Raw genomic sequence first — 54,876 nt, forward strand, 5'->3', positions numbered from 1 at the left:
CCGTCCCGGTCCACGATCATCACCAGGCTCCGGGCCGCGGGCTGCGTCTTCGCCGAGGACGAGGCTCGCCTGCTCGTCTCCGCGGCGCGGACGCCGGCCGATCTCGTGGCCATGGTGGACCGGCGCGTCGCCGGTCTGCCCCTCGAACACGTTCTCGGCTGGGCGGAGTTCTGCGGCCTGAGGATAGCCGTGACCTCCGGGGTCTTCGTCCCCCGCCGCCGCACCGAGTTCCTCGTCGCCCAGGCCGCCGCCCTCGCCGGGCGGATCACGGGCGCCGCCGGTCCGTCCCCCGCCCGGCCGCCGATCGTCGTCGTCGATCTGTGCTGCGGTTCGGGCGCGGTGGGCGCCGCGCTGGCGGCGGCCCTGGACCGGGTGGAACTGCACGCCGTCGACATCGACCCCGTCGCGGTGCGGTGCGCCCGCCGCAACGTCGCCGCGGCCGGCGGGCGGGTGTACGAGGGCGACCTCTACCGGCCGCTCCCCGCCACGCTGCGGGGCCGGGTCGACGTCCTGGTCGCCAGCGCGCCGTACGTCCCCACCGGGGAGGTCGGGCTGCTGCCCCCGGAGGCCCGCGTCCACGAGCCGCGCGCGGCGCTCGACGGCGGCGCGGACGGGCTCGACATCGTGCGGCGGGTGGCCGCCGCGGCGCCGCTGTGGCTGTCGCCGGGCGGCTCCCTGCTGATCGAGACGGGCGGGCGCCAGGCGCCGCGGGCCGCCGAGAGCGTCGCGCGCGGCGGGCTCGTCCCCCGGGTGGCGGGCTCCGGGGAGATGGACGCCACCGTCGTCATCGGAACCAGGTCCCGGCCGCGCGAACGCCGGGCCCTAAGGGCGGGAGCGATCGTGTCCTCCGAACGGTCGCGAAGTACGATCGATTAATGACCGAAATGACCGAAACCAGTCCCGGCTGGCTGACTCCCGACGAGCTGGAGTCGGCGCGCGCCCGGATGCCGATCCTCTACGTCGACGCCGTGCCGGTGCGGGTCGACGACGCCGGAGTGGTCACGCATGTCGGCCTGCTGTTGCGCATCGGAGCGGACGGGACGGTGAGCCGTGCCCTCGTGTCCGGGCGCGTGCTCCACCATGAGCGCGTCCGCGACGCGCTCATGCGCCACCTGGAGAAGGACCTCGGCCCGGTCGCGCTGCCCCGGGTCCCGGCCTCCCCGCAGCCGTTCACCATCGCCGAGTACTTCCCGACGCAGGGGGTCACGCCCTACCACGATCCCCGGCAGCACGCGGTGTCCCTGGCCTACGTCGTCCCGGTCGCGGGGGACTGCCGTCCCCGGCAGGACGCGCTCGACCTCGTCTGGTTCACGCCGGAGGAGGCGGCCTCACCCATGGTGCAGAAGGAGATGACCGGCGGGCAGGGAACGCTGCTGAAGCAGGCCCTGGCGTACGTCGGCCGCCTTCCCTGAGGTTTCCGCAGGCGCGGTCACCGTGTGGGGAAGCCGTCCGCCGTGGGGAACCCGCTCGCCGGGGCTCCATCGCGAGGCCCGGCCGCGGGCTCCGCGCCCGGCTTCCCCACGTGGACACTTCCTCCGGGGGATCGCCGCGATCGTCCGCTCTCTCACCGGGGCCGCCGGTCGGGGGTCTCGGTCAGCGGTGCTCCGGCCGCGCGCAGCGCCGCGGCCAGCCGCCCGGGACCGTCTATGAGGGAGAAGTCGATGACACGGTCGTCGACCAGTTCCACGAAGACGTGCGGCCATGCGCGCAGCCGGCGACCGTGGTCGACGAGCACTTCCCGAACCTGTTTCAGTTCGAGGTCGACGTCACTCCAGCCCTTGCGCAGCCCGCTCCTGCCCGGGAGGAAGGCGAGCCGGTCGTGAAAGACCACCATCGCCGCCCTGTAGGTCGTCTTCCTGTGCTTTCTGCGAAAGAGCGGTTTGCGCCCGAAGGGGAGAGGCTGGAAGCCGATCACGAACACGCCCAGGGCTCCGGCGTGTTCGCTGAGCCGGCTCAGGCGCGTGCGCATCCTGGCCGCTGAAAGCTTCTGCAGTAGAACGATGGCGCAGACCGCCATCCCTGCCCCGGCCACTGCGCAGACCGCCAAAACCCATTCGCTGCCGCGGACACTCGTGAACAACACCGCCCATGCGAGGCCGGCCAGCTGACTCAGCGAGAAATTCCGCTGTGCTCGTCTGGTGAGGACCGCGGCGTCTCGCGCAGTCAGCCCGGTGAGCGATTCGGGAAGAGGCGGGTTCTGATCGGCCATGGAGATCCCCGTCACGATGGGCCCGTTCCCCGTTGCCCGCGAATCCACCGGCGTCGCCCCGCCGTCCGGCTCACCCGGTGGCCACGGAGCGGGCCCAGGCGTAGTCGGGCTTGCCGACGGGCGTGTGCTCGATGTGCTCCACGAAGTGGAAGGCGCGCGGTGTCTTGTAACCGGCCAGGCGGGTACGGCAGTGCGCGGTCAGCGTTTCCCCGGTCACCGGCCCGGTGGGGGCGATCACGGCGGTGACGCGCTGGCCGAGCCGCGCGTCCGGCACACCGATGACGATGGCGTCGGCCACGGACGGGTGGGCGCGCAGCGCGGTCTCGACCTCCTCGGCGAACACCTTCTCCCCGCCGGTGTTGATGACCAGGGAGCCGCGGCCCAGCAGGGTGACCGACCCGTCGTCCTCGACGCGGGCGTGGTCGCCCTGCAGGGCCCAGCGCCGCCCGTCCGGCCCGGTCACGAAGGTCGCCGCCGTCTTGTCCGGGTCGCCCCAGTAGGCGAGGGGGATGTGCCCGGTCCTCGCCACCACGCCCTCCCGCCCGGGGCCGACCGGTGTGAGATCGGGGCCGAGCACCGCGAACTCCGGGCCCAGCCGGAACCGCCCGCCGCCGAGCGAGGGGCCCATGGCGCCGGTCTCCGAGCCGCCCAGGTTGTCGGAGACGTACGCGCCCGGCACCGCGGCCAGCAACCCCTCCTTGACGTCGTCGGACAGCGGCGCGCCGCCCGACCCGAAGGCGAAGATCTCAAGCTCGTCGTGCTTCCCGCCCTCCAGTTCCTGCAGGACCGGGCGCGCCATGCCGTCGCCGACCAGCATGAGGATCTGGGAGCGCTCGCGCGTCGCGAGGTCGAGGGCGAGGCGGGCGTCGAAGTGCCGTCCCGTCCACAGCACCACCGTGCCGCCGGTGGTGAGGGTGATCCAGGTTATCCACTGGCCGCCGCCGTGCATGAGCGGCGCGTGCACCTGCGCCCGCAGCGGATCGCGGCCGGCGCACGCCGCCAGTTCCTCCGGCGCGGACACCGGGGGCCCGCCGTAGTTCCCCCCGCCCATGGCCGCGACGAAGATGTCCTCGCACCGCCACAGCACCCCCTTGGGCAGGCCCGTGGTGCCGCCGGTGTAGAGCAGGTACGGATCGTCCGACGAGCGCGGCCCGAAACCGCGCTCCGGCGACACGGCCGCCAGCGCGTCCTCGTAGTCGCCGTCGATGGTCAGGACGTGGCGCAGCTCCGGCAGCCGGTCGCGGTCGACACCGGGCAGGAGCGAGCGTTCGGCGACGAGCGCGACGCATCCGGCGTTGCCGAGCAGGTGCGTCAGCTCGTCGGTGACGTAGCGGTAGTTCACGTTGACCGGCGCGGCGCGCAGTTTGAAACAGCCGATCATCGTCTCGACCCACTCGGCCCGGTTGCAGGCGAGGACGCCCACCCGGTCACCGGGCCCCACCCTGGCGGCGGCCAGATGGTGGGCGACCCGGTTGGCGCGGGCGTCCAGCTCGGCGTAGGTCAGCCGCCGGTCGGGCGGCCCGCCGGAGGCGACCAGCGCCACCCGGTCCGGGCAGGCGTCGGCCACCACCTCGAACAGATCGGCCAGGTTGAACGAGCGCGCGTCCGTCACGGGTTCACTCCTCGGGTTCACTCCTCAGGGGGCATTCCGCGCAGCGCGTCCGCGCCGAACATGGGCTCGAACATCGCGCGGTAGTCGGGGCCCCGGCGCAGGTGGTGGCCGCCGTCGACGCCGAGGATCTGGCCGGTGATCCATGACGACTCGGGCCCGGCCAGGAACCGGGCGGCCTCGGCGACGTCGCCGGGCTCGCCGACCCGGCCCAGCGGCATGCAGGCCAGGTAGTCGTCCAGTACGGGGCCGGGATCGGTGATGCCCGCGACCAGTTCGGTGCGGACCAGGCCGGGCCGGATGCCGTTGACGCGCACGCCCACCGAGCCCAGCTCGTCGGCGCCCAGCCGCACCAGGTGGTCCACGGCGGCCTTCGACACTCCGTACGCGCCGAACCAGCGGTGGGTGTTGGACGCGGCGACCGACGAGATGGCCACGAACGCGCCGCCCTGCGGGGAGTTGCGGGCCATGGCGCGGGCGGCGTGCTTGAGGGTGAGCATCGTCCCGGTGGCGTTCAGTTCCAGCGTGGCGCGCCAGGCGTCGGCGTCCAGGCCGGGCAGGGGGCCGATCGAGGTGGACCCGCCCGCGCTGTGCACGACGGCGCGCAGCGGCGCGGGCGCGGCGGCGGCCCGCACCGCGGCCGCGACCTGCTCCTCGTCGGTGACGTCGGCGACGACGCAGCGCGCGCCGATCGCCTCGGCGGCCTCCTTCAGCCGCCCCTCGGTCCGGCCGCAGATGGTGACGGCGGCGCCGTCGGCGGCCAGGCGGCGCGCGCACGCCAGTCCGATGCCGCTGCCGCCGCCGGTGACCAGCGCCGCCGTGCCGGCCAGCGGAGGAGTGGTGCTCGTCATGGGGCCTCCGGGTCAGTGGTCGACGGCGGTGGCATCGCCGTCCGGGGTCGGGGGCGCGCGGGCGGCGCGCCCCGCCGTCGCGATGCTCCCGCGTGGGACTCACGTCGAGAGTAGCCCGTTAACCAAGCAAGCGGTAGGTCAGCTTAGGGGATCCTCGATCTCCGTGCGCCGGAGCTGGACGGCGCGCGGGAGCCAGGTCGCCGCCCGACACGGAACCGGCCGGCTCGACGAGGCCGAGGCCTGCTGCGCGAAGGCGTACGCGCTGATGGAGCAGGCGTACGGCCCGGACCGTCCGGCGGGACGAGGCGGCGGAAGTAAACTGCGTGAATGCCTTCTGATACTTCGGTGCCGTCCGGCGCGGAGCCGTCGGCGCCGGAGCGGCGTCGTCCCGGCGCCCCGGCGGCCGCCGCGCCGGTCCCGGGCGCGATGACCCGTCTGACGACGTCCGGGGACGAGTTCCACCTCACCCGCTTCCCCGAGGATCCCCGCGACCAGTTCCGCGCCTGGGACGCCGCCGACGAATACCTGCTGCGGCACCTGTACGGGTCCGGCGGCGAGCCGGTGGACCCGTCAGGCGCCGCAGCCGAACCGGTGGACCTCTCGGGAACCGTCGTGGTGGTCGGCGACCGATGGGGCGCCCTGGCCACCGTGCTCGCCGGGCACCGTCCCGTGCAGATCACCGACTCCTTCCTCGCCCAGGAGGCGACCCGGGCGAACCTGGAGCGCAACGGCATCGGCGCGGACGCGGTGCGGCTGCTCTCGACCAGGGACACGCCGCCGGACCGGATCGACGTGCTGCTGATCCGGGTGCCCAAGGGCCTCGCGCTCCTGGAGGACCAGCTGCACCGCCTGGCGCCGCACGTGCACGCGGGCACCGTGGTCGTCGGCGCGGGGATGGTCACCGAGATCCACACCTCGACGCTGAGGCTCTTCGAGCGGATCCTCGGGCCGACCAGGACGACGCTGGCCGCGAAGAAGGCACGGCTCATCTTCTGCTCGCCCGACCCGGGCCTCTCCCGGCCGCCCAACCCCTGGCCGCGCGTCTACACGCTGCCCGCCGACGCCGGAGCGGCCTCCGGCCTGACCGTCACCAACTACGCGGGGGTCTTCTGCGCCGACCGCCTGGACATCGGCACCAGGTTCCTCCTGCGCAACCTTCCCCGGCGCCGCGGGCCGGAGCGCGTCGTGGACCTCGGCTGCGGCAACGGGGTGGTCGGAACGGCGGCGGCGCTGGCCAACGGCGCGGCCGAGGTGCTGTTCATCGACGAGTCCCACCAGGCGGTGGCCTCGGCCGAGGCCACGTTCCGGGCGAACGCCGGTGCGGGCAGGGCGGCGGAGTTCCGGGTGGGGGACGGCATGTCGGGCGTCCCGGCCGGGACGGTGGACCTGGTGCTGAACAACCCGCCCTTCCATGCGCACCGGGCCACGACCGACGCGACGGCCTGGCGCATGTTCACCGGATCGCGCGCCGCGCTGCGCCGCGGGGGCGAGCTGTGGGTCATCGGCAACCGGCACCTCGGATACCACGCGAAGCTCCGCCGGATCTTCGGCAACTGCGAGGTCGTCGCAAGCGACCCGAAGTTCGTGGTCCTGCGGGCCGTCAAGCGCTGACGCCCGGCGGTCCGGGCCGGACATCGGATAAGACGGACCGGATCACACAGGCCGGATCAGACGAATCAGATCGGACGGGCCGGATCGAATCAGATCGGACGGGCCGGATCGAATCAGATCGGACGGGCCGGATCGGATCGGACGGGCCGGATCGGATCGGACGGGCCGGATCGGATCAGGCGGACCGGCGCGGCCGGGGACCCTGGCCGGCGGGCACAATTGACGGCATGTCACGACGCGGTTCACGATCCCGGGCCCTGCCCGCCCTCACTGCCTCGTGCCCGTGCGGGCTCCCCGCCCCGTACCGGGACTGCTGCGGGCGCCTGCACCGGGGGGAGGCCGCCGCGTCCACCGCGGAGCTGCTCATGCGCTCGCGGTTCAGCGCCTTCGCCGTCGGCGACGGAGAGTACCTCCTGCGCACCTGGCATCCCACGACGCGCCCGCCGGAGCTCGGCCTCGACCCGGCGCTGCGGTGGGTGAAGCTGGAGATCTTGGAGACGTCCGGCGGCGGTGTCCTCAACACCGAGGGGACCGTGCGTTTCCGCGCCCACTACCGGGAGCGCGGGAAGGCGGGGGAGATGGAGGAGCACAGCCGCTTCGTCCGGCACGAGGGCGCGTGGGCGTATCTGGGGGCGATGTAGAGCCCCCGAGCGCTGGGACGTGCACCGCGTGAGCGGGCCGGGGAGCCGGGGGCGGTCTCACCCCTCCGCCGGGGCGGTGACGGCCGCGCCGCCGATCTGCCCCGCATCACCGCCGCGCCGGCCGCCGTCGCCGCCAGGCGATCATCCCGGTGGTCTCGCTCCGTGCGGGTGGGAGGCGGGGCGTTAAAGACGCGGGAGGGAGGGCACCTCGCAGACATGCCAGAGGAACCGAACAGCACACCGCCGCCGCAGAGCCAGCCGTACCCGGGCGACACCGGGCGGATGAATCCCGAGCCCCGCGATGAGATGCGCGACTACGTCGGCAGAGACCTGCTGGCCGGCAAACGCGCCCTGATCACCGGGGGCGACTCGGGGATCGGGCGCGCGGTCGCGATCGCCTTCGCCAAGGAGGGGGCCGATGTCGCGATCGCCTATCTGGTCGAGCACGAGGACGCCAACCACACCAGGAAGCTGGTGGAGGAGGCCGGGCGGCGCTGCGTGCTGATCCCGGGGGACCTCGCCGACCGCGATCACTGCGGGGCGGTCGTCGATCAGACGGTGGCCGAGCTGGGCGGTCTCGACATCCTGGTGAACAACGTGGCCTACCAGAAGCCGGTGGAGTCGCTGGAGGAGCTGAGCGACGAGCAGTGGGAGCACACGTTCGCGGTCAACATCCACAGCTACTACCGGGTGACCAAGGCGGCCCTGCCGTACCTCCGTGAGGGCGGCGCCATCATCAACACCTCGTCCATCAACGGGCTGCGCGGCAACAAGACGCTCCTCGACTACTCCGCGACCAAGGGAGCGATCAACGCCTTCACCTACGCGATGGCGCAGAACCTCCTCGAACGCGGCATCCGGGTCAACGCGGTGGCGCCCGGACCGGTGTGGACGCCCCTGATCCCGGCGACCTTCCCCGAGGAGAGGGTCGACGAGTTCGGCAAGCAGGCGCCGATGAAACGCGCCGCCGACCCCGACGAGATCGCGCCGTCCTACGTCTTCTTCGCGGCCGACCGGCTGTCGTCCTACTACAGCGGTGAGATCCTCGCCCCGATCGGCGGGGAGACCCTCCCCGGCTGAGGGCTGCGGGGCGGATTCGAGGGGCGGGCCCGGCTGCGCAGGCCGCCGGGCCCGCCCTCGTCGTGTCCTGAGCGCCGTCCTGGAAATGACCGGAAAAGGGAAGCGGATGCACCTGCTATAGTGCAAAATGCAATATAGAAAAAAGCATTACGGAGAGGCATCACCATGGCGCGACGCCCTGACCTGGTCGGCCTGACCGTGCTGGCCATGCTCTCGGTGCGCGCCGGTCACCCGTACGAGCTCCACCGCTTCATCGTCGACACGCACAAGGACTACGTGACGGGGCTGCCCAGGAGCCTCTACCACGCGGTCGAGAGGCTCGCGGGCGAGGAGCTGATCATCCCGGTCGAGAGCAGCAGAGAGGGCCGCCGGCCCGAGCGCACGGTCTACGAGATCACCGACGAGGGCCGCAGGGAACTGGCGACGAGGCTCCGCGGCCTCCTCGAGAAGCCCGGCCCCGACCGCCGGGCGTTCACCGCCGCCGTCTCCCTCGTCGGCGCCCTGCCGGTTCCCGAGGCGCTGCGCGCCCTGCGCGTCAGGGCGGCGGCGATCGAAGGGCTGCTGGCCGGGATGGACGGCCAGCTGAACGCCATGAAGGACAGCGGCCTGCCCGAGGTCCTGATGATCGAGGTCGACTACGAGCGCGCGCTGAACGAGACCGAGCTGGCCTGGGTGCGGCGCGTCATCGCCCGCCTGGAGTCGGGGGAGCTCGACTGGCCGGGCACCGTCAGGCAGGACCTGCTCTCACAGGTGCTCGACGGATCATGAGAAGGCGGCTGCCAGGGTGCGCCAACACCCTGGCAGCCGGACATCCGAACAAGGCGCCTGCCCTGTCTGGACTCGCAATCTCCAGGATAGGCGCCGTGACCGAGAGGAATCGCGCCATGTCCGTGAACGAGGAGACCGCTCGCGTTCCACGCCTCGGCGAGCCGGTCGTCTCCCCGGCCGCCGCCGGCACGCCCGGAGGCCGGAGATCCGCATGCTTCCGGAACGCCGGCACGCCCGGGGGCGGGGGAGCCGCATGCTTCCGGAACGCCGGGGCGGCCCGGTGAGCGGGAAGAAGCTGATCGTCGAGGTCGCCGGAATCGTCGAGGCCCCGGCCGCCGCGGTCTTCGACGGGCTGGCCGACGCGCTCCTGCCCGACGGCAGGCGCACCGGCCGCTTCACCGTCGAGGACCTGCCCGGCCACACCTCCACCGTGGAGGTCACCGACCGCGCCATCTCCTTCCAGGGCGGCTGGTGGTACCGGGGCGAGTGGAGCGTCGAACCGCACCCCGAGGGCGCGCTGCTCACCCACCGGGTCTTCAACGTCGCGCAGTGGGGGCGGTGGGGCGTGCCGCTGGCCAACCGCTTCTTCATCGGGTTCGCCGGCCGTACCCGGAAGGGGTTCGACGAGAACCTCGCGCAGCTGGGACGCCGCCTGGGGTGCCCGGCCCGTCCGGTGTAGGCGCTCGACGAGCGCGGCCGGGACCGGCCCCGCGCGAGCCGCCGTCTCCCGGCGGGCCCGCCGCGGCCGGTCCGCCCCGACCCGGCCGGTCCGCCCCGACCCGGCCGGTCCGCCCCGACCCGGCCGGTCCGCTCCGACCGGATCGGGGCGCCCTCACTCCCCGTGCACCTGGCGGCCTTCCAGGAAGGTCGCCAGGACGGCGATGTCGCCGATCTCCTCCGGCGCGACGTCGCGCGGGTCCGCCTCCAGCACCACCAGGTCGGCGTACTTGCCCGCCTCCAGGGAGCCGACGATGTCGTCGGCGAAGAGCTGGTAGGCCGCGTCGATCGTCTGCGCGCGGATGGCCCGCTCGACGCCGATGCTCTCACCCGCGCCCAGCCTGCGGCCCCCGCGGGTGAGCCGGGAGACGGCCACGCCGATGTTGCGCAGCGGCTCGACGGGGGTGACCGGGGAGTCGTTGTGCAGCGAGATGCGCATCCCGGACCGTACGGCGGTGCCGATCGGCGCCCACCGCTCGGCGACCTCCGGGCCGAACAGGTCGTCGGCCAGGACCTCGCCCCAGTAGTAGACGTGGTCGGGGAAGAGGCTGCAGGTGATCCCCATGGCGTGCGCGCGGGCGAACTGCTCGGGCCGCATCGAGCTGACGTGCTCCATCCGGAGCCGGTGGTCGGGGCGGCCGCCGCGGCTCAGCAGCCGCTCCCAGACGTCGAGCACCAGCGCGACCGCCTCGTCGCCGTTGGCGTGGCAGGCGAGCTGCCAGCCGGCGTCGAAGTACGCCCGGGAGATCTCCAGGAGCTCGTCGGGGGTGTAGTTCGCCGGGGCGCGATGGCCCGGGGGCACGCCGAGCGCGCGGGTGGCCTCGGTGTCCAGATAGGGGAAGGACGCGGCCAGGTTGCCGACCCAGGGGGAGCCGTCCGCCCAGGTCTTGACGCCGATCCGGCGCACGAGGTCGTCGCCCTCTCCGGGCGTCGCGTCGCTGCGCAGCGCGGGCGTGGAGACCTCGTAGAGCCGCAGCCGTACGGAGATCGCACCCTCCTGCCGGGCGGCGGCCAGGGCGGGACCGTAGCCCGGGTGGAAGCCCATCTCGCTCATCATGGTGACCCCCGCGGCGTTGGCCCGGCCGCTGCCCGCGACCAGCGCGGTGACGATGCCCGGCGCGATCACGTCGCGCAGCAGCGGGCCGGTGACCATCGAGGTGGCGGGGGGCTCGTAGGCGGAGCCGTCGAGCCCCCCGTCGGCGGTCCGGCCGAAGTGGCCGCCCGCCGGATCGGGGGTGTCGCGGGACAGGCCCGCCCGGCGGGCCGCGACGGAGTTGAAGTACACCGAGTGGCCGGAGTTGTGCATGATCACCAACGGGGTGTCCGGCGCCAGCGCGTCGAGCCACGCCGGGCCGGGCTCCGGCAGCCCCCTCTGCAGCAGGGGATCCCAGCCGTTGAAGAAGGCGCCCGCCGCGCCGCGCCCGGCCACCGTCGCGCGGATCAGCTCGACGACCCGGCCCGCGTCGGCCACCGTGACCGGCCGGATGTCGACGATGCCGCCGCCCTGCACGACGGCGTCGCCGATGAAGTGGCCGTGCGCCTCCACGAAGCCCGGCAGCACGCAGGCGTCCCCGGTGTCGAGGACCCGGGTGGCCCGGCCGCGGAGGGCGTCGATCTCCGCCGCGGAGCCGACGGCGAGGATGCGGCCGTCGCGGACCGCCAGGGCCTCGGCGGACGGCCGCGCCGGGTCGAGGGTCGTCAGCCGTCCGCGGACGATCAGATCGGCGGTCATACCGGGCACTCCTCGGGGCGATCCTTGACCGCGGCCGTCCCGGGACGGCCCGGAGCAGCGGTCCAGGAGATCATGCCAGGTACTCCAGGGCGGCGGAGGTCAGGGCGGCCACTCCGACCGGGATCGCCGACAGGTCGGGCGCGAAGCGCGGGGTGTGGTTGCCGGGAACGCTCATGATCTTCTCCAGCCCGCTCTCGCCGGGCGCGGCCTCCCACGTCTCCGGCGGGGTGCCGCCGAAGAACCAGAAGGCGGACGGGATGGCCGCGCCGCCGTTGTGCTCGGCCATCCCGAAGCGGGGGAAGTCCTCGCTGCCCATCAGCGGGCCGTACTCCACCACCGCCTGCTCGCCGAACAGCTCCGCGTGCACGGCCCGCACCCGCCCGTCCACCTCGGGGTCGTTCATCGTCACGGGGAAGTCGGAGGAGACGGTCAGCTCCGGCGGACGCGGGCAGCGGGAGGCGGCGCACTCGGCCTCGGCGATGCGGCGGACCGCGTCGATGACCTGGTCGCGGACGGCCCGGGACTGCGTGCGGAGGTTCAGCGTGACCTCCGCCTCCTGCGGGATGATGTTGGCCTTCGTCCCGGCCCGCATCATCCCGACGGTGACGACGACGGCCTCGCGGGCGGGGATCTCGCGGGAGACGATCGTCTGGAGCCTGGTCACCAGGTAGGCGGCCGTCACCACCGGATCCACGCACACCTCCGGCGTCGAGCCGTGGCCGCCCCGCCCGAAGATCCGGACGGAGACGTTCGTCGCCGCCGACATGATCAGGCCGGCCCGATGCCCCATCAGCCCCACCGGGCCGGGGCCGACGTGCTGGCCGAGGACGACGTCCGGGCGGGGGAGGCGGCTGAACAGGCCGTCGTCCAGCATGGCCAGCGCGCCCTCGGCGGTCTCCTCGCCCGGCTGGCCCACCACCAGCAGCGTGCCCGACCAGGCGTCCCGGCCCCGAGCCAGGGACTCGGCGGCGCCGGCCAGGCAGGTGACGTGCAGGTCGTGGCCGCAGGCGTGCATGATCCCGGGAACGGTGCTGGCGTACGGCAGGCCGGTCTCCTCGGTGACCGGCAGCGCGTCCATGTCCCCGCGGATCATCACCGTCGGCCCGTCCCCGTTGCGCAGTACGGCCGCCACCCCGGTGCCGCCGATGCCCTCGACCGTCTCCAGCCCGGCGTCGCGCAGCCGTCCGGCGAGCCGGGCGGCGGTGCGGTGCTCGCGCATCGACAGCTCGGGGTGGGCGTGCAGGTCCCGGTAGAAGTCGGTCAGGGCGGCGACCGGCAGGCCGGACAGGAGGTCGCGGGTGGTCGCGGCCGAGGGCGATCCCGCGGGGGCGGGCGGGACCGGCGGATCATTGGAGAGAGGCTCGCCCGGCGGGACGGCCGGGACGGCGGGGACGGCGGAGGCGGAAGAGGTCGGCGAGGTCAACGTGACTCCTGGAGGGGGAACGCCGGAACGCTGCCGAGCAGCCGGCGGGTGTAGGGGTGGGCGGGGGAGCGGTAGACCCGGCGGCAGGGACCGTACTCGACGATTCTGCCCCGGTTCATCACCGCCACCTCGTCGCTGACGTGGCGGACCACGGCGAGATCGTGGGAGATGAACACCATGGTCAGCCGGAGCCGCTCACGCAGGCCGGCCAGGAGGTTGAGCACCTCGGCCTGGACCGAGCAGTCGAGCGCGGAGGTGATCTCGTCGGCGACGACCACCTCCGGCTCGGCGGCCAGGGCCCGGGCGATCGCGATGCGCTGGCGCTGCCCGCCGGAGAACTCGTGCGGGTAGCGGGCCGCCGCGTCGCCGTCCAGCGCGACCGTCTCCAGCCAGCCGGTGACGGCGTCGGCGTGCCGCCGGTGGTCGGCGCGGCGGGGGTCGATCGCCTCGGCGATGGCCTGGCCCACCGTCATGCGGGGGTTGAGCGAGGAATAGGGGTCCTGGGAGATCATCTGCACGCGCCGCCGCACCGCCGCCAGCCGCGCCCCGCGCAACGCCGACACGTCGGCGCCGTCGAGCAGGATCCGTCCCGTGCGGGGGCGCACCAGTCCGACCAGTGCCTTGGCGAGGGTCGACTTGCCCGATCCCGACTCGCCGACCAGGCCGAGGGTGGTGCCCTCGGCCACGCCGACGCTGACGTCGTCGAGCGCGACGTGGGCGCGGGAGCCGTGCCCGAAGACGACCGTCAGGTTCTCGGCGGCGAGCCGCATGGGAACGGCCGCCGGTTCCCCGGCGGAGACCTCCGCGGCAGAACCTCCTCGGACGGTGGAGACCTCCGCGGCAGAACCTTCTCGGACGGCGGGGGCTTCCGGGGCGGCGTCGTTCCCCCGGCGGGCTTCCACGGTGGCGTCACCTTCTCGGCGGGCTTTCACGACGGCACTCCCACGGCGTGGCAGGCGGCGGACCGGCCCTCGCCGGTGGGGACCGGCGCGGGCGGGTCGGTGGCGCAGATCGGCAGGGCGACGGGGCAGCGGGGGGCGAAGGCGCAGCCCCCGGGGCGGGCGGAGGGGGCGGGCGGACGGCCCGGGACGGTGGTCAGCGGGCCCCTCTCCTCATCCTCGTCGAGGCGGGGGGTGGCGGCCAGCAGCGCCCGGGTGTAGGGGTGGGCGGCCCGGCCGACGCGCAGGTCCGCCACGGGCAGTTCCTCGACGATCCGCCCCGCGTACATGACCAGGACGCGGTCGCAGAGCGTGCCCACCACGCCGATGTCGTGCGAGATGAACATCATCGCGGTCCCCTCGGCCGTGTTGATCTCCTTGAGCAGCTCCAGCACCTCGGCCTGGACGGTCACGTCCAGCGCGGTGGTGGGCTCGTCGGCGATCAGCAGCCGCGGGCCGGGCAGCACCGCGGAGGCGATCATGGCGCGCTGCCGCATCCCGCCGGACAGTTCGTGCGGGTGGCGGCGGACCACGGTCTCCGGCTGGAGGATCCGTACCGCCTCCAGCGCCTTGACCGCGCGCTCGCGGGCCTCGGCCCTGCCGACGCCGCGGTGGCGGCGGAGCACCTCGGTGAGCTGGCCGCCCATCCGCAGCGCGGGGTTGAAGGAGGCCGAGGGGTCCTGGTAGACGACGCCGATCTCGGTGGCGAGCCGGGCGGGTTCGGCGCGCCCGGTCAGATCCAGATCGCCCAGGCGAAGTCCGGCAGCCGTGGCGCGCACCCCGTCGGGCAGGAGCCGGGCGACCGCCATGGCGGTCAGGCTCTTGCCGGAGCCGGACTCGCCCACCACGCCGACGATCTCGCCGGGCATGACGTGGAAGGAGACGCCGTCCACCAGTCGCACCCCGCCGGGCAGCTCGACGCTGAGCCCGTCCACGACGAGCAGCGCGCCGTCCGGCGCCCGCCTGCCCGGCACGGGCGCGCTCGGGCTCCAGCCGTCCCGCCCGCGCCCGGCCCGGGGATCGCTGCCGGCGGCGAGTCCGTCGCCGACGAACCCCGCCAGCACCCCGGTCAGAGTGATCGCCACCGCCGGGCCCACCGCCTCGGCCGGGTTGGTGTAGATCGCCTCCAGGCCGGTGTCGAGCAGCGCCCCCCAGTCGTAGGCGGGCGGCTGCACGCCCAGTCCGAGGAACGACAGGCCCGACAGGGCGGTCAGTGTCCCGGCGAAGGCCACCGAGAGCAGCACGAGCAGCGGCTCGGCGATGTTGGGCAGCAGGTGCCTGGTCAGGACGCGGTACGGCGGCACGCCCAGCAGCCGGGCGGTGGCGACGAAGTCGCGCCCGGCGACCGAGGCGGCCAGGCTGGCGGTGAGCCGGGCGAAGGCCGGGCTCCACGCGACGCCGATCGCCAGCACCGCGGCGACCGGTCCGGCCCCCAGGATCGCGGCCACGACCAGGGCCAGGATCACCGCGGGGTAGGAGACCATGACGTCGATCAGGCGCAGCCCGGTCTCGCGGACGCGCGGCCCCGCCACCCAGACGGTCGTGCCGATCAGGATGCCCAGGACGCCCGCGATGGCGGTCGCCGCGGCGGTCATCAGCAGTGTGAGGCGGGTCGCGACCAGGGTGCGGGCGAGCACGTCGCGGCCCAGCGCGTCGGTGCCGAGCCAGTGCCCGGCCGAGACGCCCTCGCGGGCCGCGCCGGAGAGCTGCTGGGCGGCCTCGCCGAAGAGGTACGGGGCGGCCAGCCCGACCAGGGCGACGGCGGCCAGCCCGGCCAGGCCCGCCTTCAGCCCCGCCGTCCACCGGATCACGGCTCTCTCCTCGCGGCCGGGCGGGTCTTGCGGCTCCTCGCCGTCGATCGGATCACTTCGTGCCCCCGGAGGACCATGCGGCTCCTCACCGTCGGCCGGATCATGCATGGCTCCTTCCGGCGAGCGTGCGCGGGTCGAGCAGTCCCAGCAGCACGTCGACGATCATGTTGATCAGGGCGGCCAGCAGCCCCAGCACCAGCACCGTGCCCTGGATCACCGGGTAGTCGCGGGCGAGGATCGCCTCGACGACCCGGGTGCCCATGCCGGGCCAGGCGAAGACGCTCTCCACGATGACCGTGCCGCCCAGCAGCGCGCTGAGGGTCAGCCCGCCCAGGGTGAGGGTGCCGGTCAGGAGGTTGGGCAGGGCGTGCCGGGCGTACAGCGCCGGCGCGGGCAGCCGCCGCCCGCGCGCCGTGCGCATGTAGTCCTGCTCCAGCACGACCGCCGCCTCCCGGCGCACGACGCGGGCCAGCACGCACGCGCCGGGCAGCGCGATCGCCGTGACCGGCAGCACCAGCGCGGACAGGGTGGCCGCTCCGGAGGCGGGCAGCACCCCCAGCCCGATGGCGAAGACCAGGACCAGGAGCGTGCCGAGCACGTACTCGGGCGCCGCGCCCCCCAGGCCGGTGACGAAGGTGAAGGCGGCGTCCAGGCGTGGCCGCCGCCCGCCGCGGGTGGCGACCGCCACGGCCATGCCGAGCGGCACGGCCACCGCGAGCGCGACCACGACGGCCAGGAGCGCCAGCTCCGCGGTGAACGGCAGGCGCGCGGCGATGACGTCGGCGACCGGCTCCCGGGTCTGGAACGAGACGCCCAGGTCCCCGCCGAGCAGCCCGCCCGCGTAGGAGGCGAACTGCTCGGGAAGGGGACGGTCCAGGCCGATCTCGTGCCGGAGCTGCTCGATCTGCTGGGGGGTCGCGTCGGGACCGGCCAGGGCTCTGGCCGGGTCGCCGGGGATGAGCTGGACGATGAGGAAGGTGACGACCACCAGGGTGACCAGCACCGCCAGCAGCCCGCCGAGCCGGCGCAGCAGGAAGCCGGCCCAGGGATGGCCCCCGCCTCTGACGGCCGTGCCTTCAGGCGCGCCCGTCGCCGGGTTCTCCGATGTGTCCGTCACCGGTGTGCCGGGGGTGTCCGCCGCCGGATTCTCCGGCCGGTGGGACTGGGCGTCCACCGGCCGGTGATCCTCCGTTCTCATTTCTTGACGATCCTCAGCGAGGACGGGTCGACGAGACCGAGCGGGGTGGCGCCGGCGACGCGGCGGTTGAAGACATACGTGACGGGGACCGTGGACAGCGGCACGATGTCGTGCCGGCTCAGCACCGACTTCTGGGCCTCGGCCCACGCGGCGCACTTGGCGCTCTCGTCGACCGTGGCCATGGCCATGGCCACGTTCCGGCCGAACTCCGCGTTCTCGACCGCGCCGAAGTTGCGCCCGTTCGGCGGGGGCGGCCCGGTGAGGAGGACGGCGGCGTTGGTGAGGGTGGACGAGAGGTTCAGGTGGGCCATGACCGTGATGTCCCACTCGCCCTTGCCGCCGAGCACCTCGGTGGCCCAGGTGGCGTTGTCGACGTTGCGCAGGGTCACCTCGGCCCCGGCGGCCCGCAGGGCCTCCTGGACGTAGGTGTTGCCCGCGCCGCCGCCGACCCCGTTGGTCCCGGTCAGCGTGAGCTTGACGCCGGAGAGCGTCTTCTCGGCGGCCTCGGGGTCGGCCGGGGTCACCAGGGAGGCGTCGGCGTTCGCGCAGGGGATCGTGCTGTCGGCGAAGCTCTTCATGACCTCGCCCTTGCCGCCGAAGACCTTGTTGAAGGCCGCGGGGTCCAGCGCCCGGGAGACGGCCTGACGGATCTTCTGATCCGCGCCCGGGTGGCCCTCGCGCTGGTTGAAGACGACGAACATGCGCAGCACCGGCGCGGTGAACTTGGTGTACTCGGCGTCGGAGAAACGGGCGGCGTCGGGGCCGGTGAACGCGGCGTAGTCCAGGACGCCGGTGCTCAGCTCGTTGGCCGCGGTGCTCTCGTTGCCCATGACCGTGATCTCGATGGTTTTGGCCGGTTCGCCCTGCGGCTGGTCGGAGTAGGGGACGAAGGCCGTGTAGCCGTCGCGGAGCCTGAGCGTGTAAGCGGCGCCGCGCTGGGCCTTCTCGATCACGTACGGCCCGGTGCCCGCGCCGGGCACCGGGCCCTGCGCGAGCTTGGCCGGGTCGGCGAGGCCGGGGGCGCAGACGATGCCGGTCGGCCCGTTCGCCAGGCCCGTGACCAGGTCGGACCAGGGGGTGGCGAGCTTGACGGTGACCGTGCCCGCGGTGTTGTCGGACGTGATGTCGATCTTGTTTCCGGGGCCGAAGACCAGGCCGACGCCCGGCGCCCCCGTCGCGGGGTCGGCGTAGCGCCTGAGCGACGCCGCCACGTCCGCGGGGGTGAGCGGCTTGCCGTCGGAGCAGGTCAGGTCTTTGCGCAGGGTGAACACGGCAGAGGTGGGCGTGGCCTCCCACTTCTCCGCGAGTCCAGAGACGATCTTCCCGCCGTCGTCGCGGCCCACGAGGGTGTCGTAGGCCAGGGCGGCGAAGCCGTAGTCGGTGGCGGCCGAGGCCTTGGCCGGGTCGAAGCCGGTGACGTCGGAGGTCACCGCGTACCGGATGACGGCGTCCTGGCCGGAGGCCGTGACGTCGCCGGGCGTGCCGGTGGAGGTGGTGCAGGCGGAAGCGAGAAGCGCGGCGGAGGCCGCGAGCGCGGTCCCGGCGGTGCGTCGGGTTCGTGGCATGGTGAACTCCCGGAGAAGGAGGTGGAGACCCGGAGGTGGTGCAAGAATCGCCTCTTCACCGCCTATGCCGCCCAAACTGCACGATTCTTCTCGGGAAGCCTCCTCACATGCACAGAACCGCAATGTTGGATGAACTCGACCTGGCGCTCATCAACGCGCTCCAGATGGCGCCCCGGGCGCCCTGGAGCCGGCTGGCCGGTCCGCTGGGCGTGGATCCCGCCACGCTCTCGCGGCGCTGGGCCCGCCTCAGCCGGAGCGGCTGCGCCTGGGTCACCTGCGTCGCCGGTCCCTCGCAGGTCGAGTTCGGCGCGTTCGCCCTCGTCGAAGTGGGATGCGCGCCGGGTATGCGCGAGGAGGTCGCCGCGCGGCTGGCCGGGGACCCGCACGCGCTGAGCGTGGAGATCACCACCGGAAACCGCGACCTGCTGCTCACGGTCGGGGCCGCCAACCTGACCCTGATGAGTGAGTACGCGCTGCACCGGCTGGGGAATCTGCCGGGGATCACCTCGACCCGCACCCATCTGGCGCAGCGCATCCACCGCGAGGCCAGCCGGTGGCGGTTCGACTCGCTCAGCCAGGATCAGCGGCGCGACCTCGAGAGCCGCGACGCGCGCCGGGCGGAGCCGGCGATCTCCAGCGCCGAGGAGAACGAGGTGATCCTCGCGCTGGCCGTCGACGGCCGCCAGCCCTACGCCCAGCTCGCCGAGACGGTGGGGAAGCCGGAGAGCACCGTGCGGCGACTGGCCGCGGCGGCGCTCGGCAGCGGCCGCGCGGTGCTCCGCTGCGAGGCGGCGCACCTGCTCGCCGGCTGGCGGGTCACCGCCACCCTGTGGCTGAGCGTGCCGCCCGTCGACCTCGACGTCGTCGCCGACGGCATGGCGAACATGCGCGAGGTCCGGCTGTCGTGCTCGATCGTCGGGGAGGCCAACCTCCTGGCCACGGTCTGGCTGCACGGCCTGAACGAGCTGTCGCGGTTCGAGGCGCAGCTGGCCGCGCGCTTCCCGGCGATCCGCATCCTCGACCGGACCGTCACGCTCAGGTGGGTCAAGCGGATGGGCCGCCTCCTGGACGCCGAGGGCCGCAGCATCGGCTACGTCCCCATGGACATGCGGGTCCCCGTCCCCCGGTGAACCGGCCGTCAGAACTTCTACGGGAGTCTTCGGAAACCGCCCCGGCTTTCAGTCCCGTGGCGCTGCGTTTGCTTCGAGGCCGTCGAGCAGCAGACGCAGGCCGATCCGCCAGCCGCTGCTCGCCGCCGTCGTCGGCCTGGTCGCATGGTGCGCGCCTGCCGCCGGGGCGGCGTGCGGGCGGTCGTCCTGGTCATCGGTGAACGTGGCGCTGGCGTGGAGGAGCGCCGGGTACCGTTCGGGATGTTCCTGCAGCCGGGCGAGCAGGCGTTGCCCGGTGTCGCCGGGAAGCGTCCAGGGCTGGGTGCCCGTACCGGTGACGGCGACGGAGCGCACGAGGGCGAACATGGCCAGCACGACATCCGGGCGTTGGGCGATCGGCAGTCCGCTCGGGCCGAGGGCGGCCAGCGCGGCCTCGATCCAGCCGACCTCGCGCGGACCCATGGACCGCTCGCCGATCGTGGCCGCCGGCAGCCAGGGGTGGCGTTGCCAGACGGCGTGCAGGTCGTCGGCCCACCGTTCGACGCGGAGGCGCCAGCCGGGGATGTGGGACAGGTCCGGCGGGTCTTCGACGGCGTGTTCGACGGTCAGCGCGACGAGTTCGGCCTTGCTGCGCACGTAGCGGTAGAGCGCGTTCTTCGTGACCCCGAGGATGGTGGCGACCCGCTGCATCGACACGGCGTGCAGACCTTCGGCGTCCGCGACGTGCACCGCGGCCGCGGCCAGGGCGGTGCGGGTCAGTGAGGGCTGCGGTCCGAAGCGTGGCGACGGCGGCGGGGACCACAGAAGCGTCAGGATGCTCTCTTCGTCGTCATCGTCGGCGGGTGCGGGGCTCATCGTTGATCCCTTCTTGCGGCTCGGACAGGACTGTGCCTATCGTACACAGTGTGCGGCGGACACAGTGGCCGTGCGACACAGTCATTCCATAGATGCCCGAGAGCTAAGGGATTTTCCACGATGCGACGCGTGATCGTTTCGACCTTCGTCACCCTCGACGGTGTGATGGAGGCCCCGGAGACCTGGTCGTTCGACTTCCACGACGAGGAGAACATGAAGGACGCACTCGAGTTGCTGCTCGGGGCGGAGGCTCTGCTGCTGGGCCGTAGGACCTACGACGGCTTCGCCGAGGCTTGGCCGTCCCGCGAGGACCCGATGGGATTCGCCGACAAGATGAACACGATGCCCAAGTACGTCGCCTCGACCACGTTACGCGAGCCGACCTGGGACGGCACCGAGATCCTCGACGGCGCCGACGGCGACGTCGTCGACCAGGTCGCCGCCCTCAAGCGGGCCGGTGACGGCGACCTGCTCATGTACGGCAGCGCCACCCTCATGCGCCACCTGCTCGCCGCAGGCCAGATCGACGAGATCCGGCTGCTGCTCAACCCGGTCGTCGCCGGTTCCGGCCGCAAGCTGTTCCCCGACGGCCAGCCGCGCACCGCACTGGACCTGGTCGAGACGCACCGGTACCCGGGCGGGATGGCCCGGTTGACCCTCCGCCCACGCGCATAGCCGCCCCGGGGAGGCGCGTGGATCAGCGCTCGGGGTGCGCGGCGAAGAAACGCCAGATGACGGCGGTGGCGTCGAGGCCCGGGTACGGGGGATCGGCCCGCTCGCGCACGACCTCGCCGCCGGGCCACTGGTGACCCGCCCCCTCGATGGTGATCAGCTCGACGGCGCGGCCGTGCCGGCACCGGGCGCGTTCGGCGGTGACCGCTCCCGACCGGGAGACGGCGGGGCGGCCGCAGCGGTCGGTCGCCCGCCAGCCGGCGAGGACCGCGCGCACGGGTGGGCCGTCGATCCGGGCGATCCCGGTGCCCGGGGCGCCGTCGAAGCGCACCATCCGGTCGGCCAGGCCGTGTACGTGGATCACCGACAGGGGCTTCGGCGCGGGGCAGCCGCCGAGCCGGGTCGCGGCCACCGGCCCGATCGCCGCGAAGACCGTGCTGTCGCAGGCCAGCCGGTAGGCCATCATGCCGCCGTTGGAGATCCCCGTGGCGTACACCCGCGCGGGGTCGACGCTCAGCTCGCGGCGGATCTCCGTGACCATCCGGCCGATGAAGGCCACGTCGTCCACCCGCTCCCGGCCCGGCCGGCCGCAGCAGCCGTCGCCGACGTTCCACGCCCTGCCGTATCCGTCGGGGTAGGCGACGGCGAAGCCCCGCCGGTCGGCCTCGGCGTTCCAGCCGTACGACCGCTCCGCCTGCCGCGCCGAGCCGAGACCGCCGTGCATCATCACCACCAGCGGCGCCTTCTCCGGGAGAGAGGCGGGCCGGTAGAGCCGGTAGGAGCGTTCGAGACCGCCGACATCGACCGTGTGCACAGTGGTCTCACCCGTTCCCGCCCCGGCGCCGCTCCCGCCCGTTCCCGCCGTTCCCGCCGTGGCGACGCTCCCCGCCGCGCACGTCATGGCCAGTACGGCCAGCGCCGCCGCCGCACCGGTACGGATCACCCGCATGCCCCGACTCCCTTCCCTCGGTGACTCATCGAGGGAAGGGAACCGGAGTTCTCTGGCAAATTCCTGTGATCTCGCGATATTCCAGGGCGCGTCACCGGCCGCCGCTCATGATCTTTCCTGTCTCGGCCAGCAGCCTCCCGACGTAGTCGCGGGCCCCGGCCGCCACGGTCAGCGCCGCCGCCTGGCCCGCCCACAGGTTCACCAGGCCGGGCAGGCCGCGCCGGGCCGCCTCCCGGCGCAGGCCCAGCATCAGCGCGTTCTGCACCGGGTAGGGCGGCACCTCCGCCTCGAAGTCCGCCATCTCCCGGACGAACCGGTTGGGGATCGCCCTGGCCAGCCGCCCGGAGAACAGCCTGGTGAGCACGGTGACCCGGGCCTCGGGGGAGTGCAGGGCGGCCTTGTGCAGCGCGCTGGCCCCCGACTCCCCGGTGGCCAGGAAGCCGGTGCCGATCTGCACGCCGTGCGCGCCGAGTGTGATCGCCGCGGCGACGCCGCGCCCGTCGGCGATCCCGCCGGCGGCGATGACGGGGACGGAGACGGCGTCGGCGACCTGCGGGACGAGGGAGAAGGTGCCGACCAGCGACTCGCCCACGGGTCGCAGGAAGGCGCCCCGGTGCCCGCCCGCGTCGCTGCCGGAGGCGACGACCGCGTCCAGCCCCGCCTGCTCCAGGGCGACCGCCTCGTCCACGGTCGTCGCGGTGCCGATCGTCAGGACGCCCCTGCGGCGGGCCTCGGTGAGCACCCGTGCGGGCGGGACGCCCATGACGAAGCTGACCACCGGGGGATCGGCCGCGAGCAGCGCGTCCACCTGGTCGTCGAAGTCCGGCACGGCCGGTCGGCCGGGCTCGGGCGCCGGGAGGCCGAGCTCGTCGAAGTACGGCCGGAGCCGCTCGACGTCGGCCGGTGTCGCCCGCAGCTCCGCCTCGCCGGGCTGGGGGACCCAGAGGTTGACCGCGAACGGCCGGCCGGTCGCCGCCTTGAGCTCGGCGACCAGGGCGGTGAGCTCGTCGGGGGTGAGGATGTGGCCGCCGTACGAGCCCAGGCCGCCCGCCTCGGAAACGGCCGCGGCCAGTGCGACGGACGACAGGCCGCCGCCGAAGGGGCCCTGCACGATCGGGTGGTCCAGGCCGAGCAGCCGCTCCAGTCTGCCGCTGGACCACGCGGGGATGCGCGCGCCCATCAGACGGCCGCCCCATCGAGGGCCCCGTCGAGGGCGCGACGACCGGAGGCGAGCCGGAGTGCGGTCTGGGCGACCCGGCGGCCCAGATGTTCGGCCGTACGCAGGTCGGCGGGGGAGGGGGCGGTGTCGGGGCCCGCGTCGGAGGGCGACTGGGCCATCGCGCCGAGGAAGCCGCCGAGGCGGTTGAGATCGTCGTCGCGGCCCTGGGCGCTGTACAGCCAGCCCGGCGGCAGGCCCAGGGTCACCCAGGTCATGCCGTGCTGGGCGGCGAGGAGCGCCATGGAGGTGAGTGTGTTGAGCTTGTCGCCGTTCACCCCGGCCGAGTTCGTGAAACCGGCGGCGACCTTGTCGCGCCAGCCCATGTCCGCCCAGACCTTGGCGCTGGCCTCGGCGAACGTCTGGAAGGCGGCCGACTGGCTGCCCATGTAGGTCGGGGAGCCGAAGATGATGGCCTCGGCCCTGCCCAGGGACTCCCACAGCTCGTCGGTCAGGGAGGTCACATCGTGCAGCTCCGCCAGCACGCCGGGGACGGAACGCGCGCCGTCGGCGGCGGCCCGCGCCTGGCGCGCGGTGTGGCCGTAACCGCTGTGGTAGGCGACGGCGACAGTGATCAAGTCAGGCATCGGTGCCCTTTCTGGTTCGCAGGTGCGAGTCGAGCTTATAGACGACCGGTCAACTATGTCCAATCATAGTTGACCGACCGTATACTTCGGACATGGGACGATCGAGCACCGCCCGCGAACGACTCCTTGAGGCCGCCTGCGAGCTCATGCTGAGCCGCGGGTACGGCAGCATCGGCGTGGCCGAGATCTGCGCGCGCGCCGATGTGCGCAAGGGCAGCTTCTATCACTTCTTCGAGTCCAAGCAGGCCCTGACGATCGCGGTCGTCGACGCCCACTGGCAGGCGCAGCGGGCGGCCTGGACCGCCATCCTGAACGGGCCGGAGCCCGCTCTCGACCGGCTGGAACGGCTCTTCCGTGAGCAGGCGGAGGGGCAGCGCCGGGCCAAGCTGTCCGGCGGGGCGGTGCACGGCTGCCTCCTGGCCAACCTGGCGCTCGAACTGAGCCAGCAGGACAGCCGGGTCCAGGAGCGCCTGGAGGAGATCTTCGCCGAGCAGATCGGCCTGGTCCAGGCGGCCCTCGACGACGCGGCGGGCGAGGGCGCCATCCCGGCGCCGCGGCCGGGCACGGCCCGCTCACTGGTGGCGCAGCTGGAAGGGCTGGTGCTGTTCGCGAAACTGAGCAACGACCCGGAGATCCTGGACGACCTGTGGGAGCAGGCCGGACTCCTGCTGAGAACATCCGCCAGCCCCGCCCTCGCCGGGTAGGCCCGTTCCGGCCCGCGCCCGGGGAGGAATGATCACCAGGTGCGCTCGAAGGTGAACTCGGCTCCGCTTCCGCTCTCCCGGTAGCCCATCGCCCGCAGCGTCTTGTCCGGAGCCGCCCGGCCGGCGAACTCCTGTGCCACCTCGCGCAGGCGGGGGTCCAGCCCGCTCGCCGTCTCCCGCAGGTACGCGTCGGCGTCCAGCCCGACCAGCTCGGCCGCCCGGTGCAGGACGGCCAGCGAGGGCAGCACGTCACGGAAGTCGCGTGCGGCGACCACCCCCAGCAGCACCGCGCGGATGCCGCGGGCCAGCGGCTGCGCCGACCCGAGCCGGACCGCCAGCGTGGCGGCCCGCTCGCCGTAACAACTCAGCACCGAGTCGGCGTGAGCGGGCAGCCGCTCAGGCAGGGGACCCAGATCCGCCCAGGTGAATCCGTCGAGCAACGCGCCGATGCGATCGTCGATCGCGTGCGGCAGCTCCCGGTCGGCGTAGTTCCCGGTGCGTTCGTCCGACAGGGCTTCCAGTCCGCTCATGGCCTCTTCTTCCTGGGTTCGGGCCCGGGGATGAGGAACTGGAAGGTCGGGTCCCCGACGTACCCAGCCTTGATCAGCATCCGGTACTCCCGCGCCAGCACTCGTTCACGTTTGTTCTTGCGGTCCCACATCGAAGGTCAAAGGCGAGGCGACATAGACCGCCATTCTCCGTTTGATGATGCTCTTGATCCACTTGTCGTTCTTGTCAATGATCCACCCGCCGATGTCGAGCACCTCGTCGCCGGGCACCCCCAGGAGCGTCAGGGTGTCGTCACGGGTCCCGATGACCCCGACCAGCGGGCAGCTGGTGTCTCACGGGCCGCCGGGAAGCCGAGCATCCAGGTGACCGGGTCGCGGGCGTGGGTCGTGGTGTCGCAGGTGTTGTCGGTGGACACCGCGGTGTCGCCGTAGTCGTTGGCCCTGCTGACCAGGCCGTCGGCGTTGTAGGAGGTGCGGCTCCCGCTCCAGCGCCAGCCGACGCCCGCCCAGCCCGCCTGGTTGTTGGCCGAGGAGGTGGCGGCGTCCAGACCGGAGGTGTCGTGGGCCGGCGTGGTCACCCGGACGGCGGAAGGTGAGCCCGCACCCGCCCGGCTCACCTCGACCGGTGATCGCGCGGCGGCTGTGCGGGTGCCGGACAACTCGATCCCGGCGGTGCCCGGCGCGGGCCACTCGGGCGGCTTCATGTCCGCGCGTATGCCTTACCTCCCGGTCACCCGGTCCCACAGAGCTGCGAGCGGCACACCGGGGAGGCTGCACCATCCCGGTTGTATGTCAAGAAATTTCATGAACCAAGGTCCGATTGAAAAATGTTAACGATGAGAGGCGTCGAGGAGGCGCGCCAGGGCGTTCAGGGTCTCCGCGGGCGTTCCGGGGGAGGGGGAGACGCGGAGCACGGGGATCTGCATGTCCAGCGGCGCTCTGCCGACCGGCACGGTGCCCACGAGCAGGGACGCCTCCGCGGCCCGGGAGGCGGCGTCCGCGACGGCCGCCACGGGATCCATGCCCGGCGGGGGCCTGAGCGTGACGACGGCGGAGGGCTCGTCGAGCGGCTCGGCCGCGCGCCAGCCGCCGGCCCCGTCGAGGAGACGGCGCGCCGTGACGCCCAGCTCCGCCAGGCAGGCGTGGAGCGCGGCGGGGCCGAGCGCGTGGTGCTCCCGTACGGCGACGCCGAGGCCCGACCGTGCGGCCATCGATCCCTCGGCGGTCTCGTAACGGGCCGCGCCCGGCAGGGGCGAGGGTTCCCCGCGTGCCCAGACGTGACCGCCGAGCGCGGGCGCCGCGGCGTCCATCTCCCAGCGGCGTCCGGTCCCGCCGGGCTCCCGGTCACGCCCGTCCCCGCCGTCCCCGCGGCCGTCCCGGGCTCCGCCGGACTCCTGATCGTCCCCGGCGAGACCGGGGACGATCAGGAAGCCGGCCCCGCGCGGCCCGGCGAGCCACTTGCGGGACGTCCCGACGTAGGCGGCGGCGCCGACGCCGCCGGTGTCCACATGCCCGAGGGACTGGCACACGTCCAGGACCAGCGGCACTCCGGCCTCGCGGCACAGCCGCCCGATCGCCCGCGCGGGCTGGACGACGCCCCGGTGCGAGGCGATGTGCGGGACGGTCAGCAGGTCCAGCCCGCCGGCCAGTACGGATCTCAGCCCGCCCGGGTCGACGCGGGAGTCGTCGTCCACCGGGACCTCGACCAGCCGCCAGCCGCGATCCCGGGCCAGGCGGCGCAGGAGCATGAGCGTGCTGCCGTACTCGGTGCGGGTGAACCCGACCCGGCTGCCCGGAGGGAGCCGCCACCCGCCCAGCAGCGCCGCCATCGCCGCCGTCCCGCTCTCCAGGAAGGCGACGTCCCGCGCGCCCGCGCCGACCAGGGCGGCCAGCGCGGACCGGGACGCGGTCAGGTCCGCGACCGCGCGGTATCCGCCCACCTCGCACTCCCGCCGCAGGTGCGCGACGACGGCGCCGAGCACCTGGTCACTGGGGACGTTGCACCCGGCTGCGTCGAGGTGGCCGGGCGGCGCGCCGGGCCGCGCCGCCCGCCAGGCCCCGGCGATCGCCGCGTGCACCGGCCGGGCTCCGTGGGTTCCGGTGGTCATACACCGGCCAGGGTGAGGCTGAAGTCGCCGGTGGGGTCGGTGTACTGGCGCAGCGTCGCGAACCCGGCCGCGGCGAGCTCGTCCCGGAGCCCCTCCAGGCGGAACTTGGCGCTGATCTCCGTGCGCATCTCCTCCCCGGCGGCGAACGACACCGACAGGCCCAGGCCGCCGACCCGGACCCGCAGGTCCCGGGTCGCGCGCAGCCGCATCTCGATCCAGTCGTTCCGCTCGTCGTACAGCGCCACGTGCTCGAAGGCGTCCGGGGCGAAGTCGGCCTCCAGCTCCCGGTTGATCACGTGCAGGACGTTGCGGTTGAACGCGGCCGTCACCCCGGCCGCGTCGTCGTAGGCCGCGACCAGCCGGGCGGTGTCCTTGACCAGGTCGGCTCCGAGAAGGAAGGTGTCGCCGGGGCGGAGGGTGGCGCGCAGGTCCTTCAGGAAGATCGCGCGCGCGGCCGGGTCGAGGTTGCCGACGGTGCCGCCGAGGAAGGCCACCATCCGCCGGCCCGCCCGCGGCAGCAGCCCCAGGTGGTGCTCGAAGTCGGCGCAGACCGCCCGCACGGTGAGCCCGGGGGAGCGGGCTGTGATCCGCCGCGCCGCCTCGGTGAGGGTGAGCGCGTCGACGTCCACCGGCGTGTAGGCGCGCAGCGTCCCGGCCTCGGTGAGGGCGTCGAGCAGCAGGACGGTCTTCTCGCTGGTCCCCGAGCCGAGCTCGACGAGGGTGTCCGCGCCGCAGGCCGCCGCGATGTCGGCGGCCCGCTCGCGCAGGATGGCCAGCTCCCGGCGGGTCGGGTAGTACTCGGGCAGGCGGGTGATCTGCGTGAACAGTTCGCTGCCCGTCGCGTCGTAGAACCACTTCGGCGGGAGCTGCTTGGGCATGGCCGTCAGCCCGGCGCGGACGTCGTGTTCGAGGGCCTGGCGCAGGTAGTCGCGGTCGAGATGGTTGATCACGTGGACGGCTGACTGGCTGACGGGCACGGGGCCTCCAGGGTCGGTGGGTCGGGCTGGGAGACGGGTCGGGCCGGGTCCCGGCGGGCCGGGCCGCGGGCGTGTCAGAGCGGCTGGACGTGCACGCCGCCGGGCGAGGCCAGCAGCAGGCTCCGGTCCGGTACGGCCCGCCAGCCGGGCCGCTCGTCCAGCGGCTCGCTCGCCACGAGCACGCCCCCGCAGGGACGGTCGTCGTGGTGGACGAAGAGGGTGTCGCCCCAGGCGGTCGCGGCGAGCGAGGCGCCGTCGCAGGCGAGCAGGTTGAGCCGGGCGCCGGGGTCCTTGGCCCCGGCGTGGGAGACGACCTCGGCGAGGGCCTCGCCGAGCGGAAGCCCGGCCCGCCGCCGCGGGAACACCGCGGCGGCCAGCCAGGCGGAGTCGCAGGAGCTCTCCGGGTCGCCGACGTGCTTCGATCCGCCGGCGTCCTCCGGGTCACCGGCGTTCTCCGGGGCGCCGGTCGGGTCGCCGACGAGGTCGCTGACCGCGTCCCGGGCGACGCGGCCGTTGTGGCTGAGCAGCCACCGCCCGTCGGCGAAGGGCGCGGTGGCCGTCTCCTCGACCGGCATGCCGACGGTGGCCGACCGCACCGCGGCCAGCAGGCAGTGCGAGCGGGCGATCCGCGCCAGGGCGGGCAGGTTCGCGTCGGTCCAGATGGGGACCGCGCGGCGGTAGCGGACCGGCTCGGGATGGGCGGGGTCGTACCAGCCCATGCCGTAGCCGTCGGCGTTGACCGTGCCGTACCGCTGCAGGCGGGGCGCGTAGGACTGCTTGAGCAGCCCGTTGTCCGGCTCGTGGATCAGGGAGGTGAGGGTGCGCGGGGCGCCCAGCCAGGCTGCGTGGCGGCACATCAGACCTCCTCCGGGGAGGCCGAACGGGCGCAGCGGAAGCCGGAGAAGATCTGCCGCCGGATCGGGTAGTCCCAGTTGCGGAAGGTCGTGCGGACCGCCGCCGGGTCGGCCGCCCAGGACCCGCCGCGCAGCACCCGGTAGTCGCTCCCGAAGAAGACCTCGCTGTACTCGGGATAGGGGAAGCTGCGGAAGCCGGGATAGGGCAGGAAGTGCGAGGAGGTCCACTCCCACACCTCGCCGATCATCTGCTCGGCGCCGTACGCGCTGGCCCCGTCGGGGAAGGCGCCCAGCGGCGCCGGGCGGGCCGCGCGGTGGCCGAGATTGGCCCGGCCGGGGCCGGGGTCCCCGTCCCCCCAGGGATACTTGCGTGCCCGGTCCGCCACGGGGTCCCAGCCGCAGGCCTTCTCCCACTCGGCCTCGGTGGGCAGCCGCCTGCCCGCCCAGCGGGCGTAGGCGTCGGCCTCGTACCAGCACACGTGCTGGACCGGCTCGTCCGCGGGCACCGGCTCCCGGCGGCCGAAGCGGGTGCGCCACCAGGCGCCGCCGTCCTTCGTCCAGAACAGCGGCGCGGAGGCGCCGCTCTTGTGCCGCCACCGCAGGCCCTCCGCGGACCACCAGCGCGGGTCGTCGTAGCCGCCGTCCTCGATGAAGGCGAGGTAGGCGCCGTTGCTCACCGGGAACCTGTCGATCCAGTAGGCGGGCAGATCGACCCGGTGGGCCGGGCGCTCGTTGTCGTAGGCCCACGGCAGCAGGTCGGTGCCCATCACGAAGGGGCCGCCGGGGACGAACACCTCCTCGGCGCCGCTCGCGGCGCCGGCCCGGCCGGGCGGCAGATCACCCTCGATGACCAGGCCCGGCCGCCCGGACAGCTGCAGCGTGGCGAGCATCGTCTCGTCGTGCTGGTGCTCGTGCTGGATCACCAGCCCGAAGACGAAGCCGTTGCGGCGCAGCGGGTCGGGATCGTTCAGATCGATCTCGTCCAGCACGTCCAGCACCCGGCCGCGCACGCCGGAGATGTAACGGCGCGCCTCCTCCGGTCCCAGGATGGGCAGGGAGGGACGGTCCCTGCGCGGATGCTTGAAGGCGTCGTAGAGGTCGTCGATCTCGGGACGGAGCGGCGTGATGCCGCCCGCCTCGCGCAGCACCCACAGTTCCTCGTAGTTGCCGACGTGCGCCAGGTCCCACACCAGCGGGGACATCAGCGCGGAGTGCTGGCGCACCAGCAGGTCGTCGTCGGCGTCGGTGTAGGTCAGCGACCGGCTCCGCACGGCGGTCAACTCGGCGGCGATCAGCTCCTTGACCTCGTGCTCGTCGATGTCCCGCTCGTCGACGCCCCACACTCCGGCGTTGTTCATGCCCGCGCCTCCTCGATCAGCCAGTCCGGCAGGGACCGTCCCGGCAGGCTCACCAGATCCATCAGGTCGTCGGCCGGGGAGCGGCCGGACGTCACGTAGCGGTCGGCGAAGGCGGCCACCTCGCCGACCAGGCCCGCGGGCGCCCCCAGGCGAGGGAGCGCCTCGATCGCGGCCCGGAAGCAGACCTCGGCGGCCCGCCGCATCAGCGGGTCGCGCAGACCGCACCGGGCCGCGCGCGACCACAGGCCCCGGTGCGGCTCGCAGGCGGCCAGCGCCGCGTCGGCCGCCCGGCCGTCCGTCACCAGGGCGTGGGCCACGGCCGCGCACACCGGCCAGTGCTCCGGGCGCTGGGCGTCGAGATAGCGGATCTCCAGCCATCCGCGGGGCCGTACCGGGGGGAAGACCGTCGTGGCGTGGTAGGCCAGATCGGCCAGGGTCGGCGGGCGCTCACCCCCGCCGAGCCAGTCGCGGAGGGTCGAGCCGTCGCGGACCGGACGGCACCGCGGCTCGCTCCCGGGATCCCCGCCGCCCTCGCGCACGAGCATGAGCCGGGCGTCGAGGAGATACTCCGCCCAGTCCGCGACCGGGTCGCCGGTCGCGGGCACCGGGGCCGTCCGCGTGCGGTCCAGGTTCTCCCAGACCGCCTGGCGGCCCGACATCCAGCCGGTGGGCCGGCCCTCCCGCAGCGGCGAGTTGGCGAAGGCCGCGCTGAGCACCGGCCCCAGCAGGTGCGCGCGCTCCCACCGGGCGGCGGGCTCGCCGCCCAGGTCCAGGTTGATCTGGACGGAGGCCGTGGAGCACATCATCAGCGCCCCGTACGGCGCGTCCAGGAACTCCGCCATCGCGTCGTAGCGGGGCAGGCGCAGCTGCCGCCGCGGCGGCCGTACCGGATCGAGACCCACCCCGGCCAGCACCAGCCCCGCCTCCCGCAGGGCCCCGCGCACGGCGGCGACATCGGCCTCCAGCCCGGCGACCGCCTCCGCGAGCGGCCCCGCCGGACCGGACAGCTCCAGCTGGCCGCCCGGCTCGAACGTCACCCGGCTCCCGCCCGGCAGGCGGGGGAGGGCCTCCTCGACCCTCGCCAGCCGGACGTGGCGGGTGACGTCCGTACGGTCGAAGACCAGGAACTCCAGCTCCACCCCCACCAGGTCTCCGGCGCCCGCCCGATCTCCGGCGGAGCCGAAGCAGTCCCGCGCGTAGCCTTCCACCCCCGCGCGGTCCCGGATCGGCGTCTCCTCGATCGCCAGACCGGTCATCGTCTCCCCTTCCGCCCGACGCGCACGGATCTACAGACCCGCGAGGCGCGCGAACGTTACAGGGATCGCCGGAAATCAGTCCCGGCGCAGGGGAGGGAGAGGAGTCAGGGCCGGCGGTGGCGCCGGTCGCGGAAGGCGGACATCAGGCGGTCGCGCACGTCGCCGCGGAGGCCGTCCTCGGACGGCAGGGCGCCGAGGACGCCGATGACGGCACGGAACTGGTCGAGGCGCCGGTCGCACTCGCGGCAGCAGGCGAGGTGCTGCTCCATCCCCAGCCGCGCCGGCTCGTCGAGGGCGTCCTCAAGGTAGGCCGTGACGAGTTCCACGACCTCAGCGCACCTGAACCGCTTCACGGCGTTGACCGCCTTATCTCTGTTGTGGGTAAACCGTTTCACTACGCGGGCCGCCCAACCGTCTCGAAGTAAACCTCGATCCGCCCTCGCACCCACGCCCGGGCGCGGTGCAGCAGGACCCGCTGGTTGGCCGCGGAGATGTCCAGGATCTCGCAGACCTCCTCCGAGGTGCACCCTTCGACGTCGCGCAGTGTGATCACGATTCGCTGCCTGTCGGGCAGGCCGGCGAGGGCCGTGGCGATCTGGCCTCGCACCTCCGAGGCGAGCGCCTCGTCCTCCGGCGTCGGCCAGAGCGCGGAGAAGTCCTTCCAGGGGCCGGGCGGGACGCCGTCCTCGCCGGGGGAGCGGGAGGGGCGGGAGGAGCCGTCCGACGGCTCACCCCGCCGCTCGAAGGCGCTGCTCCACGGGATCGCCCGGTTCTCACGGACACCGCGTTTCTTGGCCGTGTTGATCAGAATCCGGTGGACCCAGGTCTTGAGCGAGGAACGGCCCTCGAACCCGTCGATCCCCTCGACCACCGCCAGCCAGGCGTCCTGCACGACCTCCTGCGCGGAGTCGTCGGTGGACACGTACGCGCGGGCCAGCCGCAGCATCCCCCGCGACCAGGCGTCCAGCAATGCCGCGAACGCCGCTTCGTCACCGGTGCGCAGCGCGGCGACGACGACGTCGTCCGGGGGCAGCGTGCCACCCGCGAGAGCCACGATCATTTCCTTCCGTCGGGGACATCGGGGACGTCGGAAACATCTGCGGCATCGCGGCGTCCCCACCGGCCGATCTTGGCACCGCCGTACGACATTTCCGATCCCAGCACCCCGGCTGCCGGATGTCGAGTGGATGTCGAGGCGCCGGAGCCGCTCCCCGGCGGGTCACCCGCGCTCGGTCCTCCGCAGCCCGTGCTCGGGCGTCCACCACTCGACGACGAGCATCGTGGCCTTGTCGTCGAGGTGGGTGTGCACGACCTCGGCGATGTCGGCGTGGAAGCGGTCGCCGTCCGGTCCCCCGGCGGTCGATCCGGCGGCGACCGCCCGGCCGGAGATCTTCGCCTCACCCGGCCACTGCGCCTCGGAGCCCTCGACCGGGTCGACCGTGGCGCTGTGCAGGGCGAAACGCGGATCCCGGCGCAGGTCCGCGCCCTTGCGCGCGTTCGGCATCGAGCCGAAGACCAGTTCGCCGTTCTCGAAGACCGCCTCGATCCCGGAGATCCGCGGCGCCCCGTCGGCCCGCAAGGTGGCGATCGTCTTATGTCTGCGGGCGTCGAACAGCGCCCGCACGCGGCGCGCGAACTCCGGCTCCGCCTGCTCGACCTCATGCCATGCCGTCATGGACCCATGATCGCACCGTGTTCCGCCGGAAACCTGCCCTGGTTCCGCCGGAAGCCTGTCCTGGCGGAGACCCGCCAGGACAGCCGTTCTCCTCCGGGCCCGGTCCCGTCCTCCGCCGGGGCCCGCGGGCCCGCTCCCCTGGAGGCCCGTCCCTTACAGCGGCCCGCGTCTCCATGGGCCGCGGATGGCGTAGGTCCGGCCGGGCGGGTCGGTCGCGGCGGTGGAACCGAGGTTGTTGACGAACAGCACCGAGCCGTCGGGGCTGAAGCACGCCCCCGCGAACTCGCTGTCGTCGCTGATGTTGACCGCGAACTCGAACGGTTCCCCGCGGCGGGGGTCCAGGCCGATCAGGCGGTTGACGTTGGTCAGCCCGGGGGCCAGGGGGTGCGGGTCGGCGTCGGCGTCGGAGGAGTCGTCCTCGCACAGCACGATGCCGCCGCGCGGGGTGAAGGTCAGGTTGTCGGGGGAGTCCAGGGCCTTGCGCCCGGGTGACTCGTAGACCAGCACGAGCGTCCCGCCGTCGCGGCGGCCGGGGATGTACTGCCAGACTTGGCCGTAGCCCTCGACGAACCCGTCGGCGTTGGGCGGGTCGCCGTTCTTGGCGTCGCCGCCGCTGGTGGAGTTGAAGAACACGCTGCCGTCGCCCCACCAGCAGCCCTCCAGGCGGTTGAACTTCGCCCCGCCCTTGGCCAGGCCCTGCTGGGTGCAGGTCGGGGCGCCGTTCTCCAGGTCCGGGTCCGGGTCGTCGATGCGCACCCACTCCACCGGCAGGCGGGCGCCCATGCGCTGGCCCTCGCGGCAGTCGTAGCCGTCCTGACCTCTGATCTTCAGCATCTCCAGTACGCCGCCGTCGGACAGCTTCCACGGGTTCCGTGGCCGGTAGCGGTAGAAGCCGTCGGGCTTGCCGGAGTCGTCCTCGGTCTCGTACACGTAGCCGGTGCGGGGGTCGACCGCGACGGCCTCGTGGGAGAAGCGCCCCATCGCGGTCAGCGGCATCGAGGCCGCGGGACTGCCCGGCCCGGGGCCGTCGAGGGGGACCTCGAAGATGTAGCCGTGCTTGCGCTGCCAGCCCTGCGCGGGGCCCGCCGTGGTCTCCTCGCAGGTCAGCCAGCCGCGGTCGCCGAGCATCCGGCCGCCGGCGCAGTTGACGATCGTGCCGTTGAGGCTGACGAAGTGGCGGGTCACCTCGCCGCTGCGCAGGTCCACCTCCAGCGTGGTCGTCCCGGCGACGCCGAGTTCGTCGTAGCGGGCCGAGCCGGGGACGTGCACCCGGCCGACCGGCGACCCCGGCGGGGTGCGGACCTCGTGGTTGCGGATCAACCGGGCGGTGTGCCGCCGGGTGCCGCGGAAGGCGGCCATGCCGTCGTGGGCGATCGGCGTGAGCGTGCCGTCGTCCATCGGCGTCCCGGTCCTGCCGAGGACGACGTAGGAGAATCCGGCGGGCAGGGCGAGGAGCTCCTCGCCGGTGTTGCGGGCCGCCGTGCGACGCAGCTCCCCGTAGCCGACCTCGCCGGGGTCGGACGGCGAGCGGCCCGCCGCGGCCCAGGCGGCGTGGGCTCCGAGCGTGTTGAGCGCCGCCCCGCTGGCGAGCACGCCACCGGTCGTAGCCAGGAAGGATCTTCGGTCGAGGGAAACCATGACGACTCCTCTCACGGAGGACCGGAACCGGCTCTCCATTTGTCCTGACATTATGCTGTCTGGCTGTCCGGTGAACAATCGATGAACGGGAGTTGTCATGAGCATCCCCGCTGACGGCGATCGTGTCCATGGCCGCGGTGCGACTTCTAAAGGAGTCGAGATCGCCGGGCGGGCCGGATATCGTCGGCGGGTCGCGGCCACGGGCTGGCCGGTCGGGGATGGAGGCCGGAATGGCCGAGACGATGGGGGCGCGGGACGTGGAGGCCGTGGTCGCGGCGGTGGAGCGGGGCGAACGGGTCAAGTTCCTGATGTTCTGGGGGCACCGGCCGCCGCGGTCCGGCGGGGTCGGGGCCGGGTGCCTGTCGCAGTGGTGGCCGGCCGACTTCGCCGTGGACGGCGTGACCTACCGCACCGCCGAGCACTTCATGATGGCCGGGAAGGCGCGGCTGTTCGGCGACGGGGAGACCGCCGCGGCGATCGTCGCCGCCGGGCATCCCAAGCAGGCCAAGGACCTCGGACGGCGGGTGCGGGGGTTCGACGAGGAGGCGTGGGCGGCCGCCCGGTACGGCATCGTGGTGCGGGGCAACCTCGCCAAGTTCGGGCAGCACGCCGAGCTGGAGGAGTTCCTGCTGGGCACCGGGGAGCGGGTGCTGGTCGAGGCCAGCCCGGTGGACCGCGTCTGGGGGATCGGGCTGGCGGCCGACGACGAGCGGGCCGGACGGCCGCAGCTGTGGCGGGGGCCGAACCTGCTCGGGTTCGCTTTGATGGAGGTACGGCAGGCGCTTCGTCGGCGGCGCGCGGAGAGCGGACACGGGTGATCCCCGATCGCGTTCGATCTCCGGCCGCGTTCGATGCCTGACCGCGTCGCCCGCGCGGAGGGCTCCGCGCCCGCGCTCACCGGTAGCCGTACACGAACGCGCCTCTCTTCGTGACGGTGATCGGCGTCCGGACCCGCGAGACGGCCGCCGAGGCGACCTCGGGCGGGACGCAGCGGGCGATCAGGTAGTCGCGGACCGCGCGCTCGTCGGGCAAGACGATCAGCGGTGCGTCCCACCACTCGGTCTCGACCCGGCCGAAGACCTCCGCCACCAGCCGGGGCGCGTCCTCGGCGTCGAAGCTCGACGGCTCCGGCCGCCAGAGGTGGGACAGCTCGGGGGAGTCCAGGCGGCTGGGGGAGGCGGTGACGAACACCCCTCCCGGAGCCAGCACGCGATGGGCCTCGCCGATGGCGGCGACCGGGTCGTCGAGGTGGTGGAGCACGTTCACCGCCACGGCCGCGTCGAAGACCCCGGCGGCGAACGGCAGCGCGGTCGCCTCGGCCCGCACGGCCGGGAGCGGGTGGCGGCCCAGCATCGTCGCCGAGGCGTCCAGCCCGACCACGCGCCGCCGGGCGGGTGCCGGCAGCGCCGCGCTCAGGGCTCCCTCGCCGCACCCGATGTCGAGGATGAGATCGGCTCCCGCGACGGTGAGCACCTCGGCGACCCGCTCGTGCTGGCCACGGCCCCCGCTCAGGTATCGCTCGGTCACTCTGGCGGCCAGGCGGAACCGCTCGGGGTCGGCGTCGTAGTCGCGTGGTGTGGCCACCAGGCCATCCTGCCCGCGCGATGGAATGCCCGCCGGGCGGAAAACCGGTCGGCCTCCCGGAACGGCGTGAGCGGGATCTTCATGATGTGGCCCGGCTGCGTGCGGCTTTTGGGTCGTGGCATATTCTGATCAATAAATCCAATTATTGATCAATAAAGCTGGTGATGCCGTGATGGTATGGATTTGTGTGGCGATATCCGGCATCTAGGCATGCACTTCCAGATCATGTTATATGGAGGTGGATATTGGCTGAGAAATATGACCGCACGCCGGAGAGCCCACGCTGACCGCACGGCCTCCGATCATGCTCCGGCAGGGAGGCGGGCGCCGTGACGCTGGTTCTCGATGGCGTTGGCGTCCGGCAGCGCGGAGAGATCTGGCTCGACGACATCACCCTCGAATTACCGGCCGGAATGACGGTCCTCATCGGTCCGCTGGCGGCGGGGAAGACGACGTTGATGAGGGTCGCGGCAGGATTGCTCCCGCCGACGTCCGGGCGCGTCCTGGTCGACGGGAAAGACGTCACGCCGGTCTCGGTGCGGAAAAGATCAGTGGCCTTCGTCTATCAGCAGTTCATCAACTATCCGTCGTTGACGGTGTACGAGAACATCGCCTCCCCGCTGCGCATGGACCGCTCCTTCCCGAAGAAGGAGATCGACCGGCGGGTGCGTGAGGTGGCCGGGCTCATGGGCATCGGCGAACTGCTCGGGCGCAGGCCCGCCGAGCTCTCCGGCGGGCAGCAGCAGCGCACCGCCATCGCCCGGGCGCTGGCCCGCCCCGTCGACGTGCTGCTGCTGGACGAGCCGCTGGCGAACCTCGACTACAAGCTCCGGGAACAGCTGCGCGCCGACCTGAAGGACATGTTCGCGGGCTCGCCGGGCGTGGTCCTGTACTCCACCGCCGATCCGGCCGAGGCGCTGACCTTCGCGGCGCCGACGGTGGTCCTGGGCGAGGGCCGGGTCCAGCACGCCGGCGACGTGGCGGACATGTACGACCGGCCGCCGACGCTGGCCGTCGCCGCGACCCTCAGCGACCCGCCGCTGAACCTCCTGCCGGGCGTCGTCCGCGACGGCCGGATCGAGTGCCTCGGGGCCTCCTTCCCGGCGCCCGGGGCGCAGGACTCCGGCCGCCCCGTCGTCCTCGGGGTCCGCCCCCATCAGGTGACCATCGAGCGGACCGGCCCCGGCGGGCTGGAGTTCCCCGCGGAGATCCGGCTCGCGGAGGTGACGGGGAGCACGACGTTCCTGCACCTGCTCCTGCCCGACCGGCGGCACCTCGTCGCCCAGCTGCCCGGCACCCAGCTGTTCACTCCGGGGGAGCCGGCGGTGGCCTACGTGGACCCCGCGCACGTCTTCGTCTTCGACGAGGCCGGCGGGAGCCTGCTCGCCGCGTCGGCGGCGGAGGTCGATCTGCATGGCTGACATCCGCCTGGAGGGCGTGTCGCACAGCTACGACGGGGGCCGGACGTGGGCGCTGAAGCCGATGACGTGGACCTGGCGGAGCGACCGGGCCTACGCCCTGCTCGGCCCGAGCGGGTGCGGCAAGACCACGCTCCTGAACATCATCTCGGGCCTGATCTCGCCGACGACGGGACGGATCTGGCTCGGTGACCGCGAGGTCACCGCGGTGCCGACCGCGGGCCGCAACATCGCCCAGGTCTTCCAGTTCCCGGTCCTGTACGAGCAGATGTCGGTGTACGACAACCTCGCCTTCCCGCTGCGCAACCGCGGCTATCCCCGCGCGGAGGTCGATCGGAGGGTCCGTACGGTCTCCCGCATGCTCGGGCTGGACGGCCACCTCGGGCACAGATCACGGCGGCTGGACCCGGGCCGCCAGCAGATCGTCTGCGTGGGCCGCGGGCTGGTCCGCCCCGACGTCGCGGCGGTGCTGCTCGACGAGCCCCTCACCGTGATCGATCCTGCGCTGAAGTGGACGCTGCGCAGCAAGCTCAAGGAGATCCACCGCGACACCGGCCACACGCTCATCTACGTCACCCACGACCAGACCGAGGCCCTGACCTTCGCCGACGAGGTGGTCGTCCTCAAGGACGGGGAGATCGTGCAGGCGGGCGAGCCGACCGAACTGTTCCTGACGCCCGCCCACGAGTTCGTCGGCCACTTCATCGGCTCGCCCGGGATGAACGTGGTGCCCGCCGAGATCGCCGGCGGCGTGGTCAGGATCGGCGGGACGGCCGTCGGGCGCGCCGCGGGCGAGAACGGCGACCTCCCGCCGGGACCCGTGCGGATCGGCGTCCGCCCGGAGTTCGTCCGGATCGCCGACGGGCGGGACGCGGCGGACCGGAACACCGGGGCGAGGGCGGCCCCGGGCCTGCGGGTACGGATCACCGGCGTGGACCGCATGGGGTCCTACCACCTCGTGCACGCCCGGGCGGACGGCCACGCCCTCGTCTCCAAGACCGATCCCGGCTCCCGGCACGACCCGGGCGCCGCCGTGTTCTTCCGGTTCGATCCCGGCCGGGCGTTCCTGTTCCGGGACGAGGTCCGGTGCGGGACGCTCGCGCCGCTCGACGGGCCTGCCGAAAGGCCGCCCGAAGGGCTGCGAGAAGGGCCCGGAGAAGGACGCGGAGAAGGGCCGGAAGCGGGGCTGCGCGAAGAACCTCACGCAGGACACCGCGAAGAACCCCGTGCGCACCGCGAAGAACCTCACGCAGGACACCGCGAAGAACCCCGTGCGCACCGCGAAGAACCTCGTGAGGGACACCGCGAAGGGAGGGAGGGAGCGTGACCGGCAGGGGCGCCGACGAGATCTCCACGACGGGCGCGACCGTCGCCGGCGGCCAGGTGACCGGGGAGGTCCTCACCGGCGACGTCCTGGCGGGCGCCGCCCGCGAGGCTCCCGGCGAGCAGGACGCGTCCCGGGCGGACACCAGGACGAGGAACAACCGGGCCTGGTTCCTGGTGCTCCCGGTCGTGGTGTCGGTCGCCTTCACCGCGGTGATCCCGCTGATGACGGTCGTCAACTTCTCCGTGCAGGACATCTTCAGCCCCACCGACCGGATCTTCGTGGGGCTGGACTGGTTCCGGAGCGTCACCCGCGACCCCGAGATCCGCGCCGCCCTCCTGCGGACCCTGCTCTTCTCGGCCCAGGTGCTGCTGCTGGAGATCCCGCTCGGCGTGGCGCTGGCGGTGTCGATGCCGCGACGCGGGGTGGGCGTGTCGGCGGCCCTGGTGCTGGTCGCGCTGCCGCTGCTCATCCCGTGGAACGTGGTGGGCACCATCTGGCAGATCTTCGCGCGGGGCGACATCGGGCTGGGCGGCTGGACGATCAACAACGTCCTGGGCGTCAACTTCAACTACACCCTGGACTCCACCGACGCCTGGATCACGGTCCTGCTCATGGACGTCTGGCACTGGACCCCGCTGGTGGCGCTGCTGGCCTACGCGGGCCTGCGGTCGATCCCGGACCCGTACTTCCAGGCGGCGCAGATCGACGGGGCCTCCGCCTGGGCGACCTTCCGCCACATCCAGCTGCCCCGTCTGCGCGGCGTGCTGACGATCGCGATCCTGCTGCGCTTCATGGACAGCTTCATGATCTACACCGAGCCGTTCGTGGTGACCGGCGGCGGTCCCGGGAACGCCACGTCCTTCCTGAGCATCCTGCTGTCGAAGATCGCCGTCGGGCAGTTCGACCTGGGACCGGCGGGGGCCTTCTCCCTGATGTACTTCCTCATCGTGCAGATCGTCTCGTACGTCTTCTTCACGGTGCTCACCAGGACGGGGAGGTGAGCACCGTGGCCGGAGAAGGCAGGCGGACGGAACCGGTCGCGGTGGCGGCGAAGGCCCGGCGGCAGCTCCCGTGGGCGCGCACGGTGTTCTGGTTGTACGCCGCGACGCTCATGCTCCCCCTGCTGTGGATGTTCGGCATGTCCATCCGGCCGAACGAGGACATCCTCGGCAGCTTCTCGCTCTTCCCGCAGCGGGTGACGTTCGACAACTACCAGACGTTCTTCACCGATTCCGTGTGGTACTCGAGCTACCTGAACTCGATCGTCTACACGTCCATGAACGCGGTCATGTCGCTGATCGTGGCGCTCCCGGCGGCCTACGCCTTCTCCCGGTTCCGGTTCGCAGGGGACAAGCACCTGTTCTTCTGGCTGCTGACCAACCGCATGGCCCCGCCCGCGGTGTTCCTCCTGCCGTTCTTCCAGATCTACCAGAGCGTCGGGCTGTTCGACACGCACCTCGGGGTCGCCATCGCGCACATGCTGTTCAACGTCCCGCTCGCCGTCTGGATCCTCGAGGGCTTCATGTCGGGCATCCCGCGTGAGATCGACGAGACCGCGGCGATCGACGGATACTCCCTGCCGCGGTTCTTCATCCGCATCTTCCTGCCGCTGATCCGTTCCGCGATCGGGGTCACCGCGTTCTTCTGCTTCATGTTCAGCTGGGTCGAGCTGCTCATCGCCAGGACGATCACCTCGGTCAACGCCAAGCCGATCGCCGCCACCATGACGCGGACGGTCAGCGCGGCCGGGGTCGACTGGGGGCTGCTCGCGGCGGCGGGCGTGCTGACGATCATCCCGGGAGCGGTCGTCATCTGGTTCGTCCGCAACTACATCGCCAAAGGGTTCGCCCTCGGGAGGGTCTGACCATGATCGAGTGGATGGTGTGGACCCCTCCCACGGCCCTGGTGTTCGCCGGGCTGGCCCTGCTGCTGGCCGGGATGACGGTGTGGGCCAGGATCTCGCCGCCGGTGGCGCGGCGCGGCTTCCTGCGGATCGAGACCGACCGGGGCGACCGGCTGTACATCGGCCTGATCAGCGCGGCGGTCGTGCTGACCGTGTGGATCGCCGTCACCGACCTGTCGATGTGGCTGGCGCTGGCGTGCGCGCTGCTGGTCCTCCTGGTGATCGGCAGATGGGGATGACCCGAGAGGCGACGCCGGCCTGAGAAACGCTGGCCTGAGAGGAGTCAGACGATGTCGTTAACACTCAAGAGAACACTCAGGAGGCGGGCGGTCGTCGTCCTGTCCGTTCTCGGGCTGATGGCCGCGGCGGCGTGCGCCCAGGATGACGAGGGAGGAAGACCCGCGGGCGAGTTCGACGAGGCGAACGCCAAGGCGGCGGCGCAGCGCTGGGTCACCCGGGAATTCACCCCGAGCACGCTCTCACGCGACCAGCAGCTCGCGGAGATGGACTGGTTCACCAAGGCCGCGGCGCCGTACCGCGGCATGGAGATCAACGTGGTCTCCGAGACCATCACCACGCACGAGTACGAGTCGCAGCAGCTCGCCAAGGCGTTCACCGAGATCACCGGGATCAGGCTCAAGCACGACCTGATCCAGGAGGGCGACGTCATCGAGAAGCTCCAGACCCAGATCCAGGGCGACCAGAACATCTACGACGCCTACGTCAACGACTCCGACCTCATCGGCACCCACTCCCGCGGCGCCTACGTGCTGCCGCTCTCGGACTACATGGCCGGTGAGGGCAAGGCGGTCACCTCGCCCACACTCGACATCGAGGACTTCATCGGCATCAGCTTCACGACCGGGCCGGACAAGAAGATCTACCAGCTCCCCGACCAGCAGTTCGCGAACCTCTACTGGTTCCGCTACGACTGGTTCACCGACGAGAAGATCAAGAAGCAGTTCAAGGACGCCTACGGGTACGACCTGGGCGTCCCGGTCAACTGGGCCGCCTACGAGGACATCGCCGACTTCTTCACCAACAAGGTGAACGGCGACGGCACCGTCGACGGCAAGAAGGTCTACGGCCACATGGACTACGGGCGCAAGGACCCGTCCCTGGGCTGGCGCTTCACCGACGCCTGGTTGTCCATGGCCGGCAACGGCGATCCGGGCATCCCCAACGGGCTGCCGGTGGACGACTGGGGCATCCGGGTGGAGGACTGCCGCCCGGTCGGCTCGTCGGTGAGCCGCGGCGGCGACACCAACGGCCCGGCGTCGGTGTACGCCCTGACCAAGTACGTGGACTGGCTGAAGCGGTTCGCGCCGAAGGAGGCGGCCGGGATGAACTTCAGCGAGGCCGGTCCGGTCCCGGCGCAGGGCAACATCGCGCAGCAGATCTTCTGGTATACCGCCTTCACCGCCGACATGACCAAGCCGGGGCTGCCGGTCGTCAACGAGGACGGAACGCCCAAGTGGCGCATGGCGCCCAGCCCGCACGGCGCGTACTGGAAGGACGGGAACAAGCTGGGCTACCAGGACGCCGGCTCGTGGACCCTGCTGAAGAACACCCCCAAGGAGCGCCGGGCCGCGGCGTGGCTGTACGCCCAGTTCGTCACCTCCAAGACGGTCTCGCTGAAGAAGTCCATCGTCGGGCTGACCTTCATCCGGGACACCGACGTCAAGAGCGACTACTTCTCGGAGAACGCCGCCAAGTACGGCGGGCTGATCGAGTTCTACCGCTCGCCCGCCCGCGTGCAGTGGACCCCGACCGGGACCAACGTGCCCGACTACCCGAGACTGGCCCAGCTGTGGTGGCAGAACGTCGCCACCGCGGTGACCGGGGAGACGACGCCCCAGCAGTCGATGGACAACCTCGCCAAGCAGCAGGACGACATCCTGTCCCGGCTGGAGCGCCGCGGGTACGGCGGCGCCTGCGCGCCCAAGCTGAACCCCGAGCAGAACCCCCAGCACTGGCTGGACCAGCCGGGCGCCCCGGTGCCGAAGCTCGCCGACGAGCGGGGCAAGCCGGAGACGCTCGACTACGACAAGCTGCTCGCGCAGTGGAAGAACGCCGACTGACCCGCCCCGGCCCCGACTCCAGCCCCGCTCCCGGCCCGCATCGTCGTTCCGGGCCGGGGCCGCGGGCTGGTGTCCCGTTATGTCCGCGATCAGTTGGGCATCGAGGGGGGTGACAGGGAAAAGCCGCAGGTAGGAATGGTCATGAACAAGCGAGCACCGCACGGGACGGCTCCTCGGACCGAGGAGGACAGGGAGCGGGAGAAGGCGAGGGAGGAGTACAAGGGCACCACCTTCGACCCCGAGCTGCACAACATGGGCGGGGACGTCGGCCCCGCGTCGATCCGCGGCTCCAACGCCAAGCCGGGCGGACGTCCGTACGACGACGCCGAACCCAAGAGCGGCTGGTCCGAGCCCATGGGATACGTCACCGGCCGGGACGACGAGTCGCCGGCGACGGCGGGGTCGGACGAGAAGGCGGTCGGGGCGCGGACGGACGAGATAGAGGGTCACATCGAGACGATCGCCGGCCCCAGCCCGCATCCCATGCCTCCGGGGACGGACGGTCCTCGCGGCACCCCGCAGGACGCCGCCCGCCGGGCGAAGGGTCCGGTGGAGGACGGCCCGGACGACGACGGGCCTCGCCCCGGTCGCACCGCCCCGCCCAGGGAGGGACATGTGGGAGCCGACCTGGACTGGGTCGACTCCGACGAGGACGACCCGGACGGCGGGTCCGGCCGGACGTCGGAAGGGGACGGCGGCTACCTCCCCGGGGAGGCGACCGGCCGCCCCGGCAGGTGAGGCGCGGCCGCCCCGGATCCGATCCGGGGCGGCGATCCCGACACGGAAGCCGGGGTCCGTGTCGGCGGGCGGGGCCTTCCGGCCCCTACATAGAAGTTGACTTATATAAGTCGCTGTTATTATTTTGATGGCGTGCACGCGTTCAACGTGCTCGGGGACCCGGTGCGCCGCAGGATCCTCGAGCTGCTCGCCGACGGCGAGATGACCTCGGGTGAGGTGTGCGGGACCGTCCAGCGGGAGTTCGGCATCTCGCAGCCCGCCGTCTCGCAGCATCTCAAGGTGCTGCGGGAGAGCGGCTTCGCGACGGTGCGGGCTGAGGGCACCCGGCGCCTCTACGCGGTGAACTCCGACCCGTTGCGCGAGGTCGACGTGTGGCTCGATCGTTTCCGGCGCTTCTGGACCCCCCATCTGGACGCGCTGGAGACGGAACTGGCCAGGGGCAGGCGCGAACGCCGCCTCCGCGACTCCGATGAGGACCCCGCCCGGAAGGGGAAGAGTTCATGATCGACGTCACCCACCAGATCAACGCCGCCCGGCGGAAGGTCGGCACGCGCGTGCTGGAGGCGGGGGAGGCGCGCACCGTGACGATCAGCCGGACCTACGACGCCCCCGTCGACGATGTCTGGGACGCCTGCACCAACCCCGAGCGCATCCCCCGGTGGTTCCTGCCCGTCTCGGGCGAGCTCCGGCTCGGCGGCCGGTACCAGATCGAAGGCAACGCCGGCGGGAAGATCGAGCGCTGCGACCCGCCCACGGGCTTCTCCGCCACCTGGGAGTACGGAGACGAGGTCAGCTGGATCGAGGTCCTGCTGACCCCCGGCTCCGAGGGCGGGACGCTCCTGGTCCTGGAGCACATCGCCCACGTCGACGACACGCGGTGGGCCGAGTTCGGCCCCGGCGCGGTCGGCGTCGGCTGGGACCTGATGATCCTGGGACTCGACGGCTACCTGTCCGCCTCCGAGAGCAGGGTGACCCCGCAGGAGGCCGAGGCCTGGAGCCTCTCCGAGGAGGGCAGGCGGTTCGCGGCGCTCAGCAGCCGGCGGTGGTGCGAGGCGAACATCGCCGCGGGCGCCGACGAGGCCGCCGCGCGGGCGGCCGGGGAGCGCGTCACGGCCTTCTACACCACCGTCCCGGACGAGCCGCCCGGATCGTGACCGGGCGGCTCAGCGCAGCAGGGGGAGCCTGCCGGTGAGGCGTTCCACGTCCGGGCGGGAACCGAACAGGCTCACGGCGTGGTAGGCCAGGTCCTCGCTCCGGGTGCGGGCGAGCTCGTCCAGGTAGTCGCGGTAGACATTGGTCCGCTGGGCGATCGTGGCCATGTCCGTGACCAGCAGGTCCGGTACGGCCGCCGCCTCCGCCGCGACCCGGCGGACGACGGCGGCCGGGGCGGCCAGCACCGCGCAGCCGGTCCAGGGCAGCCCCGGATGCGCGCGGCCCGAGGCGTCGGCGCCGCCCGCGCCCAGGATCGCCGGCACGGCGTTGCCGACGGACGCGGCCAGGCAGGCCACGGCGTTGGCCTGGAGCCCGCGCGGCAGGTCCCGGTCGACCAGGATCGCCCACTTCACCGGCAGCTCCCGGGTGGGCAGGTCGGGACGGTAGCCGAAGTCGGCCGTCCAGCTCTCCAGAACGGTCATCTGCATCCCCTTCCTCCGAATTTCAGGAAGGAACATCGCACCTTCGCCGATGAAGTCTCAACGTGAGATGTCGGATTCCGAAGAAAATTCGGAATGTCATGGCACCATGCGTCCATGGACGAAGTTGATGCGGCCATCCTGGCCGAGCTGCAGCGCGACGGCCGCCAGACCAACCGGGAGCTGGCCGAGCGCATCGGCGTGGCCGCGTCCACCTGTCTGGAGCGGGTGCGCTCCCTGCGGAACAGGGGAGTGATCGAGGGCTTCCACGCCGAGGTCAACCTCGCCGCCATGGGCCGCCCGGTCCAGGCGCTCATCCACGTCCGGCTCCACCCGAAGATCCGCGAGTCGGTGGAGGCGTTCCGCGACTACGTCACCGCGCTGCCCGAGACCCTCGCGGTCTTCGTGGTGTCCGGCGGCGACGACTTCATCATCCAGGTGGCCGTGCGGGACACCGGCCACCTGCGCGACTTCGTCCTCGACCACGTCGCCCGGCACCGCACCATCGCCGACGTCCGCACCTCCCTGGTCTACGACCACATCCGTAAGACCTCGGTGGAGGAGCTCCCGCCGGAGCGGCCGAGCCCGCCCCGGACGGGCCGCCGCAGATGACCGCCCCGGTCCGGGCCGGGACCCTTCAGGGAATGAGGAGCGTCTTGCCGGGGAGCCGCCCGGTCTCGGCGTCGCGGTGCACCGAGGGAAGTTCGGCGAGCGGGCGCGACTCGGCGACGTCGACCCGCACCGCGCCGGCGTCGACCAGCTTCACCAGCGCGGCGAGGTGGCCGGTGTCGTTCCGGACGACGAAGCGCACCGCTGTGAGGTGCGGTCCCGCCAGCTGTTCCACCTCGACGGTGGCGGACACCAGCACGCCTCCCGGCCGGATCAGCGGCACCAGCTCCGCGGCCTGCGAGGGGGTGACCGCGGCGAAGTTGAACAGCACGTCGACCGGCTCGTCCAGCGCGTCGGCGAGGGGGGCGGCGGTGTAGTCGACGATCCGGTCGGCGCCGAGCCGCCGGACCGTCTCGGCGCCGCGCGGGCCGGCGGTGGCGATGACGTGCGCCCCGAGGCGCCCGAGGAGCTGGATGGCGAACCTGCCGACGGTGCCCGAGCCGTTGACCAGCACCCGCTGCCCCGGCCCGACGTCCGCGTGCTCGAACACCGCCTGCCACGCGGTGACCCCGGCGATCGGCAGGGCCGCGGCATGGGCCAGCGGAATGGTGGCGGGCGCCGCGACCAGGAGGTCGGCCGCGGCGGTCACGTACTCGGCCGCCGCGCCGCCGTCGAGCCGGCCGACGACCCGGTCTCCGGCGGCGAACGCGGACACGCCCGCGCCGACCTCGGCGACGACCCCGGCGACGTCGCCGCCGAGCGTGTACGGCAGGTCCAGCGGGAAGACCGAGCGCAGCCAGCCCCGGCGCATCCCGATCTCGGACGGATTGAACGACGTCGCGGCGACGCGGACGAGCACCTGGCCGTCACCCGGCGCCGGACGGGGAACGTCGTCCTGCCGGATGACCGAGGCGTCGCCGTACCGGTGGATTCGCATGGCTTTCATGTCCCCCAACCTACGATCACACAGGAAGACGATAAATGCTTAGAAGTCCCTGTTGTATACGTCATCGTCTCCGGCGCATTATGATCGCGGCATGGACGTGCTGAGCGACGTGCTCGCGATCATGCGCACCGGCCGGCCGCGATCGGCGCAGGTCACCTGGCACGCCCCCTGGGCGCAGCGGTTCGCGCCCGTGCCCGGCGCCGTGGGCTTCCACGTGATCCTGCGGGGATCGTGCTGGCTCATGCAGCCCGGCGCCGACCCGCTGCCCCTGTCCGCCGGGGACGTCGTGTTCCGGCCGCACGGCCGGGGCCACACCCTGGCCGACGACCCCTCCACCCGGCCCGTCGCGCCCGCGTGCCACCCGAACGAACCGGCCGCCCTGCGGCGGTACGCCGTCGACACCGTCGGCGCGCCCTCCGGCGACGGCGGTCCGGCCGCCGTGGTCCTCTGCGGCGCCTACGAGCTCGACCCCGCCCTCGTCCACCCGCTCCTGCACGACCTGCCGGAACTGGTTCACATACCCGCGCACCTCGGGCGGCGTCCCGAGCTCCGGGCCACCGTCGACCTGCTCGCCGCCGAGCTGGCGCAGCCCCGCCCCGGCGCCGACGCGCTCATCCCGGCGCTGCTCGACACGCTCCTGCTGTACATCCTGCGGAGCTGGTTCGACCGGCGGCCCGCGCCCCGCGCCACCGGCTGGGCCGCGGCGCTCAACGACCCCGCCGTCGCCGCGGCGCTGCAGGCCATGCACGACGATCCCGCGCGGCCGTGGACCGTCGCCGCCCTCGCCGCCGAGGCCGGCCTGTCACGCGCCCCGTTCGCCCGCCGTTTCACCGCCCTCCTCGGCCAGCCGCCGCTGACCTACCTCACCTGGTGGCGCCTGACCGCCGCCGCGCGGCTCCTGCGGCAGAGCGACGCGCCGCTGAACGTCATCGCCGGCAGGGTCGGCTACACCTCCTCGTTCGCCTTCGCCAACGCGTTCAAGCGCCGGTACGGCACCGCCCCCGGCCGATACCGCGGCCGGGGGCGGCGGGCCGCCGAGCCGGCCGGCGTCAAAAAATAGAGAGACGCTCTAGAGAACCTCTCTAGTCTTCCCTACACTCCCCGCATGGAATCAACACGCGCAGACCGGCCCGGCTCCCCTCCGACGATCGTGGTGACGGGCGGCAACCGGGGCATCGGATACGCCGTCGCGGCGGAACTGCTGCGCCACGGCTGTGACGTGGTGCTGGTCAGCCGGGACAGGGGTCGGGGCGAGGCCGCGCGGGCCGCCCTGACCGCCCCCGGCACGGCGGGCCCGCGCCTCGTCGTGGGAGGCCTCTCCAGTGTCCGGGCGGTGCGCGCCACCGCCGAGGCGATCCGCGAGTTGTGCCCCCGCCTCGACGTGCTGATCCACAACGCCGGTCTGTGGCCGAGCCGCCGCGTGCTGACCGAGGACGGGCTGGAGGAGGCCTTCGCCGTCAACCACCTGGCGCCGTTCCTGCTCAACCACGAGCTGGAGCCGTTGCTGGCCGCCTCGGGGGCCAGGGTCGTGCAGGTCGGCGCCGGGCTGTACGTCAAAGGACAGGCCGATCCCGAGCGCACCCCCACCGGACTGGACTTCCACCCCGTACGGACCTACGCCGACACCAAGCTGTGCAACCTGCTGCTCCTGCCGCGGTTCGCCGAGCGCTGGCGGGACGCCGGAGTGACCGTCAACGCCGTGCACCCCGGGGTGATCCGCACCGGCCTGGGGGATCGGGGCGGGCCCGTGGGCTACCTGCTCAAGGCCGTGAAGCTGCTGTGGAAGAGCCCGGAGGCCGGGGCCGGGCCCGTGGTCAGGCTGGCCCTGGCCGAGGAGCTCGCCGGGCGGACGGGACTCTACTTCAACCTGGAACAGGAGGAGGCGCCGGCCCCGGTCGCCGCCGACGCGGAGCTCGCGGGGCGGCTCTGGGAGCAGGCGCTGGAACTCGCGGGTCTGGAGCGGACGCCGCCGCCCGCCCGTCGCTGAACGGCCGTACCATCGCCTGACGACTGCTGATCTCCGAACGGCTGTGATGTCACCGAAACACCAGCGGGGCGAGATGACCGTCGACCGCGTCCTCGCGGCGGCGCTCGACCTCTACGCGGAGGACCCCGACGGGCTCACGATGACCGCGCTGATCGCCAGGACCGGCGTCAGCAGCGGCAGCCTCTACCACCACTTCGGCAGCCTCGACGGGCTCGCCGCGGCGCTCTACATCCGCTGCATGGCCGACCTGCTGGACGCGGTCGCCACCGCGGTCGAGGCGGCCGGATCGGCGCGCGAGGGCATCCGGGCCTTCTCGGAGGCGTACCTGGGATTCGCCCGCGACCGCCGCGCGGCGGCGCACTTCATCCACGCCTCGGCCTACGCGGCGTTCCTCCCCGCCCACGCGGGGCGCATCGCGCGGGCCAAAGAGCCCGCGATGCGCAGGATCGCCGCCTGGCTGGGGCCGCACATCGCCGCCGGGCGCATCGTCGACCTCCCCGGCCCGCTCCTGGAGATGCTCGTCGTCGGACCCCTGGCGGAGACGACCCGCCGCTGGCTCGCCACCGGCCCCGCGGAGAGCGCGCACCGCGGAACGGGACGGGGAGCCGGCTCCGGCGCGGATCCCGGCGTGGACCTGGAGGCGGCGGCCCGGCTGCTCCCCGAGCGCATCTGGCGGTCGGTCCGCGGCGAGTAGGGGTGTCCCGTTCCACGGCGATCGGCGGTCGGTCCGCTGGCGGGGAGGGTGTCCCGTTCCACGGCGATTCCGGCCGCGGCGCCCTGAGCCCTCCTTCTTGACAAGACGCCGCAGAAAAGTCATGTCACCATTTACCGTTAGGAAACTTTCTTTTACATTTCTATCAACCCCCCAGCAAAGGAGTAGGACGTGCGAAAAACGATCATGCTCATCGCGGTGGCGTTGATGACCCTCGGGGCCACGGTGCTCACCGCCACACCGGCCTCGGCCCACGGATACATCTCCTCGCCGCCGAGCCGTCAGGCGTTCTGCGCCCAGGGCAAGGTCCCCAACTGCGGTGACATCATCTACGAGCCCCAGAGCGTGGAAGGCCCCAAGGGGCAGCGCAGCTGCCACGGCGGCGTCGCCCGGTTCGCCCAGCTGAGCGATGAGAGCAAGCCCTGGCCCGCGACCTCGGTCGGCACCAGCGTCACGTTCAACTGGGTGCTCACCGCCCGGCACGCGACCAGCACCTGGGAGTACTACATCGGCAACACCCGCATCGCGCTCTTCAACGACAACGGCAGGCAACCCGGCGCGACGGTGTCGCACAACGTGAGCCTCGCCGGCTACAGCGGGCGGCAGAAGGTCCTGGCCATCTGGAACATCGCCGACACCGCGATGGCCTTCTACTCCTGCGTCGACCTGCAGATCGGCGGCGGCAACCCGAACCCCACCCCCACCCCGACGGTGACCCCGACCAGGACGCCCACCCCCACCCCGACCTCGACGGCCCCCTCCGGGACCTGGAGGGCGGGGACCGCGTACGCGGTGGGCGCGCAGGTCACCTACGCGGGCGCGAGCTACCGCTGCCTGCAGGCGCACACGTCCATGGCCGGCTGGGAGCCGCCGAACGTCCCGGCGCTCTGGCAGCGGCTCTGACGCGGAAGGGAGGAAGGCGGTGAGGCGCCCGTCCCGGCGTGACCTCTCCGGGGCGGGCGCCTCACCGCCGCGACGCCCATGAGACACCTATGAGCCGGATCCTCGCGAACCGGACGCCCTTGAGCCGGACGCCCCTGAGTCGGATGCCTCTGAGCCGGATGTCCAGGGGCTGCCTGGCCCTGGGCATCGCCGCCGCGAGCGTGCTGGCGGCCTCTGCCTGCGGTGCTGACGCCGCCTCGCACCACCACGCCGGACCGGCGCCCGATGGCGCGGCCCCGGCGCCCGGTGTCACGACTCCGGTGGCCGGTGGTACGGCGCCCGCGACAGACGATGGAACGGAGGCGGATGCCGCGACCCGGCCCGCGGAGAGCGACACCCCGGCCGGGGTCTTCAACGCCGCCGACGTGATGTTCCTGCAGATGATGATCCCGCACCACCGCCAGGGCGCGGAGCTGGCCGCTCTGGCGAAGGCCCGCTCGGCGCGCGAGCCGGTGCGCACGCTGGCCGCGGCGATCGCGGCCACCCAGGGCGACGAGGCCCGGACCATGACGGACTGGCTGCGGGCCTGGAGACAGCCGCTGGAGGCGGAGCCGCACGCCCACGACGCGCACGGCGGCCTGCACGTCACCCCGGCGGAGGAGGCCGAGGCGCTGGCGGGGCTGCGCGGGGCCGCCTTCGACGCGCGCTTCCTCAACGTGCTGATCGCCCACCAGCACAACGCGGTGGAGATGGCCCGCACCGAGCTGAAGACCGGCAGGAATCCGCAGGCGGTGGAGCTGGCCCGGCGGATCGAGCGGTCCCGCTCGGAGCAGATCCGGCAGATGCTCGCCGAGCTGTCCTCCTGAGGGCTCCGGATCGGGCGGGGAGACCGTGAAACCTCCGGCACGGTCTCCCCGCCGCCCGCCGCCCGCCGCCCGCCGCCCGCCGCCCGCCGCCTGCCCTCCGGCTGCCGGGCGGACGGCGGGCCGGCCCTTCGGGCGCCGCGGTCCCGGTCAATCCGCCGGGTTCGCAGTCCGGGTCAGTCCGCCGGGTTCGCGGTCCCCGTCAACCTGCCGGGTTCGTGATCCCGGTCAGTCTGCCGCCACCGTGCGGAAGCCGCAGTTGCCGCTGCTCGACTCGGGGGTGTTCGACGAGCGGGCGGCGACCCGGTAGCGGTAGCAGTAGGAGCGGTGGCACAGGTAGGAGCCGCCGCGCATGACGCGCCGCTCGCCCGTCTCGGGGCCCCGGGGGTCGTGCTCCGGCGAGCTCGCGTAGTAGCAGGGGGAGAACCAGTCGGCGCACCACTCCCAGACGTTGCCCGCGACCTCGTGCAGGCCGAAGCCGTTGGCGGGGTAGGAGCGCACCGGGGCGGTGGCGAGCCACCCGTCCTCCCCGGTGTTGCGCCGGGGGAAGCGCCCCTGCCATATGTTGCACATCCAGCGGCCGTCGGGGACCGGCTCGTCCCCCCAGGCGAACCGGCGGCCCTCCAGACCGCCCCGCGCGGCGTACTCCCACTCGGCCTCGGTCGGCAGCCGCCGCCCCGCCCAGGCGCAGTAGGCCAGGGCGTCGTTCCAGGACACGTGAACCACCGGGTGGTCCCGCAGCTCGGCCGCGTCCGACAGCGGCCCGTACGGACGACGCCAGTCGGCGCCCCGCACCATCAGCCACCAGGGGGCGCCCGCCACCGCGCCGAGGACGTCGGCGCGCTCGGCGGCGAGCGCCTGGTGGAAGACCGCCGACGAGCCGTGGATCTCCGCCTCGGTGCGGTAGCCGGTCGCCGCGACGAACGCCGCGAACCGTCGGACGGTCACCGCGGTCGCGTCGATCCGGAAGGGGGCGAGCCGTACGGCGTGCACCGGCGCCTCGCCGTCGGCCGGGTAGCCCTCGCCGAACGCGTCGCCCATCGCGAACACGCCGCCGGGCAGCGCGACGTCCTCGTGCGCGGGCGGGGCGTGTCCGGGGGATCCGGGGAGGGCGTCCGGCGGGGAGGCGGAAGCCGCGACGCCCGCCGGAGGGTCGATGCCGGGGCCCGTCAGGGGGACGGCGCAGCGGGTCCCTTCGCGGTCCCGGCCGACGCCGGGGGCGCAACACGCCGGTCCGGTGCCCATCCAACTCCTTCCGCCGCGCCGTCTTCCGGGCGCCTCCGCCCGCAACCCGTCGGCCGGCCGGTGCGCAGACGGCGACCCTATCCGGTAACGGCCCTTGACCTGCGGGGAAGCGAATCATTGTAAAACAATGCACATAGGTGATCATGCACATTGCAATGCCCGAAGGGTGCCGGTGTGAGATTCGAGTACGTCCTGCTGTCGCTCCTGGCGGCCCGCCCCTACAGCGGATACGACCTGGGCAGATGGCTGGAGTCGGAAGGCCAGTTCCTGCGCCCCCGCGCCCACCACAGCCAGATCTACCGCTCGCTGGCCAGGATGGTGGCCGACGGCTGGGTCCGCTACGAGGTCGACGCGCGGGAAGGACGGCCGGACGCCAAGGTCTACCGGCTGACCCTCCTCGGGCGCGAGGTGCTCCTGGAGTGGGTGCGCTCGCCGTACGAGCCGCCGAGCCGGTTCCAGGAGCCGGACTTCATGGCCCGGTTCGGCTTCGCCGCGGCGCTGGACCGGCGGGCGGCCGTCGCCCTGCTCAGGACCGAGCTGGACCACCGCCGCGCCCAGGTGGCGCGCAGCCGCGGCCGCGACCGCACGATGCGCTTCCAGGAACCGATCCCGGAGCTGGACCCGGTCCGGGCGCAGGCGGTCTTCGACCGCATGCACGAGTACGGCATGCGCGCGGTGGACCAGTGGATCGAGTGGCTGGAGGACATGCTCCACCGGCTGGAGGAGGGGGAGGACGCCCGATGAAGGCGATCATGGTGATGTTCGACAGCCTCAACCGGCACATGCTGCCGCCGTACGGGGCGGACTGGACGCACGCGCCGAACTTCGCCCCGCCCGCCGGGAGATCCACACCGGGCGCCACAACTTCCTGCACCGCAGCTGGGGCCGCTGGAGCCGTTCGACTACGGCGGCATCGGCCTGTTCGGCCTGTTCTTCGGGCTCATGGGCGTGATGCAGGGCGTCAACCCCGGCGTCAACCGGCCCTCTCACCGATAATCGTCATACGGCGACGACGGTTTGGTCGTTGACGGATTCGCAGGAGGAGGCGACGGTGGGCATCCCGACCGGAACGTCCACCCGCCTACCGGCCGCGGCCTCGCCGGGCGCGCAGGTGCGGCGGCCGTACTGGGCCGGCGCGGCCACGGCCGCCCCGGGCCTGCTGGCCTTCACCGGCGCGATCGGCTCCGCCGAGCCGCACGCCCACGCCGCGGTGCAGGTCCTGCTGGTGCTCGATGGCGAGGTGGTGCTGACCGACCGGCACGGCCGGCAGCGCCCGGTCCAGGCCGCGATCATCCCGGCCGGCGTCCGGCACGGACTGCGGGCCACCCCGGCCACGCACGGCCTGCTGGCCTACCTCGATCCGGCGAGCCCGGTCGGCCGGGCGGCCACCGCGCGCACCGCCGCATACGGTGATGCGGACGCGGTGAGCACCTGGCAGGCCGCGGCCCGGCCGGGCGTGATGGCTGCCGCGCCGAGGTCACCGGCCGTCGTGCCCGGCTCACCGGCCCTCATGCCCGGCTCGCCGGCCGTCGCGCCCGGCCGGGCCGCCATGCGCCGCGCAGCCGGGCCGCATCCCGGCGCCGGCGCGCTGCCCGCCCCTTTGTCACGCGCGCTCGCGCTGGTCCCGCAGCTCATCGACGGGCCGCTGCTGCTGGGCGACCTCGCCGCCCGGTCCGGGGTCTCAGCCAGCCGGCTCGGGCACCTGTTCGCCGAGCATCTGCACCTGCCGTATCCGGCCTGGCGGCGCTGGGCCCGGCTGCTGCACGCCGTCGAGGCCGTGCGCGGCGGCGCCACGCTGACCGAGGCCGCGCACGCGGCCGGGTTCGCCGACAGCGCCCATCTGACCCGCACCTGCCGGGCCATGTTCGGAATCACGCCCAGCCAGGCCCTGGCCGCCACCGGCTGGCACTCCCTCACCCGCGGCCGACGATAGCCGCCACGCGGCAGCGGATTCGTTCAAGCCCGCACCCCGGCCCAGCCGCCAAGGTGCAAGGCATGTCCCTGACGCACTCACCCACCGGCGGCGCCGTCCGGACGGTGGTCCGCTACGGCTATGCCCCGCTGATACTGCTCGGCGTCAACGGCGGCGCCGTCGCCCTGGTCGCCGCCGACGCCTCCAAACTGTGGCTGCTCGGCCTGCTGGCCACTGCGATCGCCCTGTCGTTCACCGCCGAACGCCTCCTGCCGTATGACAGGACCTGGAACACCTCCCAGGGCGACGCCGGCCGCGACGCCGCGCACAGCCTGGTCAACGAGAGCCTCATCCTGGTCAGCGTCGCGGTCGTCCCGCTGCTGGCCGCGGTCCTGTCGGCGACGTTTCCGGCCGCCGC

58 protein-coding genes (2 of these 58 running past the window's edge) are annotated in these 54,876 nt (G+C 73.0%); 29 read left to right on the forward strand and 29 right to left on the reverse strand.

All coding sequences use genetic code 11. From position 1 onward, the window contains the following. Nucleotides 1-876: the 3' portion of a putative protein N(5)-glutamine methyltransferase gene (locus tag Plo01_RS31065; RefSeq protein ID WP_203894291.1), read on the forward strand. It extends 21 nt beyond the left edge of the window; the window shows 876 of its 897 coding nt (coding positions 22-897); its start codon lies beyond the left edge, outside the window; its stop codon occupies nt 874-876. Then, nucleotides 876-1,412 carry an NUDIX hydrolase family protein gene (locus Plo01_RS31070; RefSeq protein ID WP_203894292.1) on the forward strand — a complete coding sequence of 179 codons (537 nt, stop codon included), beginning with the start codon at nt 876-878 and terminating at the stop codon, nt 1,410-1,412. Before Plo01_RS31065 ends, Plo01_RS31070 begins: the two co-directional genes overlap by 1 nt. 152 nt (nt 1,413-1,564) lie before the next feature. Here Plo01_RS31070 and Plo01_RS31075 read toward each other — a convergent pair whose 3' ends face one another. The 3 genes from Plo01_RS31075 to Plo01_RS31085 all read right to left on the reverse strand — a co-directional run bounded on the left by Plo01_RS31075 (nt 1,565) and on the right by Plo01_RS31085 (nt 4,669). Continuing rightward, nucleotides 1,565-2,209, reverse strand: coding sequence for a hypothetical protein (locus Plo01_RS31075; protein ID WP_203894293.1), 645 nt, complete (start codon nt 2,207-2,209; stop codon nt 1,565-1,567). A 70-nt stretch (nt 2,210-2,279) separates the two neighbouring features. Then, entirely contained in the window at nt 2,280-3,821 is a 1,542-nt protein-coding gene (locus Plo01_RS31080) for an AMP-binding protein (protein WP_203894294.1), read from the reverse strand. A gap of 17 nt (nt 3,822-3,838) precedes the next feature. After that, nucleotides 3,839-4,669, reverse strand: coding sequence for an SDR family oxidoreductase (locus Plo01_RS31085; protein WP_203894295.1), 831 nt, complete (start codon nt 4,667-4,669; stop codon nt 3,839-3,841). A 327-nt stretch (nt 4,670-4,996) separates the two neighbouring features. Here Plo01_RS31085 and Plo01_RS31090 point away from each other — a divergent pair, with 327 nt between their 5' ends. The 5 genes from Plo01_RS31090 (at nt 4,997) to Plo01_RS31110 (ending at nt 9,448) form a co-directional block, all read left to right on the forward strand. Continuing rightward, complete coding sequence (locus tag Plo01_RS31090; RefSeq protein WP_239317419.1) at nt 4,997-6,280, forward strand: methyltransferase; 1,284 nt, start codon at nt 4,997-4,999, stop codon at nt 6,278-6,280. A 227-nt stretch (nt 6,281-6,507) separates the two neighbouring features. After that, nucleotides 6,508-6,921, forward strand: a complete 414-nt coding sequence (locus Plo01_RS31095; protein ID WP_203894296.1) for a YchJ family protein — start codon at nt 6,508-6,510, stop codon at nt 6,919-6,921. Nucleotides 6,922-7,137: 216 nt separating this feature from the next. Beyond that, nucleotides 7,138-8,001 (forward strand): SDR family oxidoreductase, encoded by an 864-nt coding sequence (locus tag Plo01_RS31100; protein WP_203894297.1) that lies wholly within the window; start codon nt 7,138-7,140, stop codon nt 7,999-8,001. A 165-nt stretch (nt 8,002-8,166) separates the two neighbouring features. After that, the gene (locus tag Plo01_RS31105) at nt 8,167-8,769 is read left to right on the forward strand and encodes a PadR family transcriptional regulator (protein WP_203894298.1); all 603 of its coding nucleotides are present in this window, start codon (nt 8,167-8,169) and stop codon (nt 8,767-8,769) included. Nucleotides 8,770-9,022: 253 nt separating this feature from the next. Continuing rightward, complete coding sequence (locus Plo01_RS31110) at nt 9,023-9,448, forward strand: hypothetical protein (RefSeq protein ID WP_203894299.1); 426 nt, start codon at nt 9,023-9,025, stop codon at nt 9,446-9,448. Between the two features lie 153 nt (nt 9,449-9,601). Here Plo01_RS31110 and Plo01_RS31115 read toward each other — a convergent pair whose 3' ends face one another. The 6 genes from Plo01_RS31115 to Plo01_RS31140 form a co-directional block, all read right to left on the reverse strand. Beyond that, nucleotides 9,602-11,218, reverse strand: a complete 1,617-nt coding sequence (locus tag Plo01_RS31115; protein ID WP_203894300.1) for an amidohydrolase — start codon at nt 11,216-11,218, stop codon at nt 9,602-9,604. Nucleotides 11,219-11,288: 70 nt separating this feature from the next. Further along, the gene (locus Plo01_RS31120) at nt 11,289-12,641 is read right to left on the reverse strand and encodes an amidohydrolase (RefSeq protein ID WP_203894301.1); all 1,353 of its coding nucleotides are present in this window, start codon (nt 12,639-12,641) and stop codon (nt 11,289-11,291) included. Continuing rightward, on the reverse strand, nt 12,638-13,543 hold the full coding sequence (locus Plo01_RS31125) for an ATP-binding cassette domain-containing protein (RefSeq protein ID WP_239317421.1): 906 nt from the start codon (nt 13,541-13,543) through the stop codon (nt 12,638-12,640). Before Plo01_RS31125 ends, Plo01_RS31120 begins: the two co-directional genes overlap by 4 nt. A 26-nt stretch (nt 13,544-13,569) precedes the next feature. Beyond that, nucleotides 13,570-15,390, reverse strand: coding sequence for a dipeptide/oligopeptide/nickel ABC transporter permease/ATP-binding protein (locus Plo01_RS31130; protein WP_239317423.1), 1,821 nt, complete (start codon nt 15,388-15,390; stop codon nt 13,570-13,572). A gap of 100 nt (nt 15,391-15,490) precedes the next feature. Next, the gene (locus Plo01_RS31135) at nt 15,491-16,588 is read right to left on the reverse strand and encodes an ABC transporter permease (protein WP_203894303.1); all 1,098 of its coding nucleotides are present in this window, start codon (nt 16,586-16,588) and stop codon (nt 15,491-15,493) included. Further along, complete coding sequence (locus Plo01_RS31140) at nt 16,585-18,153, reverse strand: ABC transporter substrate-binding protein (protein ID WP_203894304.1); 1,569 nt, start codon at nt 18,151-18,153, stop codon at nt 16,585-16,587. Before Plo01_RS31140 ends, Plo01_RS31135 begins: the two co-directional genes overlap by 4 nt. A gap of 107 nt (nt 18,154-18,260) precedes the next feature. On the opposite strand from Plo01_RS31140, the gene Plo01_RS31145 reads away from it, so the two are divergent. Then, complete coding sequence (locus Plo01_RS31145; RefSeq protein ID WP_203894305.1) at nt 18,261-19,283, forward strand: Lrp/AsnC family transcriptional regulator; 1,023 nt, start codon at nt 18,261-18,263, stop codon at nt 19,281-19,283. Nucleotides 19,284-19,331: 48 nt separating this feature from the next. Here the strand turns inward: Plo01_RS31145 and Plo01_RS31150 are convergent, their stop codons facing one another. After that, complete coding sequence (locus tag Plo01_RS31150) at nt 19,332-20,117, reverse strand: TetR/AcrR family transcriptional regulator (protein ID WP_203894306.1); 786 nt, start codon at nt 20,115-20,117, stop codon at nt 19,332-19,334. Between the two features lie 129 nt (nt 20,118-20,246). Between Plo01_RS31150 and Plo01_RS31155 the strand changes: the two genes are divergently transcribed. Next, nucleotides 20,247-20,792 (forward strand): dihydrofolate reductase family protein, encoded by a 546-nt coding sequence (locus tag Plo01_RS31155; protein ID WP_203894307.1) that lies wholly within the window; start codon nt 20,247-20,249, stop codon nt 20,790-20,792. A gap of 22 nt (nt 20,793-20,814) precedes the next feature. On the opposite strand, the gene Plo01_RS31160 is transcribed toward Plo01_RS31155, so the two are convergent. From Plo01_RS31160 to Plo01_RS31170, 3 genes are all read right to left on the reverse strand, one after another. Then, nucleotides 20,815-21,738 (reverse strand): extracellular catalytic domain type 1 short-chain-length polyhydroxyalkanoate depolymerase, encoded by a 924-nt coding sequence (locus tag Plo01_RS31160; protein ID WP_203894308.1) that lies wholly within the window; start codon nt 21,736-21,738, stop codon nt 20,815-20,817. A gap of 91 nt (nt 21,739-21,829) precedes the next feature. After that, nucleotides 21,830-22,918: an NAD(P)H-dependent flavin oxidoreductase gene (locus tag Plo01_RS31165; RefSeq protein ID WP_203894309.1), complete on the reverse strand. Its 1,089-nt coding sequence runs from the start codon at nt 22,916-22,918 to the stop codon at nt 21,830-21,832. Next, entirely contained in the window at nt 22,918-23,541 is a 624-nt protein-coding gene (locus Plo01_RS31170; RefSeq protein ID WP_203894310.1) for a flavodoxin family protein, read from the reverse strand. The genes Plo01_RS31165 and Plo01_RS31170 overlap by 1 nt, the downstream gene beginning before the upstream one ends. A 92-nt stretch (nt 23,542-23,633) precedes the next feature. Between Plo01_RS31170 and Plo01_RS31175 the strand changes: the two genes are divergently transcribed. Further along, nucleotides 23,634-24,245, forward strand: coding sequence for a TetR/AcrR family transcriptional regulator (locus tag Plo01_RS31175; RefSeq protein ID WP_203894311.1), 612 nt, complete (start codon nt 23,634-23,636; stop codon nt 24,243-24,245). A gap of 32 nt (nt 24,246-24,277) precedes the next feature. Here Plo01_RS31175 and Plo01_RS31180 read toward each other — a convergent pair whose 3' ends face one another. The 12 genes from Plo01_RS31180 to Plo01_RS31235 form a co-directional block, all read right to left on the reverse strand. After that, on the reverse strand, nt 24,278-24,775 hold the full coding sequence (locus Plo01_RS31180; RefSeq protein WP_203894312.1) for a hypothetical protein: 498 nt from the start codon (nt 24,773-24,775) through the stop codon (nt 24,278-24,280). Nucleotides 24,776-24,880: 105 nt separating this feature from the next. After that, nucleotides 24,881-25,024, reverse strand: coding sequence for a hypothetical protein (locus Plo01_RS31185; RefSeq protein WP_203894313.1), 144 nt, complete (start codon nt 25,022-25,024; stop codon nt 24,881-24,883). A gap of 11 nt (nt 25,025-25,035) precedes the next feature. Further along, nucleotides 25,036-25,458, reverse strand: a complete 423-nt coding sequence (locus Plo01_RS31190) for a hypothetical protein (RefSeq protein WP_203894314.1) — start codon at nt 25,456-25,458, stop codon at nt 25,036-25,038. Between the two features lie 126 nt (nt 25,459-25,584). Continuing rightward, nucleotides 25,585-26,862, reverse strand: coding sequence for an ergothioneine biosynthesis PLP-dependent enzyme EgtE (egtE, locus tag Plo01_RS31195; RefSeq protein WP_203894315.1), 1,278 nt, complete (start codon nt 26,860-26,862; stop codon nt 25,585-25,587). Next, nucleotides 26,859-27,839, reverse strand: coding sequence for an L-histidine N(alpha)-methyltransferase (gene egtD / locus Plo01_RS31200; RefSeq protein WP_203894316.1), 981 nt, complete (start codon nt 27,837-27,839; stop codon nt 26,859-26,861). The genes egtE and egtD overlap by 4 nt, the downstream gene beginning before the upstream one ends. A gap of 74 nt (nt 27,840-27,913) precedes the next feature. After that, nucleotides 27,914-28,696: an ergothioneine biosynthesis protein EgtC gene (egtC, locus tag Plo01_RS31205; RefSeq protein WP_203894317.1), complete on the reverse strand. Its 783-nt coding sequence runs from the start codon at nt 28,694-28,696 to the stop codon at nt 27,914-27,916. Then, nucleotides 28,696-30,051 (reverse strand): ergothioneine biosynthesis protein EgtB, encoded by a 1,356-nt coding sequence (gene egtB, locus Plo01_RS31210; RefSeq protein WP_203894318.1) that lies wholly within the window; start codon nt 30,049-30,051, stop codon nt 28,696-28,698. The genes egtC and egtB overlap by 1 nt, the downstream gene beginning before the upstream one ends. Further along, entirely contained in the window at nt 30,048-31,307 is a 1,260-nt protein-coding gene (gene egtA, locus Plo01_RS31215; RefSeq protein ID WP_203894319.1) for an ergothioneine biosynthesis glutamate--cysteine ligase EgtA, read from the reverse strand. Before egtA ends, egtB begins: the two co-directional genes overlap by 4 nt. Nucleotides 31,308-31,411: 104 nt before the next feature. Continuing rightward, complete coding sequence (locus tag Plo01_RS31220; protein ID WP_239317425.1) at nt 31,412-31,633, reverse strand: anti-sigma factor family protein; 222 nt, start codon at nt 31,631-31,633, stop codon at nt 31,412-31,414. 68 nt (nt 31,634-31,701) lie between these two features. Further along, nucleotides 31,702-32,367 (reverse strand): RNA polymerase sigma factor, encoded by a 666-nt coding sequence (locus Plo01_RS31225; protein WP_203894321.1) that lies wholly within the window; start codon nt 32,365-32,367, stop codon nt 31,702-31,704. A gap of 159 nt (nt 32,368-32,526) precedes the next feature. Next, nucleotides 32,527-32,982: a pyridoxamine 5'-phosphate oxidase family protein gene (locus tag Plo01_RS31230; RefSeq protein WP_203894322.1), complete on the reverse strand. Its 456-nt coding sequence runs from the start codon at nt 32,980-32,982 to the stop codon at nt 32,527-32,529. Nucleotides 32,983-33,135: 153 nt separating this feature from the next. Beyond that, nucleotides 33,136-34,620: a PhoX family protein gene (locus tag Plo01_RS31235; RefSeq protein ID WP_203894323.1), complete on the reverse strand. Its 1,485-nt coding sequence runs from the start codon at nt 34,618-34,620 to the stop codon at nt 33,136-33,138. Between the two features lie 242 nt (nt 34,621-34,862). Between Plo01_RS31235 and ybiA the strand changes: the two genes are divergently transcribed. Then, entirely contained in the window at nt 34,863-35,438 is a 576-nt protein-coding gene (gene ybiA, locus Plo01_RS31240; RefSeq protein ID WP_239317443.1) for a riboflavin biosynthesis intermediates N-glycosidase, read from the forward strand. 76 nt (nt 35,439-35,514) lie between these two features. On the opposite strand, the gene Plo01_RS31245 is transcribed toward ybiA, so the two are convergent. Beyond that, complete coding sequence (locus Plo01_RS31245; RefSeq protein WP_203894325.1) at nt 35,515-36,204, reverse strand: class I SAM-dependent methyltransferase; 690 nt, start codon at nt 36,202-36,204, stop codon at nt 35,515-35,517. 329 nt (nt 36,205-36,533) lie between these two features. Here Plo01_RS31245 and Plo01_RS31250 point away from each other — a divergent pair, with 329 nt between their 5' ends. The 9 genes from Plo01_RS31250 (at nt 36,534) to Plo01_RS31290 (ending at nt 44,825) form a co-directional block, all read left to right on the forward strand. Beyond that, nucleotides 36,534-37,625 (forward strand): ABC transporter ATP-binding protein, encoded by a 1,092-nt coding sequence (locus Plo01_RS31250; protein WP_203894326.1) that lies wholly within the window; start codon nt 36,534-36,536, stop codon nt 37,623-37,625. After that, the gene (locus Plo01_RS31255) at nt 37,618-38,949 is read left to right on the forward strand and encodes an ABC transporter ATP-binding protein (RefSeq protein ID WP_203894327.1); all 1,332 of its coding nucleotides are present in this window, start codon (nt 37,618-37,620) and stop codon (nt 38,947-38,949) included. Before Plo01_RS31250 ends, Plo01_RS31255 begins: the two co-directional genes overlap by 8 nt. Continuing rightward, nucleotides 38,946-39,950 (forward strand): carbohydrate ABC transporter permease, encoded by a 1,005-nt coding sequence (locus Plo01_RS31260; RefSeq protein ID WP_203894328.1) that lies wholly within the window; start codon nt 38,946-38,948, stop codon nt 39,948-39,950. The genes Plo01_RS31255 and Plo01_RS31260 overlap by 4 nt, the downstream gene beginning before the upstream one ends. Beyond that, nucleotides 39,947-40,813 (forward strand): carbohydrate ABC transporter permease, encoded by an 867-nt coding sequence (locus tag Plo01_RS31265; protein ID WP_239317426.1) that lies wholly within the window; start codon nt 39,947-39,949, stop codon nt 40,811-40,813. The genes Plo01_RS31260 and Plo01_RS31265 overlap by 4 nt, the downstream gene beginning before the upstream one ends. 2 nt (nt 40,814-40,815) lie before the next feature. Next, nucleotides 40,816-41,091: a DUF2160 domain-containing protein gene (locus Plo01_RS31270; RefSeq protein ID WP_203894329.1), complete on the forward strand. Its 276-nt coding sequence runs from the start codon at nt 40,816-40,818 to the stop codon at nt 41,089-41,091. Between the two features lie 51 nt (nt 41,092-41,142). Continuing rightward, a complete protein-coding gene (locus Plo01_RS31275) occupies nt 41,143-42,933 on the forward strand; it encodes an ABC transporter substrate-binding protein (RefSeq protein ID WP_203894330.1) in 1,791 nt (596 codons plus the stop codon). Between the two features lie 141 nt (nt 42,934-43,074). Beyond that, nucleotides 43,075-43,671 carry a hypothetical protein gene (locus tag Plo01_RS31280; RefSeq protein WP_203894331.1) on the forward strand — a complete coding sequence of 199 codons (597 nt, stop codon included), beginning with the start codon at nt 43,075-43,077 and terminating at the stop codon, nt 43,669-43,671. Nucleotides 43,672-43,803: 132 nt separating this feature from the next. After that, nucleotides 43,804-44,175: an ArsR/SmtB family transcription factor gene (locus Plo01_RS31285; RefSeq protein ID WP_203894332.1), complete on the forward strand. Its 372-nt coding sequence runs from the start codon at nt 43,804-43,806 to the stop codon at nt 44,173-44,175. Beyond that, the gene (locus tag Plo01_RS31290; RefSeq protein WP_203894333.1) at nt 44,172-44,825 is read left to right on the forward strand and encodes an SRPBCC family protein; all 654 of its coding nucleotides are present in this window, start codon (nt 44,172-44,174) and stop codon (nt 44,823-44,825) included. Before Plo01_RS31285 ends, Plo01_RS31290 begins: the two co-directional genes overlap by 4 nt. Before the next feature lie 9 nt (nt 44,826-44,834). On the opposite strand, the gene Plo01_RS31295 is transcribed toward Plo01_RS31290, so the two are convergent. Continuing rightward, complete coding sequence (locus Plo01_RS31295) at nt 44,835-45,305, reverse strand: DUF2000 domain-containing protein (protein ID WP_203894334.1); 471 nt, start codon at nt 45,303-45,305, stop codon at nt 44,835-44,837. A gap of 114 nt (nt 45,306-45,419) precedes the next feature. Here Plo01_RS31295 and Plo01_RS31300 point away from each other — a divergent pair, with 114 nt between their 5' ends. Then, nucleotides 45,420-45,914 carry an Lrp/AsnC family transcriptional regulator gene (locus Plo01_RS31300; protein ID WP_203894335.1) on the forward strand — a complete coding sequence of 165 codons (495 nt, stop codon included), beginning with the start codon at nt 45,420-45,422 and terminating at the stop codon, nt 45,912-45,914. Nucleotides 45,915-45,939: 25 nt separating this feature from the next. Here Plo01_RS31300 and Plo01_RS31305 read toward each other — a convergent pair whose 3' ends face one another. Then, complete coding sequence (locus Plo01_RS31305) at nt 45,940-46,857, reverse strand: NADP-dependent oxidoreductase (RefSeq protein WP_203894336.1); 918 nt, start codon at nt 46,855-46,857, stop codon at nt 45,940-45,942. Nucleotides 46,858-46,948: 91 nt separating this feature from the next. Between Plo01_RS31305 and Plo01_RS31310 the strand changes: the two genes are divergently transcribed. The 5 genes from Plo01_RS31310 (at nt 46,949) to Plo01_RS31330 (ending at nt 51,304) form a co-directional block, all read left to right on the forward strand. After that, entirely contained in the window at nt 46,949-47,917 is a 969-nt protein-coding gene (locus tag Plo01_RS31310; RefSeq protein ID WP_203894337.1) for an AraC family transcriptional regulator, read from the forward strand. Between the two features lie 45 nt (nt 47,918-47,962). Further along, a complete protein-coding gene (locus Plo01_RS31315; RefSeq protein ID WP_203894338.1) occupies nt 47,963-48,844 on the forward strand; it encodes an SDR family NAD(P)-dependent oxidoreductase in 882 nt (293 codons plus the stop codon). Between the two features lie 73 nt (nt 48,845-48,917). Next, nucleotides 48,918-49,538 carry a TetR/AcrR family transcriptional regulator gene (locus Plo01_RS31320; protein WP_239317428.1) on the forward strand — a complete coding sequence of 207 codons (621 nt, stop codon included), beginning with the start codon at nt 48,918-48,920 and terminating at the stop codon, nt 49,536-49,538. A gap of 189 nt (nt 49,539-49,727) precedes the next feature. Beyond that, nucleotides 49,728-50,459: a lytic polysaccharide monooxygenase gene (locus Plo01_RS41145; protein WP_275415442.1), complete on the forward strand. Its 732-nt coding sequence runs from the start codon at nt 49,728-49,730 to the stop codon at nt 50,457-50,459. A 143-nt stretch (nt 50,460-50,602) separates the two neighbouring features. Beyond that, a complete protein-coding gene (locus Plo01_RS31330) occupies nt 50,603-51,304 on the forward strand; it encodes a DUF305 domain-containing protein (RefSeq protein WP_203894340.1) in 702 nt (233 codons plus the stop codon). A gap of 225 nt (nt 51,305-51,529) precedes the next feature. Here the strand turns inward: Plo01_RS31330 and Plo01_RS31335 are convergent, their stop codons facing one another. Continuing rightward, nucleotides 51,530-52,546, reverse strand: coding sequence for a formylglycine-generating enzyme family protein (locus tag Plo01_RS31335; protein WP_203894341.1), 1,017 nt, complete (start codon nt 52,544-52,546; stop codon nt 51,530-51,532). A gap of 174 nt (nt 52,547-52,720) precedes the next feature. Between Plo01_RS31335 and Plo01_RS31340 the strand changes: the two genes are divergently transcribed. The 3 genes from Plo01_RS31340 to Plo01_RS31350 all read left to right on the forward strand — a co-directional run. After that, entirely contained in the window at nt 52,721-53,290 is a 570-nt protein-coding gene (locus tag Plo01_RS31340; protein ID WP_203894342.1) for a PadR family transcriptional regulator, read from the forward strand. 280 nt (nt 53,291-53,570) lie between these two features. After that, nucleotides 53,571-54,479: an AraC family transcriptional regulator gene (locus Plo01_RS31345; protein ID WP_239317430.1), complete on the forward strand. Its 909-nt coding sequence runs from the start codon at nt 53,571-53,573 to the stop codon at nt 54,477-54,479. Between the two features lie 62 nt (nt 54,480-54,541). Continuing rightward, nucleotides 54,542-54,876, forward strand: partial view of a sterol desaturase family protein gene (locus tag Plo01_RS31350; protein WP_203894343.1) — the beginning only. Its footprint extends 679 nt past the window's final position; only the first 335 of its 1,014 coding nucleotides appear in the window; its start codon is at nt 54,542-54,544; its stop codon lies off the right edge, out of view.

The organism is Planobispora longispora, assembly GCF_016863135.1.
GTDB lineage: Bacteria > Actinomycetota > Actinomycetes > Streptosporangiales > Streptosporangiaceae > Planobispora > Planobispora longispora.

Bases quoted from the DNA above. Each gene is read 5' to 3' on its own strand.
- Plo01_RS31180 (WP_203894312.1), bottom strand. From the start codon at position 24,775: ATGAGCGGACTGGAAGCCCTGTCGGACGAACGCACCGGGAACTACGCC.
- Plo01_RS31270 (WP_203894329.1), top strand. From the start codon at position 40,816: ATGATCGAGTGGATGGTGTGGACCCCTCCCACGGCCCTGGTGTTCGCC.
- Plo01_RS31315 (WP_203894338.1), top strand. From the start codon at position 47,963: ATGGAATCAACACGCGCAGACCGGCCCGGCTCCCCTCCGACGATCGTG.
- Plo01_RS31085 (WP_203894295.1), bottom strand. From the start codon at position 4,669: ATGACGAGCACCACTCCTCCGCTGGCCGGCACGGCGGCGCTGGTCACC.
- egtE (WP_203894315.1), bottom strand. From the start codon at position 26,862: ATGACCACCGGAACCCACGGAGCCCGGCCGGTGCACGCGGCGATCGCC.
- Plo01_RS31280 (WP_203894331.1), top strand. From the start codon at position 43,075: ATGAACAAGCGAGCACCGCACGGGACGGCTCCTCGGACCGAGGAGGAC.
- Plo01_RS31135 (WP_203894303.1), bottom strand. From the start codon at position 16,588: ATGAGAACGGAGGATCACCGGCCGGTGGACGCCCAGTCCCACCGGCCG.
- egtA (WP_203894319.1), bottom strand. From the start codon at position 31,307: ATGACCGGTCTGGCGATCGAGGAGACGCCGATCCGGGACCGCGCGGGG.
- Plo01_RS31100 (WP_203894297.1), top strand. From the start codon at position 7,138: ATGCCAGAGGAACCGAACAGCACACCGCCGCCGCAGAGCCAGCCGTAC.
- Plo01_RS31110 (WP_203894299.1), top strand. From the start codon at position 9,023: ATGCTTCCGGAACGCCGGGGCGGCCCGGTGAGCGGGAAGAAGCTGATC.
- Plo01_RS31230 (WP_203894322.1), bottom strand. From the start codon at position 32,982: ATGACGGCATGGCATGAGGTCGAGCAGGCGGAGCCGGAGTTCGCGCGC.
- Plo01_RS31190 (WP_203894314.1), bottom strand. From the start codon at position 25,458: ATGAAGCCGCCCGAGTGGCCCGCGCCGGGCACCGCCGGGATCGAGTTG.
- Plo01_RS31255 (WP_203894327.1), top strand. From the start codon at position 37,618: ATGGCTGACATCCGCCTGGAGGGCGTGTCGCACAGCTACGACGGGGGC.
- Plo01_RS31140 (WP_203894304.1), bottom strand. From the start codon at position 18,153: ATGCCACGAACCCGACGCACCGCCGGGACCGCGCTCGCGGCCTCCGCC.
- Plo01_RS31320 (WP_239317428.1), top strand. From the start codon at position 48,918: ATGACCGTCGACCGCGTCCTCGCGGCGGCGCTCGACCTCTACGCGGAG.
- Plo01_RS31300 (WP_203894335.1), top strand. From the start codon at position 45,420: ATGGACGAAGTTGATGCGGCCATCCTGGCCGAGCTGCAGCGCGACGGC.
- Plo01_RS31165 (WP_203894309.1), bottom strand. From the start codon at position 22,918: ATGGGCGCGCGCATCCCCGCGTGGTCCAGCGGCAGACTGGAGCGGCTG.
- Plo01_RS31095 (WP_203894296.1), top strand. From the start codon at position 6,508: ATGTCACGACGCGGTTCACGATCCCGGGCCCTGCCCGCCCTCACTGCC.
- egtB (WP_203894318.1), bottom strand. From the start codon at position 30,051: ATGAACAACGCCGGAGTGTGGGGCGTCGACGAGCGGGACATCGACGAG.
- Plo01_RS31090 (WP_239317419.1), top strand. From the start codon at position 4,997: ATGCCTTCTGATACTTCGGTGCCGTCCGGCGCGGAGCCGTCGGCGCCG.
- Plo01_RS31175 (WP_203894311.1), top strand. From the start codon at position 23,634: ATGGGACGATCGAGCACCGCCCGCGAACGACTCCTTGAGGCCGCCTGC.
- Plo01_RS31310 (WP_203894337.1), top strand. From the start codon at position 46,949: ATGGACGTGCTGAGCGACGTGCTCGCGATCATGCGCACCGGCCGGCCG.
- Plo01_RS31070 (WP_203894292.1), top strand. From the start codon at position 876: ATGACCGAAATGACCGAAACCAGTCCCGGCTGGCTGACTCCCGACGAG.
- Plo01_RS31160 (WP_203894308.1), bottom strand. From the start codon at position 21,738: ATGCGGGTGATCCGTACCGGTGCGGCGGCGGCGCTGGCCGTACTGGCC.
- Plo01_RS31290 (WP_203894333.1), top strand. From the start codon at position 44,172: ATGATCGACGTCACCCACCAGATCAACGCCGCCCGGCGGAAGGTCGGC.
- ybiA (WP_239317443.1), top strand. From the start codon at position 34,863: ATGGGGGCGCGGGACGTGGAGGCCGTGGTCGCGGCGGTGGAGCGGGGC.
- Plo01_RS31115 (WP_203894300.1), bottom strand. From the start codon at position 11,218: ATGACCGCCGATCTGATCGTCCGCGGACGGCTGACGACCCTCGACCCG.
- Plo01_RS31170 (WP_203894310.1), bottom strand. From the start codon at position 23,541: ATGCCTGACTTGATCACTGTCGCCGTCGCCTACCACAGCGGTTACGGC.
- Plo01_RS31150 (WP_203894306.1), bottom strand. From the start codon at position 20,117: ATGAGCCCCGCACCCGCCGACGATGACGACGAAGAGAGCATCCTGACG.
- Plo01_RS31335 (WP_203894341.1), bottom strand. From the start codon at position 52,546: ATGGGCACCGGACCGGCGTGTTGCGCCCCCGGCGTCGGCCGGGACCGC.
- egtC (WP_203894317.1), bottom strand. From the start codon at position 28,696: ATGTGCCGCCACGCAGCCTGGCTGGGCGCCCCGCGCACCCTCACCTCC.
- Plo01_RS31235 (WP_203894323.1), bottom strand. From the start codon at position 34,620: ATGGTTTCCCTCGACCGAAGATCCTTCCTGGCTACGACCGGTGGCGTG.
- Plo01_RS31145 (WP_203894305.1), top strand. From the start codon at position 18,261: ATGCACAGAACCGCAATGTTGGATGAACTCGACCTGGCGCTCATCAAC.
- Plo01_RS31295 (WP_203894334.1), bottom strand. From the start codon at position 45,305: ATGACCGTTCTGGAGAGCTGGACGGCCGACTTCGGCTACCGTCCCGAC.
- Plo01_RS31305 (WP_203894336.1), bottom strand. From the start codon at position 46,857: ATGAAAGCCATGCGAATCCACCGGTACGGCGACGCCTCGGTCATCCGG.
- Plo01_RS31330 (WP_203894340.1), top strand. From the start codon at position 50,603: ATGCCTCTGAGCCGGATGTCCAGGGGCTGCCTGGCCCTGGGCATCGCC.
- Plo01_RS31225 (WP_203894321.1), bottom strand. From the start codon at position 32,367: ATGATCGTGGCTCTCGCGGGTGGCACGCTGCCCCCGGACGACGTCGTC.
- Plo01_RS31275 (WP_203894330.1), top strand. From the start codon at position 41,143: ATGTCGTTAACACTCAAGAGAACACTCAGGAGGCGGGCGGTCGTCGTC.
- Plo01_RS31075 (WP_203894293.1), bottom strand. From the start codon at position 2,209: ATGGCCGATCAGAACCCGCCTCTTCCCGAATCGCTCACCGGGCTGACT.
- Plo01_RS31105 (WP_203894298.1), top strand. From the start codon at position 8,167: ATGGCGCGACGCCCTGACCTGGTCGGCCTGACCGTGCTGGCCATGCTC.